Source organism: Citrobacter sp. FP75 (genome assembly GCF_018342065.1).
GTDB lineage: Bacteria > Pseudomonadota > Gammaproteobacteria > Enterobacterales > Enterobacteriaceae > Citrobacter.
Genome location: NZ_JAFDOE010000003.1, coordinates 286,071 through 343,741 on the forward strand (window position 1 = coordinate 286,071; position 57,671 = coordinate 343,741).

52 protein-coding genes (1 of these 52 only partly in view) are annotated in these 57,671 nt (G+C 54.3%); 35 read left to right on the plus strand and 17 right to left on the minus strand.

What is annotated here, in order from left to right:
* Nucleotides 1-15: 15 nt before the first annotated feature.
* A complete protein-coding gene (gene pta, locus JQ822_RS12675; protein WP_135321178.1) occupies nucleotides 16-2,160 on the minus strand; it encodes a phosphate acetyltransferase in 2,145 nt (714 codons plus the stop codon).
* 76 nt (nucleotides 2,161-2,236) lie between these two features.
* The gene (ackA, locus tag JQ822_RS12680; protein WP_213133752.1) at nucleotides 2,237-3,439 is read right to left on the minus strand and encodes an acetate kinase; all 1,203 of its coding nucleotides are present in this window, start codon (nucleotides 3,437-3,439) and stop codon (nucleotides 2,237-2,239) included.
* A 339-nt stretch (nucleotides 3,440-3,778) separates the two neighbouring features.
* Here ackA and yfbV point away from each other — a divergent pair, with 339 nt between their 5' ends.
* From yfbV to JQ822_RS12700, 4 genes are all read left to right on the plus strand, one after another.
* Nucleotides 3,779-4,234 carry a terminus macrodomain insulation protein YfbV gene (yfbV, locus tag JQ822_RS12685; protein WP_213133753.1) on the plus strand — a complete coding sequence of 152 codons (456 nt, stop codon included), beginning with the start codon at nucleotides 3,779-3,781 and terminating at the stop codon, nucleotides 4,232-4,234.
* An 83-nt stretch (nucleotides 4,235-4,317) separates the two neighbouring features.
* Nucleotides 4,318-4,812 carry a YfbU family protein gene (locus tag JQ822_RS12690; RefSeq protein ID WP_213133754.1) on the plus strand — a complete coding sequence of 165 codons (495 nt, stop codon included), beginning with the start codon at nucleotides 4,318-4,320 and terminating at the stop codon, nucleotides 4,810-4,812.
* Nucleotides 4,805-5,482 (plus strand): sugar phosphatase, encoded by a 678-nt coding sequence (locus tag JQ822_RS12695; RefSeq protein WP_213134079.1) that lies wholly within the window; start codon nucleotides 4,805-4,807, stop codon nucleotides 5,480-5,482. The genes JQ822_RS12690 and JQ822_RS12695 overlap by 8 nt, the downstream gene beginning before the upstream one ends.
* 77 nt (nucleotides 5,483-5,559) lie before the next feature.
* Nucleotides 5,560-7,392: an SLC13 family permease gene (locus tag JQ822_RS12700; protein WP_213133755.1), complete on the plus strand. Its 1,833-nt coding sequence runs from the start codon at nucleotides 5,560-5,562 to the stop codon at nucleotides 7,390-7,392.
* A 94-nt stretch (nucleotides 7,393-7,486) separates the two neighbouring features.
* Here the strand turns inward: JQ822_RS12700 and yfbR are convergent, their stop codons facing one another.
* Together yfbR and alaA are read right to left on the minus strand one after the other, a co-directional pair.
* Complete coding sequence (gene yfbR, locus JQ822_RS12705) at nucleotides 7,487-8,086, minus strand: 5'-deoxynucleotidase (RefSeq protein ID WP_213133756.1); 600 nt, start codon at nucleotides 8,084-8,086, stop codon at nucleotides 7,487-7,489.
* Between the two features lie 83 nt (nucleotides 8,087-8,169).
* Nucleotides 8,170-9,387: an alanine transaminase AlaA gene (alaA, locus tag JQ822_RS12710; RefSeq protein WP_213133757.1), complete on the minus strand. Its 1,218-nt coding sequence runs from the start codon at nucleotides 9,385-9,387 to the stop codon at nucleotides 8,170-8,172.
* A gap of 927 nt (nucleotides 9,388-10,314) precedes the next feature.
* Here alaA and lrhA point away from each other — a divergent pair.
* From lrhA to nuoN, 14 genes are all read left to right on the plus strand, one after another.
* The gene (gene lrhA, locus JQ822_RS12715) at nucleotides 10,315-11,253 is read left to right on the plus strand and encodes a transcriptional regulator LrhA (RefSeq protein WP_213133758.1); all 939 of its coding nucleotides are present in this window, start codon (nucleotides 10,315-10,317) and stop codon (nucleotides 11,251-11,253) included.
* Nucleotides 11,254-11,879: 626 nt separating this feature from the next.
* A complete protein-coding gene (gene nuoA, locus JQ822_RS12720; RefSeq protein ID WP_003028077.1) occupies nucleotides 11,880-12,323 on the plus strand; it encodes an NADH-quinone oxidoreductase subunit NuoA in 444 nt (147 codons plus the stop codon).
* Between the two features lie 15 nt (nucleotides 12,324-12,338).
* A complete protein-coding gene (gene nuoB, locus JQ822_RS12725) occupies nucleotides 12,339-13,001 on the plus strand; it encodes an NADH-quinone oxidoreductase subunit NuoB (RefSeq protein WP_003028075.1) in 663 nt (220 codons plus the stop codon).
* A gap of 85 nt (nucleotides 13,002-13,086) precedes the next feature.
* On the plus strand, nucleotides 13,087-14,889 hold the full coding sequence (nuoC, locus tag JQ822_RS12730; RefSeq protein ID WP_096756372.1) for an NADH-quinone oxidoreductase subunit C/D: 1,803 nt from the start codon (nucleotides 13,087-13,089) through the stop codon (nucleotides 14,887-14,889).
* A 2-nt stretch (nucleotides 14,890-14,891) separates the two neighbouring features.
* Nucleotides 14,892-15,392 (plus strand): NADH-quinone oxidoreductase subunit NuoE, encoded by a 501-nt coding sequence (gene nuoE / locus JQ822_RS12735; protein WP_003028069.1) that lies wholly within the window; start codon nucleotides 14,892-14,894, stop codon nucleotides 15,390-15,392.
* Entirely contained in the window at nucleotides 15,389-16,726 is a 1,338-nt protein-coding gene (nuoF, locus tag JQ822_RS12740) for an NADH-quinone oxidoreductase subunit NuoF (protein WP_213133759.1), read from the plus strand. Before nuoE ends, nuoF begins: the two co-directional genes overlap by 4 nt.
* Nucleotides 16,727-16,806: 80 nt before the next feature.
* Nucleotides 16,807-19,533, plus strand: a complete 2,727-nt coding sequence (gene nuoG / locus JQ822_RS12745) for an NADH-quinone oxidoreductase subunit NuoG (RefSeq protein ID WP_213133760.1) — start codon at nucleotides 16,807-16,809, stop codon at nucleotides 19,531-19,533.
* Nucleotides 19,530-20,507, plus strand: a complete 978-nt coding sequence (gene nuoH / locus JQ822_RS12750; protein ID WP_003028063.1) for an NADH-quinone oxidoreductase subunit NuoH — start codon at nucleotides 19,530-19,532, stop codon at nucleotides 20,505-20,507. The genes nuoG and nuoH overlap by 4 nt, the downstream gene beginning before the upstream one ends.
* Before the next feature lie 14 nt (nucleotides 20,508-20,521).
* On the plus strand, nucleotides 20,522-21,064 hold the full coding sequence (nuoI, locus tag JQ822_RS12755; RefSeq protein ID WP_135321187.1) for an NADH-quinone oxidoreductase subunit NuoI: 543 nt from the start codon (nucleotides 20,522-20,524) through the stop codon (nucleotides 21,062-21,064).
* Nucleotides 21,065-21,075: 11 nt separating this feature from the next.
* Nucleotides 21,076-21,630 carry an NADH-quinone oxidoreductase subunit J gene (gene nuoJ, locus JQ822_RS12760; RefSeq protein WP_213133761.1) on the plus strand — a complete coding sequence of 185 codons (555 nt, stop codon included), beginning with the start codon at nucleotides 21,076-21,078 and terminating at the stop codon, nucleotides 21,628-21,630.
* Nucleotides 21,627-21,929 carry an NADH-quinone oxidoreductase subunit NuoK gene (gene nuoK / locus JQ822_RS12765; RefSeq protein ID WP_000612644.1) on the plus strand — a complete coding sequence of 101 codons (303 nt, stop codon included), beginning with the start codon at nucleotides 21,627-21,629 and terminating at the stop codon, nucleotides 21,927-21,929. The genes nuoJ and nuoK overlap by 4 nt, the downstream gene beginning before the upstream one ends.
* A complete protein-coding gene (gene nuoL / locus JQ822_RS12770; RefSeq protein ID WP_213133762.1) occupies nucleotides 21,926-23,767 on the plus strand; it encodes an NADH-quinone oxidoreductase subunit L in 1,842 nt (613 codons plus the stop codon). The genes nuoK and nuoL overlap by 4 nt, the downstream gene beginning before the upstream one ends.
* A 76-nt stretch (nucleotides 23,768-23,843) precedes the next feature.
* Nucleotides 23,844-25,373: an NADH-quinone oxidoreductase subunit M gene (nuoM, locus tag JQ822_RS12775; RefSeq protein WP_135321190.1), complete on the plus strand. Its 1,530-nt coding sequence runs from the start codon at nucleotides 23,844-23,846 to the stop codon at nucleotides 25,371-25,373.
* Nucleotides 25,374-25,379: 6 nt separating this feature from the next.
* Nucleotides 25,380-26,837, plus strand: coding sequence for an NADH-quinone oxidoreductase subunit NuoN (gene nuoN / locus JQ822_RS12780; RefSeq protein WP_115257911.1), 1,458 nt, complete (start codon nucleotides 25,380-25,382; stop codon nucleotides 26,835-26,837).
* A gap of 58 nt (nucleotides 26,838-26,895) precedes the next feature.
* Here nuoN and JQ822_RS12785 read toward each other — a convergent pair whose 3' ends face one another.
* The gene (locus tag JQ822_RS12785; protein ID WP_213133763.1) at nucleotides 26,896-27,900 is read right to left on the minus strand and encodes a chemotaxis protein; all 1,005 of its coding nucleotides are present in this window, start codon (nucleotides 27,898-27,900) and stop codon (nucleotides 26,896-26,898) included.
* 64 nt (nucleotides 27,901-27,964) lie between these two features.
* Nucleotides 27,965-28,882 (minus strand): ribonuclease BN, encoded by a 918-nt coding sequence (gene rbn, locus JQ822_RS12790; RefSeq protein WP_213133764.1) that lies wholly within the window; start codon nucleotides 28,880-28,882, stop codon nucleotides 27,965-27,967.
* A 67-nt stretch (nucleotides 28,883-28,949) separates the two neighbouring features.
* Here rbn and JQ822_RS12795 point away from each other — a divergent pair, with 67 nt between their 5' ends.
* The 9 genes from JQ822_RS12795 (at nucleotide 28,950) to pmrD (ending at nucleotide 37,298) form a co-directional block, all read left to right on the plus strand.
* Nucleotides 28,950-29,411 (plus strand): GNAT family N-acetyltransferase, encoded by a 462-nt coding sequence (locus tag JQ822_RS12795; protein WP_213133765.1) that lies wholly within the window; start codon nucleotides 28,950-28,952, stop codon nucleotides 29,409-29,411.
* A 53-nt stretch (nucleotides 29,412-29,464) separates the two neighbouring features.
* The gene (gene elaB, locus JQ822_RS12800) at nucleotides 29,465-29,770 is read left to right on the plus strand and encodes a stress response protein ElaB (RefSeq protein ID WP_135321195.1); all 306 of its coding nucleotides are present in this window, start codon (nucleotides 29,465-29,467) and stop codon (nucleotides 29,768-29,770) included.
* A 104-nt stretch (nucleotides 29,771-29,874) separates the two neighbouring features.
* Nucleotides 29,875-31,173 carry an isochorismate synthase MenF gene (menF, locus tag JQ822_RS12805; protein ID WP_213133766.1) on the plus strand — a complete coding sequence of 433 codons (1,299 nt, stop codon included), beginning with the start codon at nucleotides 29,875-29,877 and terminating at the stop codon, nucleotides 31,171-31,173.
* An 84-nt stretch (nucleotides 31,174-31,257) separates the two neighbouring features.
* Nucleotides 31,258-32,928 (plus strand): 2-succinyl-5-enolpyruvyl-6-hydroxy-3-cyclohexene-1-carboxylic-acid synthase, encoded by a 1,671-nt coding sequence (gene menD, locus JQ822_RS12810; RefSeq protein WP_213133767.1) that lies wholly within the window; start codon nucleotides 31,258-31,260, stop codon nucleotides 32,926-32,928.
* Nucleotides 32,925-33,683, plus strand: a complete 759-nt coding sequence (gene menH, locus JQ822_RS12815) for a 2-succinyl-6-hydroxy-2,4-cyclohexadiene-1-carboxylate synthase (RefSeq protein ID WP_213133768.1) — start codon at nucleotides 32,925-32,927, stop codon at nucleotides 33,681-33,683. Before menD ends, menH begins: the two co-directional genes overlap by 4 nt.
* Nucleotides 33,684-33,697: 14 nt before the next feature.
* Nucleotides 33,698-34,555: a 1,4-dihydroxy-2-naphthoyl-CoA synthase gene (menB, locus tag JQ822_RS12820; RefSeq protein ID WP_096756386.1), complete on the plus strand. Its 858-nt coding sequence runs from the start codon at nucleotides 33,698-33,700 to the stop codon at nucleotides 34,553-34,555.
* Complete coding sequence (gene menC, locus JQ822_RS12825) at nucleotides 34,555-35,517, plus strand: o-succinylbenzoate synthase (protein WP_213133769.1); 963 nt, start codon at nucleotides 34,555-34,557, stop codon at nucleotides 35,515-35,517. The genes menB and menC overlap by 1 nt, the downstream gene beginning before the upstream one ends.
* A complete protein-coding gene (gene menE, locus JQ822_RS12830; RefSeq protein WP_213133770.1) occupies nucleotides 35,514-36,929 on the plus strand; it encodes an o-succinylbenzoate--CoA ligase in 1,416 nt (471 codons plus the stop codon). Before menC ends, menE begins: the two co-directional genes overlap by 4 nt.
* Before the next feature lie 105 nt (nucleotides 36,930-37,034).
* Nucleotides 37,035-37,298: a signal transduction protein PmrD gene (pmrD, locus tag JQ822_RS12835; protein ID WP_213133771.1), complete on the plus strand. Its 264-nt coding sequence runs from the start codon at nucleotides 37,035-37,037 to the stop codon at nucleotides 37,296-37,298.
* Nucleotides 37,299-37,300: 2 nt separating this feature from the next.
* On the opposite strand, the gene arnF is transcribed toward pmrD, so the two are convergent.
* The 8 genes from arnF to nudI form a co-directional block, all read right to left on the minus strand.
* On the minus strand, nucleotides 37,301-37,687 hold the full coding sequence (gene arnF / locus JQ822_RS12840) for a 4-amino-4-deoxy-L-arabinose-phosphoundecaprenol flippase subunit ArnF (RefSeq protein WP_213133772.1): 387 nt from the start codon (nucleotides 37,685-37,687) through the stop codon (nucleotides 37,301-37,303).
* Entirely contained in the window at nucleotides 37,687-38,022 is a 336-nt protein-coding gene (arnE, locus tag JQ822_RS12845) for a 4-amino-4-deoxy-L-arabinose-phosphoundecaprenol flippase subunit ArnE (protein WP_213133773.1), read from the minus strand. Before arnE ends, arnF begins: the two co-directional genes overlap by 1 nt.
* Complete coding sequence (arnT, locus tag JQ822_RS12850; RefSeq protein WP_213133774.1) at nucleotides 38,019-39,674, minus strand: lipid IV(A) 4-amino-4-deoxy-L-arabinosyltransferase; 1,656 nt, start codon at nucleotides 39,672-39,674, stop codon at nucleotides 38,019-38,021. Before arnT ends, arnE begins: the two co-directional genes overlap by 4 nt.
* The gene (gene arnD / locus JQ822_RS12855) at nucleotides 39,671-40,573 is read right to left on the minus strand and encodes a 4-deoxy-4-formamido-L-arabinose-phosphoundecaprenol deformylase (protein WP_213133775.1); all 903 of its coding nucleotides are present in this window, start codon (nucleotides 40,571-40,573) and stop codon (nucleotides 39,671-39,673) included. Before arnD ends, arnT begins: the two co-directional genes overlap by 4 nt.
* Nucleotides 40,570-42,552, minus strand: a complete 1,983-nt coding sequence (gene arnA / locus JQ822_RS12860) for a bifunctional UDP-4-amino-4-deoxy-L-arabinose formyltransferase/UDP-glucuronic acid oxidase ArnA (protein ID WP_213133776.1) — start codon at nucleotides 42,550-42,552, stop codon at nucleotides 40,570-40,572. Before arnA ends, arnD begins: the two co-directional genes overlap by 4 nt.
* Nucleotides 42,549-43,532, minus strand: coding sequence for an undecaprenyl-phosphate 4-deoxy-4-formamido-L-arabinose transferase (gene arnC / locus JQ822_RS12865; RefSeq protein ID WP_213133777.1), 984 nt, complete (start codon nucleotides 43,530-43,532; stop codon nucleotides 42,549-42,551). The genes arnA and arnC overlap by 4 nt, the downstream gene beginning before the upstream one ends.
* Before the next feature lie 2 nt (nucleotides 43,533-43,534).
* Nucleotides 43,535-44,674 (minus strand): UDP-4-amino-4-deoxy-L-arabinose aminotransferase, encoded by a 1,140-nt coding sequence (gene arnB / locus JQ822_RS12870; RefSeq protein WP_213133778.1) that lies wholly within the window; start codon nucleotides 44,672-44,674, stop codon nucleotides 43,535-43,537.
* Between the two features lie 283 nt (nucleotides 44,675-44,957).
* Nucleotides 44,958-45,383, minus strand: a complete 426-nt coding sequence (nudI, locus tag JQ822_RS12875; protein ID WP_213133779.1) for a nucleoside triphosphatase NudI — start codon at nucleotides 45,381-45,383, stop codon at nucleotides 44,958-44,960.
* A gap of 228 nt (nucleotides 45,384-45,611) precedes the next feature.
* On the opposite strand from nudI, the gene JQ822_RS12880 reads away from it, so the two are divergent.
* From JQ822_RS12880 to yfaU, 6 genes are all read left to right on the plus strand, one after another.
* Nucleotides 45,612-46,154 carry a YfaZ family outer membrane protein gene (locus JQ822_RS12880; RefSeq protein ID WP_213133780.1) on the plus strand — a complete coding sequence of 181 codons (543 nt, stop codon included), beginning with the start codon at nucleotides 45,612-45,614 and terminating at the stop codon, nucleotides 46,152-46,154.
* 114 nt (nucleotides 46,155-46,268) lie between these two features.
* A complete protein-coding gene (locus JQ822_RS12885) occupies nucleotides 46,269-47,465 on the plus strand; it encodes a nicotinamide mononucleotide deamidase-related protein YfaY (protein ID WP_213133781.1) in 1,197 nt (398 codons plus the stop codon).
* A 200-nt stretch (nucleotides 47,466-47,665) separates the two neighbouring features.
* Nucleotides 47,666-48,448 carry an IclR family transcriptional regulator gene (locus tag JQ822_RS12890; protein ID WP_135321211.1) on the plus strand — a complete coding sequence of 261 codons (783 nt, stop codon included), beginning with the start codon at nucleotides 47,666-47,668 and terminating at the stop codon, nucleotides 48,446-48,448.
* Nucleotides 48,449-48,461: 13 nt separating this feature from the next.
* Nucleotides 48,462-49,667, plus strand: coding sequence for an L-rhamnonate dehydratase (rhmD, locus tag JQ822_RS12895; RefSeq protein ID WP_213133782.1), 1,206 nt, complete (start codon nucleotides 48,462-48,464; stop codon nucleotides 49,665-49,667).
* A 57-nt stretch (nucleotides 49,668-49,724) separates the two neighbouring features.
* Nucleotides 49,725-51,014: an MFS transporter gene (locus JQ822_RS12900; RefSeq protein WP_213133783.1), complete on the plus strand. Its 1,290-nt coding sequence runs from the start codon at nucleotides 49,725-49,727 to the stop codon at nucleotides 51,012-51,014.
* A gap of 25 nt (nucleotides 51,015-51,039) precedes the next feature.
* Nucleotides 51,040-51,843 carry a 2-keto-3-deoxy-L-rhamnonate aldolase gene (gene yfaU, locus JQ822_RS12905; RefSeq protein ID WP_213133784.1) on the plus strand — a complete coding sequence of 268 codons (804 nt, stop codon included), beginning with the start codon at nucleotides 51,040-51,042 and terminating at the stop codon, nucleotides 51,841-51,843.
* 99 nt (nucleotides 51,844-51,942) lie between these two features.
* Here yfaU and glpC read toward each other — a convergent pair whose 3' ends face one another.
* The 3 genes from glpC to glpA are packed head-to-tail and all read right to left on the minus strand — an operon-like array spanning nucleotide 51,943 to nucleotide 56,007.
* Nucleotides 51,943-53,133 carry an anaerobic glycerol-3-phosphate dehydrogenase subunit GlpC gene (gene glpC / locus JQ822_RS12910; protein ID WP_213133785.1) on the minus strand — a complete coding sequence of 397 codons (1,191 nt, stop codon included), beginning with the start codon at nucleotides 53,131-53,133 and terminating at the stop codon, nucleotides 51,943-51,945.
* Nucleotides 53,130-54,389, minus strand: coding sequence for a glycerol-3-phosphate dehydrogenase subunit GlpB (glpB, locus tag JQ822_RS12915; RefSeq protein WP_213133786.1), 1,260 nt, complete (start codon nucleotides 54,387-54,389; stop codon nucleotides 53,130-53,132). The genes glpC and glpB overlap by 4 nt, the downstream gene beginning before the upstream one ends.
* Nucleotides 54,379-56,007, minus strand: a complete 1,629-nt coding sequence (gene glpA, locus JQ822_RS12920) for an anaerobic glycerol-3-phosphate dehydrogenase subunit A (protein ID WP_213133787.1) — start codon at nucleotides 56,005-56,007, stop codon at nucleotides 54,379-54,381. Before glpA ends, glpB begins: the two co-directional genes overlap by 11 nt.
* 272 nt (nucleotides 56,008-56,279) lie before the next feature.
* Here glpA and glpT point away from each other — a divergent pair, with 272 nt between their 5' ends.
* A complete protein-coding gene (gene glpT / locus JQ822_RS12925; RefSeq protein ID WP_213133788.1) occupies nucleotides 56,280-57,638 on the plus strand; it encodes a glycerol-3-phosphate transporter in 1,359 nt (452 codons plus the stop codon).
* A gap of 3 nt (nucleotides 57,639-57,641) precedes the next feature.
* Nucleotides 57,642-57,671, plus strand: the 5' portion of a protein-coding gene (gene glpQ / locus JQ822_RS12930) for a glycerophosphodiester phosphodiesterase (protein WP_213133789.1). The gene runs 1,041 nt beyond the window's last position; 30 of the gene's 1,071 nt are visible here — the first part of the coding sequence; it begins with the start codon at nucleotides 57,642-57,644; the stop codon falls past the right edge of the window.

Below are 57,671 nucleotides of genomic sequence, written 5' to 3' on the forward strand. Positions count from 1 at the left end.
GGCACACGCAGCAAGTTACTGCTGCTGTTGGGAAGACTGGATCGCGGTCAGAGCGATGGTGTAGACGATATCATCTACCAGCGCGCCACGAGACAGGTCGTTCACCGGCTTGCGCATACCCTGCAGCATCGGCCCGATGGAGATCAGGTCGGCAGAACGCTGTACCGCTTTGTAGGTGGTGTTACCGGTGTTCAGATCCGGGAAGATGAACACGGTAGCGCGACCTGCAACCGGAGAGTTCGGCGCTTTGGATTTTGCTACGTCAGCCATAACGGCGGCGTCGTACTGCAGCGGACCGTCGATCATCAGGTCTGGGCGTTTTTCCTGCGCCAGACGAGTTGCTTCGCGAACTTTCTCTACGTCGCTACCTGCACCAGAGGTGCCGGTAGAGTAGGAGAGCATTGCTACGCGCGGTTCGATACCGAAGGCAATCGCGGAGTCCGCAGACTGAATAGCGATTTCTGCCAGCTGTTCTGCAGTCGGATCCGGGTTGATCGCGCAGTCGCCGTAGACGTAAACCTGATCCGGCAGCAGCATGAAGAACACGGAAGACACCAGAGAGCTACCCGGCGCAGTTTTGATCAGCTGCAGCGGAGGACGAATGGTGTTAGCAGTAGTGTGAACAGCACCGGAAACCAGGCCGTCAACGTCGTCCTGTTCCAGCATCAGGGTACCGAGAACGACGTTGTCTTCCAGCTGTTCGCGGGCAACGGTTTCGGTCATACCTTTGTTTTTACGCAGTTCGACCAGACGAGCAACGTAGCTTTCGCGAACCACATCCGGGTCAACGATTTCTACGCCAGCGCCCAGTTCAACGCCCTGAGACGCTGCAACACGGGTGATTTCATCCGGGTTACCCAGCAGTACGCAGGTCGCGATACCACGTTCAGCACAGATGGCTGCCGCTTTAACGGTACGCGGTTCGTCGCCTTCTGGCAGAACAACGCGTTTGCCCGCTTTACGTGCCAGCTCGGTCAGCTGATAGCGGAACGCTGGTGGAGACAGACGACGGCTGCGCTCAGAGGTTGCAGTCAGGGATTCAACCCAGTCAGCGTTAATGTAGTTAGCAACGTATTCCTGAACTTTCTCGATGCGTTCGTGATCGTCAACCGGTACTTCCAGGTTGAAGCTCTGCAGGCTCAGCGAGGTCTGCCAGGTGTTAGTGTTCACCATGAATACCGGCAGGCCGGTTTCGAATGCACGTTCGCACAGTTTGGTGATGCGCGCGTCCATTTCGTAGCCGCCAGTCAGCAGCAGGGCACCGATTTCTACGCCGTTCATTGCCGCCAGGCATGCCGCAACCAGCACGTCAGGACGATCGGCAGACGTTACCAGCAGAGAACCTGCACGGAAGTGCTCGAGCATGTGTGGAATACTGCGTGCGCAGAAAGTCACAGACTTCACGCGACGAGTGTTGATATCGCCTTCGTTAACGATGGTGGCGTTCAGGTGACGCGCCATATCGATTGCACGTGTGGCGATCAGATCAAAGCTCCACGGCACTGCGCCCAGAACCGGCAACGGGCTGGATTCTTGCAGTTTAGCCGGGTCAACTTTAACCACTTTCGCTTTGGAAGAGTCGTCAAAAATCTCGGACAGATCCGGGCGAGTACGGCCCTGCTCATCAACCGGTGCGTTCAGTTTGTTAACAATAACGCCGGTGATGTTGGTATTTTTTACGCCACCGAAGCTGCTGCGAGTCAGTTCAATACGCTCGTTCAGCTGTTCCGGGGTGTCAGTACCCTGAGACATCACGAAGACGATTTCCGCGTTCAGCGTTTTCGCGATTTCGTAGTTCAGAGACTGCGCGAACTGATGCTTACGGGTCGGGACCAGGCCTTCAACCAGCACCACTTCTGCATCTTTGGTATTCGCATGATAGTTTGCGATGATCTCTTCCATCAGCACATCTTTCTGATTGCTGGAGAGCAGAGATTCAACGTGGCTCATCTTCAGCGGCTCAGCGGCTGGCAGAGATGAGTTTGCACGTACGATAGCGGTAGTCTGGTCTGGCGCATCGCCACCGGCACGCGGTTGAGCGATCGGCTTAAAGACGCTCAGACTTACGCCTTTGCGTTCCATTGCACGGATAACGCCAAGGCTGACGCTGGTCAGACCGACGCTGGTTCCGGTAGGGATCAGCATAATAATACGGGACACGGTTTATCCTCTTTCGTTACCGCCAGCGTTTGGCGGGTTACAAAACAGCACCGCCAGCATTGCTGGCGGTGTGAAATCAGGCAGTCAGACGGCTCGCGTCTTGCGCGATAACCAGTTCTTCGTTGGTTGGGATAACCACCGCAGGACGGGTACCTTCTTTGTTGATGAAACCAGATTTGCCGAAACGTGCGGCCAGGTTACGCTCGTGGTCAACTTCAAAGCCCAGAACGCCCAGTTTGCCCAGAGACAGCTCACGAACCATCGCGGCGTTTTCACCGATACCACCGGTGAAAACGACGGCATCCAGACGACCGTCCATCAGCGCAGTGTAAGAACCGATGTATTTCGCCAGACGGTGGCAGTAAACGTCCATTGCACGTTTAGCGTCTTCTTTAGTCGCGTAGTTGTCTTCAACATAGCGGCAGTCGCTGGTGACTTCGGTCAGGCCCAGCAGGCCAGACTCTTTGGTCAGCATTTTGTTGATCTGGTCAACGCTCATGCCCAGGGTGTCGTGCAGGTGGAAGATGATCGCCGGGTCGATGTCACCGGAACGCGTACCCATCACCAGACCTTCCAGCGGGGTCAGACCCATGGAGGTATCAACACATTTACCGTTACGGATAGCAGAAACAGAACCACCGTTGCCCAGGTGGCAAGTGATGATGTTCAGTTCTTCAACCGGTTTGTTCAGAACTTTTGCAGCTTCCTGAGTCACATAGAAGTGGCTGGTACCGTGCGCGCCGTAACGACGAACGCCGTGTTCTTTGTACAGGCTGTACGGCAGGGCGTAGAGGTAAGATTCTTCCGGCATAGTCTGATGGAACGCGGTGTCGAATACGGCCACGTTTTTGTCTTTCAGATTCGGGAAGGATTTCAACGCTTCTGCGATACCGATCAGGTGTGCAGGGTTGTGCAGCGGTGCAAAAGAGGCTGCGTCTTTGATACCCTGAATAACGGAATCGTCGATTACCACAGAGCCGGTGTATTTTTCGCCGCCGTGAACAACACGGTGACCAATCGCAGTCAGCTGAGCAGACAGTTCTGGTTTTTGTGCCAGAATAGTATTAACGATAAAGTTCAGCGCTTCACTGTGAGCGGCGCCTGCACCTAAAGCCGCTTCTTGTTTACCGCCGTCCATTTTCCACTTGATACGTGCTTCTGGGAGATGGAAACATTCGGCTAAACCAGAGAGGTATTCTTCACCGTTTACTGCATCGATGATGGCAAATTTCAGTGAGGAGCTACCGCAGTTCAGAACCAGTACTAACTTACTCGACATGGAAGTACCTATTTATGATACGTGGCTAAAAAAACGTCAGGAAGTCATAGAGCGTAGCGCATGATGACACTGACGTTTATGATTAACATCATGCGCCGTTGTCTTTTTGGGCATGATGGAATAAATACCTTTGAGTTTATGTCATTTTGCGTATTTTTCAGGCAATGGCATACTGTATGCCAATTTGACGACTCAATGATTTTGGACTAAAGGCCTTACAGGCCGACACAGGATACCTGATTGTGGGTATCGAAGACAAAATGTTTTGAACGATGTCCCTTGTAGTTGTTGTTTTGCACAAATTTTTTAAATTTTATATGTGAAGTTGAGGTAACCGCCATGTCGACACCGGATAATCGCTCCGTAAATTTTTTCAGTTTGTTTCGCCGGGGGCAGCACTACGCTAAGACGTGGCCGATGGAAAAGCGCCTGGCGCCAGTATTTGTTGAGAATCGCGTGATCCGTATGACGCGTTACGCAACCCGTTTTATGCCACCTGTCGCCGTCTTTACCCTCTGCTGGCAAATCGCGCTGGGTGGACAGCTGGGACCGGCCGTAGCGACCGCGCTGTTTGCGCTCAGCCTGCCGATGCAGGGCATGTGGTGGTTAGGTAAACGTTCCGTAACGCCGCTGCCGCCCTCGATTCTCAACTGGTTCTATGAAGTCCGGGGAAAATTACAGGAAGCCGGGCAGGCGCTGGCCCCGGTCGAAGGGAAGCCTGATTATCAGGCGCTGGCTGACACGCTTAAGCGTGCCTTCAAACAACTGGATAAAACTTTCCTCGATGATTTGTAATTGATCCCTGATTACGCATATAAAAGAAGGCACAAGATGCCTTCTTTTTTTTCATCGCAGCAGTAGTGATACAGGAGTACCAAATGGAAATGACCAACGCTCAACGTCTTATTTTGTCTAACCAGTACAAAATGATGACTATGCTCGATCCCACCAACGCCGAGCGTTATCGTCGTTTACAGACGATTATTGAACGCGGTTACGGCTTGCAGATGCGCGAGCTGGATCGTGATTTTGGTGAGCTGACGGAAGAAACCTGCCGCACGATTATCGATACTATGGAGATGTATCACGCATTACATGTTTCCTGGACTAACCTTAAAGACGCCCAGGCCATTGATGAGAGACGCGTCACGTTTTTGGGTTTTGATGCCGCAACGGAAGCACGCTTCCTCGGCTACGTGCGTTTTATGGTCAATGTGGAAGGACGTTACACCCATTTTGATGCCGGCACACACGGCTTTAACGCCCAAACGCCGATGTGGGAAAAATATCAGCGTATGTTGAGTGTCTGGCACTCCTGCCCGCGTCAGTATCACCTGAGCGCGAATGAAATTAATCAAATCATTAATGCCTGAGGGGGCTAGCGTGCAGTGCAAAGGCTTTCTGTTTGATCTGGATGGAACGTTGGTCGATTCCTTACCCGCAGTAGAACGAGCATGGTGCAACTGGGCCGACCGTTTTGGTCTCGATCACGCCGAGGTGCTCGGCTTTATTCACGGCAAGCAGGCCATTACCTCTCTGCGACACTTTATGGTGGGCAAGTCAGAGGCGGAGATCGCCGCGGAGTTTACGCGCCTGGAGCAAATAGAGGCCACGGAAACCGCGGGGATTGTCGCGCTGCCGGGGGCGGTTGATTTACTCAACCATCTCAACAAAGCGGGCATTCCATGGGCGATTGTAACCTCCGGTTCAATGCCGGTCGCACGGGCGCGCCATCGTGTTGCGGGTCTACCGGCCCCGGAAGTGTTTGTTACTGCCGAGCGGGTAAAAAGAGGCAAGCCAGAGCCCGACGCCTATTTGTTAGGTGCGCAGCTACTGGGCCTTGCACCGCAGGAGTGTGCGGTGGTGGAAGATGCGCCCGCCGGGGTGCTATCAGGGCTTGCTGCAGGGTGTCATGTGATTGCGGTAAATGCCCCAACGGATACGCCGCGACTGGATGAGGTCGATTTTTCGCTGACCAGTCTGGAACATATTTCCGTGACCAAGCAACCCAACGGAAATGTGGTCGTTGTAAGAAATACCTGATCATGATTTAGCCCCAGATTGTTGGGGCTTTTTTATGGCAGAATCGGTCCATCCCTCTCATTTAACAAGGATATGTTGTGAACGGTGAATTGATATGGGTTCTCTCATTGCTGGCGATTGCCGTGGTCTTGTTTGCGACGGGCAGAGTGCGTATGGATGCGGTCGCTTTGCTGGTCATTGTTGCCTTTGTTCTGAGTGGAACACTGAGCATTTCTGAGGCCTTTTCTGGTTTCAGCGATCCTAATGTTATTTTGATAGCCGCCCTGTTTATTATTGGCGACGGCCTGGTGCGTACCGGGGTGGCGACCGTGATGGGGGCCTGGCTGGTGAAGGTGGCTGGCAGCAGTGAAGTGAAAATGCTGGTGCTGCTGATGATTACCGTCGCCGGACTCGGCGCGTTCATGAGTTCTACCGGCGTTGTCGCCATCTTTATTCCGGTTGTTTTAAGCGTCTCCATGCGTATGCAAACCTCACCGTCACGCCTGATGATGCCGCTCAGTTTTGCCGGGCTGATTAGCGGCATGATGACGCTGGTGGCAACGCCGCCAAACCTCGTCGTCAACAGTGAGTTGTTGCGTGAGGGACTTAACGGTTTCAGCTTTTTTAGCGTTACCCCGCTGGGGCTGGTTGTTCTGGTGCTCGGCATAATTTATATGCTGCTGATGCGTTTTATGCTGAAGGGCGATGATGCCGGTCAGCAGGGCGATGGATGGAAGCGCCGGACCTTTCGCGATCTGATTAAAGAATATCGCCTGACAGGGCGCGCTCGTCGCCTGGCGATTCGCCCAGGTTCTCCCATGATTGGCCAGCGTCTGGACGATCTCAAGCTGCGTGAGCGTTACGGTGCAAACGTCATCGGCGTTGAACGCTGGCGGCGCTTTCGGCGCGTCATTGTCGACGTGAACGGGGTTTCTGAGTTTCGAGCCCGTGATGTTTTGCTGATTGATATGTCCACCGCTGATGTGGATCTGCGTGAATTTTGTAGCGAGCAACTGCTGGAGCCGATGGTACTGCGCGGCGAATATTTCTCCGAACAGGCGCTGGATGTGGGCATGGCAGAAATTTCGCTGATCCCGGAATCGGAATTAATTGGTAAGACGGTACGGGAAATTGGATTTCGTACCCGCTATGGGCTTAACGTGGTCGGCTTAAAGCGCGATGGTGCGGCGCTGGCTGGGGCGGTCGTCAATGAACCGCTGCTGATGGGGGATATTATTCTGGTGGTGGGCAACTGGAAGCTGATCACCGCGCTTGGGAAAAAAGGGCGCGATTTTGTGGTGCTGAATATGCCCGTTGAAGTCAGCGAAGCTTCTCCGGCACACAGTCAGGCGCCGCATGCGATTTTCTGCCTGGTCCTGATGGTTGCACTGATGCTGACCGATGAAATCCCCAACACGGTTGCCGCGATTATCGCCTGTCTGCTGATGGGAAAATTCCGCTGTATTGATGCCGAAAGCGCATATAAAGCGATTCACTGGCCGAGCATTATTTTGATCGTCGGGATGATGCCCTTTGCGCTGGCCCTGCAAAAAACCGGCGGTGTTGATCTGGTGGTAAAAGGGCTGATGGACGTCGGTGGGGGATATGGCCCGTACATGATGTTGGGCTGCCTGTTTGTTTTGTGCGCCACTATCGGGTTATTTATCTCAAATACCGCGACGGCGGTGCTGATGGCGCCGATTGCGTTAGCGGCGGCGAAGTCGATGGGGGTTTCACCGTATCCTTTTGCGATGGCGATTGCGATGGCGGCTTCGGCAGCCTTTATGACGCCGGTGTCTTCGCCGGTTAATACGCTGGTGCTGGGGCCGGGCAACTACAGCTTTAGCGACTTCGTGAAGATTGGCGTGCCGTTTACGGTGATTGTCATGGCGGTGTGCATCGTGATGATCCCGATGCTGTTTCCGTTTTGATTTTGTTGCCTGATGACGACGTTAACGTCTTATCCGGCCTAGTGCTACATTTTTGTAGGCCCGGTAAGGCGTTAGCCGCCGCCGGGCTATGCATTTATAGCGGAGAATCCTGGCTGATTTCATCCAGCGAGAGCTGGAAACTCGGTACAAATACGTCTAAAAAGTAGTCCATTTCTTCACTGCGGCGTGACTCCAGCGTTTTTTCCAACCGTGTTTTCGCCAGCCTGAATTCATTATTTCCGGCCGAAAGTTCCTCAAGGCACTTCAGATAGGCGCAAAGCGCATCGGCTTGTTTAACGATCGCTCTCTCTTCATCGCTGCTGGCCTGTTCATCAATTAACGGCGCAAAAATATCTCGCAGTTCATCAGGGACCATATCGACCAGTTTCTGCTGGGCAATTTTCTCAATGGCTTTATATTCCTGGGCAATTTGCGAGTTAAAGTACTTCACCGGGGTAGGGAGGTCACCGGTCAGCACTTCGGAAGCATCGTGATACATCGCCAGCAGAGCAATGCGTTCAGCGTTAATCTGACCGCCAAACTTTCGGTTCTTGATTGCCGCCAGCGCATGCGCAACCATCGCCACTTGCAGACTGTGTTCAGACACGTTCTCGGTACGCACGTTGCGCATCAGCGGCCAACGGTTAATGAGTTTCAGACGGGATAGGTGGGCAAAAAAATGGCTCTGCTTCATAGTGACCTTCGCGTGATGACAACATCGTGTCATTTTGCGCAGAGAAGGCTACCGGATGCAAATGCCGGTAGCCTGTTTCAGATTTATAGCTGATGATACCCTGACAGGAAACGCTCAAATTTACTCAGTGACATTTCGATATCGTCAATACGCGGCAGCGTGACGATACGGAAATGATCCGGCCACGGCCAGTTAAATGCCGTACCCTGAACCAGCAGCACTTTCTCCTGTAACAGGAAGTCGAGTACCATCTTCTGGTCGTCGTGAATGTTAAAGCGCTTAGCGTCAATTTTCGGGAACATGTACAGCGCGCCGCGGGGTTTCACGCAGGAGACGCCGGGAATGTCGTTGAGCAGCTCCCAGGCACGGTTGCGCTGTTCATACAGGCGTCCACCCGGCATGATAAACTCGCTAATGCTCTGATATCCGCCCAGCGCGGTTTGGATGGCATGCTGCGCCGGAACGTTGGCGCACAAACGCATAGAGGCCAACATCTCCAGACCTTCGATATACCCTTTGGCGTGTTTCTTCGGTCCGTTCAGTACCATCCAGCCCTGACGGAAACCCGCAACACGGTACGTTTTTGACAGGCCGTTGAAGGTGATGGTCAGCAGATCCGGGGCCAGTGGGGCAATAGAATGATGCTCGGCGTCATCATAAAGAATTTTGTCGTAAATCTCGTCAGCAAAGATAATGAGATTATGCTGGCGAGCAATCTCAACAATCTCCATCAGCAGCTCTTTGGAATAGACGGCGCCGGTAGGGTTGTTGGGGTTGATAATGACGATCCCACGCGTGCGCGGGGTAATTTTGGCGCGAATATCATCGAGGTCCGGGAACCAGTCAGAGGATTCATCACACAGATAGTGCACAGCGTTACCGCTGGAAAGCGATACCGCTGCCGTCCACAGCGGATAATCAGGCGCAGGCACCAGCATTTCGTCCCCGCTATTCAGCAACGCCTGCATCGCCTGAACAATCAATTCGGAAACACCGTTACCGATATAAATGTCTTCCACGGTAACATCGCGCATCCCGCGAGCCTGGTAATGCTGCATTATTGCTTTGCGGGCGGAATAAAGACCTTTTGAGTCGCAATATCCTTGCGCGGTGGGCAAATTACGGATCACATCAACCAGAATTTCATCGGGTGCTTCAAACCCGAATGGCGCCGGGTTGCCGATGTTCAGTTTAAGAACCTTATTGCCTTCTTCTTCCAGGCGCTTTGCTTCCTTCAGAACCGGGCCGCGAATGTCATAACAGACGTTTTCTAATTTGCTGGATTTTTCAATGGGGGACATGAACGTTGACCTTTTTAGCTGTGAATGCCACTCCCTGCCGTGGAAGTCAGCCCAGCACAATGTACTCCCACGACGGTAAGTTTTGAAGGGTCTTTAGTAGAAGATTTTGAAAAGTCGCGAAGTTATAATTAACTTTTAATGACTAAATAATATAATAAAATTAGAGCAATAATCTTAATAATTGTATTTTATTGGTTATATATTTTGTTTTGTTGGCTTTGATGTGGTGGTTTGTCTGGTAAAAAAAAGTTAAGTCGGTAAAGCAAAAGGTCGCCGACATCTAACCTGAATGACGTAATTCGAAAATACTGAGGTTTTATCCGCGCAGACTGTTATCAGCCTGATCCGGCCGTGGTCGGGTGTGAATCCATTGTTAAGTGAAATTAATGAATTGAGGAATTCTTAATTAATTATTATTTAATATTTAAACAGCGTTGGGTTGAATTGGCTAATAATACGAAAACTGCTGCTTTGACATCACACCAATTTGGCTCGAATTATTCGCGATAACACTTATAAATATAGTGGTTTTAGGTTAAGATAAGCCCCATGAAATGATGCGTAGTACGAATTTCACGATAATTCAAATGTTTGTTTGTTGTTCCTAACATACTGAAAACTTAGTTCTTAATGTGTAAATTATTGTTCGTTAACTATTTTTTAAATTTACAAAATTTACATGTTTTCCAATAGTCAGAATCATCCAGCTGCTAAAAATAGGGCTCTTTCTCATTGCTATATTCCGATGAGTGTCACGGGTATTATATAGCTCAGAAAGAGAATTGTTTCGCTTGTTAAACCAAATACATCCTTATTTTCACTTGGTTACACTGAGCGAAACTGCCAGGGAGGCACATTACAAATGGAGTTGTTTGATTCTGAATGCACAGCATTAACCCGGTATGACCCACGAGTAAGTGAAAAACTATGATAAATGCAAATCGTCCGATAATTAACCTCGATCTCGATCTGCTGAGAACCTTCGTTGCTGTTGCCGATCTGAACACCTTCGCGGCTGCGGCAGCTGCGGTATGTCGCACTCAGTCTGCAGTGAGTCAGCAAATGCAACGCCTTGAGCAACTCGTGGGGAAAGAGTTGTTCGCGCGCCATGGACGCAACAAACTGCTGACCGAACATGGTATCCAGCTGTTGGGTTACGCCAGAAAAATACTGCGTTTTAATGATGAGGCTTGCTCATCATTAATGTTCAATAATCTTCAGGGAGTGTTAACTATCGGCGCTTCTGATGAATCTGCCGATACGATACTGCCGTTTTTGCTCAACCGCATAAGCTCGGTTTATCCGAAGCTTGCGCTGGACGTAAGAGTTAAGCGTAATGCCTACATGGTGGATATGCTGAAGTCGCAAGAAGTGGATTTGGTGGTGACCACCAACCGCCCTGGTGATTTTGAGTGCCTGAATCTGCGCACCTCACCGACGCACTGGTATTGTGCGGCCGAATATATCCTGCAAAAAGGTGAACCAATACCGTTGGTTCTGCTGGACGATCCGAGTCCGTTTCGCGATATCGTGCTGTCTACGCTAAACGCGGCGCAGATCCCGTGGCGTCTGGCCTATGTCGCCTCAACATTGCCCGCGGTTCGTGCTGCGGTAAAAGCCGGTCTGGGTGTCACGGCTCGTCCCGTTGAAATGATGAGTCCTGACTTACGCGTGCTGGGTGCGGCGGACGGATTACCGCCATTGCCAGATACAGAGTATCTGCTGTGCAGCGATCCGACCACGAAAAATGAGTTAGCAGAAGTTATCTTTAAATCGATGCAGACGTATCAAAATCCTTGGCAATACAATCAGTTTACCCCTGAAGGGGGAGATGATTCGCTTATTGTTGAAGGCGACTTTGAGTAACGCGTCACAAATAATCGTTTTAAAATGTAAGTGTAAAAAAGAGCCGCTGATGATGAAAAAACATCCAGCGGCTCTTTTTTTATGCAAATATTGCTGGTTTATGTCATTTGCTATACGAAAACTTAACAAAATCAGCAGGTAAAAAAACAGCCAGGAAGTAGGGTGAAAAACAATCAACAGCGTTGCTAATAGTTTCCATGTTAAAAAACTAGAGAAATTGTTGCTGTTTTTTATGGTGAATTAACAAAAGCGTGTCACAGATCAAGAAAATACTCCCATTTAGGGGGAGGCATCTGCACGAATTCCTGTCAAAATAGAGGTGTATTATCTTTTTTACTTCACTACGGACACGATTCAACAACGTTAAAATTGACTGATGACACGATCGAAATGAGTCTAAATAGCACTTTATGTTAACGAAATTGAATTGGTGTAAAATAATGTGAGGAAACTTTTGTTAAAGTTGACAAAAGGTTATAGAAAGGAGTAAAAAACCCCATCAATTGGCTGTATAAATGGTTTTCTACAGTGATTGTAAGGTTTTTTTTATTCCTCCCCATGAATCGATGTGGCGTTCATCTGCCGTAAAGAGCAGAGAATTTGGCGCTACTTTTGATGAGTAAGCAATGAGTATGTCAACATCCACTGAAATCATCGCTCATCACTGGGCATTCGCTATCTTTCTTATTGTCGCCATTGGCCTGTGCTGCCTGATGCTCGTCGGCGGCTGGTTTTTAGGTGGTCGCGCGCGCGCGAGATCTAAAAACGTGCCGTTTGAATCAGGTATCGACTCGGTCGGCACCGCCCGCTTGCGCCTGTCTGCCAAGTTTTATCTGGTAGCCATGTTCTTCGTTATCTTCGACGTTGAAGCGCTGTATCTTTTCGCATGGTCGACGTCTATCCGTGAAAGCGGCTGGATTGGCTTTGTGGAAGCTGCAATTTTTATTTTTGTGTTACTGGCAGGTCTGGTTTATCTGGTGCGTATTGGCGCGCTGGACTGGACGCCCGCGCGTTCACGCCGCGAGCGTATGAACCCGGAAACGAACAGTATCGCTAATCGTCAACGCTAACCGCGAGGCATTAAGATGGATTATACGCTCACCCGCATAGATCCTAACGGTGAGAACGACCGTTACCCCCTGCAAAAACAGGAGATCGTAACCGACCCCCTGGAGCAAGAAGTTAACAAAAACGTGTTCATGGGCAAACTGCATGACATGGTTAACTGGGGCCGTAAAAACTCAATTTGGCCATACAACTTTGGCCTTTCCTGCTGCTACGTTGAGATGGTGACTTCGTTCACCGCCGTGCATGACGTGGCCCGTTTTGGTGCAGAAGTATTGCGTGCATCTCCGCGTCAGGCAGACCTGATGGTTGTGGCCGGCACCTGCTTTACCAAAATGGCCCCGGTTATTCAGCGCCTCTACGATCAGATGCTGGAACCTAAGTGGGTTATTTCCATGGGCGCATGTGCCAACTCCGGCGGTATGTACGATATTTACTCCGTCGTACAGGGCGTTGATAAGTTTATCCCGGTAGATGTGTACATCCCGGGATGTCCGCCGCGTCCGGAAGCTTACATGCAGGCGCTGATGCTGCTGCAAGACTCCATTGGCAAAGAACGCCGTCCGCTCTCCTGGGTGGTTGGCGATCAGGGCGTTTATCGCGCCAATATGCAGTCAGAGCGCGAGCGTAAACGCGGCGAACGTATTGCTGTAACGAATCTTCGCACACCGGACGAGATTTAATTTGCGCCCGTCGGCAGCAGCACTTCCTTCGCTTATCACTATATAAATAGCGCGAAGCACTGCCGACCACCACGGACCATTTGCAATGGTGAACAATATGACCGACTTAACCGCGCAAGACGCTGCATGGCAAACACGGGATCATCTCGATGACCCGGTCATTGGCGAACTGCGTAACCGTTTTGGGCCGGATGCCTTTACCGTTCAGGCGACTCGCACCGGGGTACCCGTTGTTTGGGTCAAGCGTGAACAATTACTGGAAGTTGGCGATTTCTTAAAGAGACTGCCGAAACCTTACGTCATGCTGTTTGACTTACACGGCATGGACGAACGTCTGCGTACGCACCGCGAAGGGTTACCCGCCGCGGATTTTTCCGTTTTCTATCACCTGATCTCCATTGAACGCAATCGCGATATCATGCTCAAGGTGGCATTGTCTGAAAACGATCTGCGCGTGCCAACGTTCACCAAACTTTTCCCTAACGCCAACTGGTATGAGCGTGAAACCTGGGAAATGTTTGGTATCGATATCGAAGGCCACCCGCACCTGACGCGTCTGCTGATGCCGCATACATGGGAAGGCCATCCGCTGCGTAAAGATTACCCGGCGCGTGCGACCGAATTCGATCCGTTTGAGCTGACCAAAGCCAAGCAGGATCTGGAAATGGAATCACTGACCTTCAAACCAGAAGACTGGGGCATGCAACGCGGTACCGAAAACGAGGACTTCATGTTCCTTAACCTCGGTCCGAACCACCCGTCTTCTCACGGTGCATTCCGTATTGTTCTCCAGCTTGACGGCGAAGAGATCGTCGACTGCGTGCCTGACATCGGCTACCACCATCGTGGCGCTGAAAAGATGGGTGAACGTCAGTCCTGGCACAGCTACATTCCGTACACCGACCGTATCGAGTACCTCGGCGGCTGTGTGAACGAAATGCCGTACGTGCTGGCGGTAGAAAAGCTGGCGGGCATTACCGTACCGGATCGCGTCAACGTGATTCGCGTCATGCTTTCCGAACTGTTCCGTATCAACAGCCACCTGCTGTATATCTCCACGTTCATTCAGGACGTCGGTGCGATGACCCCTGTGTTCTTCGCCTTTACCGATCGTCAGAAAATCTATGACGTGGTGGAAGCAATCACCGGTTTCCGTATGCACCCGGCCTGGTTCCGTATCGGCGGTGTCGCGCACGACCTGCCGCGTGGCTGGGACAAGCTGCTGCGTGATTTCCTCGACTGGATGCCGAAGCGTCTGGATTCCTACGAGAAAGCCGCGCTGCGCAACACCATCCTGAAAGGCCGTTCGCAGGGCGTTGCCGCTTACGGCAAGAAAGAAGCGCTGGACTGGGGTTGTACCGGCGCTGCGCTGCGTGCTACCGGCATTGATTTCGACGTGCGTAAGTCACGTCCGTATTCTGGCTATGAAAACTTCGACTTCGAAATCCCGGTTGGCGGTGGCGTTTCCGACTGCTATACCCGCGTGATGTTGAAAGTTGAGGAGCTGCGCCAGAGTCTGCGCATCCTTGAGCAGTGCCTCAACAACATGCCGGAAGGCCCGTTCAAAGCGGATCACCCGCTGACCACGCCGCCGCCGAAAGAGCGCACGCTGCAGCATATCGAAACCCTGATCACCCACTTCCTGCAAGTGTCGTGGGGCCCGGTTATGCCGGCGCAGGAATCCTTCCAGATGGTGGAAGCAACCAAGGGTATCAACAGTTACTACCTGACCAGCGATGGCAGCACCATGAGTTACCGTACTCGTATCCGTACTCCGAGCTATGCGCATTTGCAGCAGATCCCGGTCGCGGTACGCGGTAGCCTGGTGTCCGACCTTATCGTCCATCTGGGTAGTATCGATTTTGTTATGTCAGATGTGGACCGCTAATTATGCACGAGAATCAACAACCACAAACCGAGGCTTTTGAGCTGAGTGCGGCTGAGCGTGAAGCGATTGAGCACGAGAAGCACCACTACGAAGACCCGCGTGCGGCGTCCATTGAAGCGCTGAAAATCGTTCAGAAGCAGCGTGGCTGGGTGCCGGATGGGGCGATTTATGCGATAGCTGACGTGCTGGGTATCCCGGCAAGCGACGTTGAAGGTGTTGCCACGTTTTACAGCCAGATCTTCCGCCAGCCGGTAGGCCGCCACGTAATCCGTTACTGCGACAGCGTGGTGTGCCATATCAACGGCTATCAGGGGATCCAGGCGGCGCTGGAGAAAAAACTCAACATCAAGCCGGGGCAGACGACCTTTGACGGTCGTTTTACGCTGCTGCCAACCTGTTGCCTGGGGAACTGCGATAAAGGGCCGAACATGATGATCGATGAGGACACTCACGCTCACCTGACCCCGGAAGGCATTCCCGAACTGCTGGAGCGGTATAAATGAAAGACATTATCCGTACTCCCGAAACGCATCCGCTGACCTGGCGTCTGCGTGATGACCAACAGCCGGTCTGGCTGGACGAATACCGTAGCAAAAACGGTTACGCAGGTGCGCGTAAGGCTCTGACCGGCCTGTCACCGGATGAAATCGTTAATCAGGTAAAAGACGCTGGCCTGAAAGGGCGCGGCGGCGCGGGCTTTTCCACCGGTCTGAAGTGGAGCCTGATGCCGAAAGACGAATCCATGAACATCCGTTACCTGCTGTGTAACGCCGATGAAATGGAGCCGGGCACCTATAAAGACCGTCTGTTGATGGAACAGCTGCCGCACCTGCTGGTGGAAGGCATGCTGATCTCCGCGTTTGCGCTGAAAGCGTACCGCGGCTATATCTTCCTGCGCGGTGAATATATTGAAGCGGCGGTGAATCTGCGTCGCGCGATTGCTGAAGCGACCGAAGCCGGTCTGCTTGGCAAAAACATTATGGGCACCGGTTTCGATTTCGAGCTGTTTGTGCACACCGGGGCAGGGCGTTACATCTGTGGTGAAGAAACCGCATTGATTAACTCCCTCGAAGGTCGTCGCGCTAACCCGCGCTCCAAGCCGCCGTTCCCGGCAAGCTCTGGCGCATGGGGTAAACCGACCTGCGTTAACAACGTCGAAACTCTGTGTAACGTTCCGGCTATTCTCGATCAGGGTGTGGAGTGGTACCAGAACATCTCGAAGAGCAAAGATGCTGGCACCAAGCTGATGGGCTTCTCCGGTCGCGTGAAAAACCCTGGCCTGTGGGAACTGCCGTTCGGCACTACCGCGCGTGAAATCCTCGAAGATTATGCGGGCGGCATGCGCGATGGCCTGAAGTTTAAAGCCTGGCAGCCGGGCGGTGCGGGGACTGACTTCCTCACCGAAGCGCACCTCGACCTGCCGATGGAGTTCGAAAGCATCGGTAAAGCGGGCAGCCGTCTGGGTACCGCGCTGGCGATGGCCGTCGATCACGAGATTGGTATGGTTGGGCTGGTGCGTAACCTCGAAGAGTTCTTTGCCCGCGAGTCCTGTGGCTGGTGTACGCCGTGCCGTGATGGTCTGCCGTGGAGCGTGAAAATTCTGCGCGCGCTGGAGCGTGGCGAAGGTCAGCCAGGGGATATCGAGACACTTGAGCAACTGTGTCGTTTCCTCGGTCCGGGCAAAACCTTCTGCGCACACGCGCCGGGTGCGGTCGAACCGCTGCAGAGCGCGATTAAATATTTCCGCGAAGAATTCGAAGCTGGCATCAAGCAGACCTTCAGCAATACTCATGCGATTGGTGGTATTCAGCCGAACCTGCTGAAAGAGCGCTGGTGATAGCAGGGTTAACCCTGTATCGCGATAAGAAATTCGATTAACGCTCGGTCACGACCGAGCCAACTGGAAGCATGCTGACTATGGCTACGATTCATGTAGACGGCAAAGAATATGAGGTCAACGGAGCGGACAACCTGCTAGAAGCTTGTCTGTCCCTCGGCCTTGATATTCCGTACTTTTGCTGGCACCCGGCGCTGGGAAGCGTCGGTGCTTGCCGCCAGTGTGCGGTGAAGCAATATCAAAACGCGGAAGACACGCGTGGTCGCCTGGTGATGTCTTGTATGACACCGGCCACCGAAGGCACCTTTATTTCGATTGATGACGAAGAAGCGAAGCAGTTCCGCGAGAGCGTAGTGGAGTGGTTGATGACTAACCACCCACATGACTGCCCGGTCTGCGAAGAGGGCGGTAACTGCCACCTTCAGGATATGACCGTGATGACCGGCCATAGCTTCCGTCGCTACCGCTTTACCAAGCGCACCCACCGTAACCAGGACCTGGGGCCGTTCATCTCTCACGAAATGAACCGCTGCATCGCCTGCTATCGCTGCGTTCGTTACTACAAAGATTACGCTGACGGTACGGATCTGGGCGTGTATGGCGCACACGACAACGTCTACTTCGGTCGCCCGGAAGACGGCGTACTGGAAAGCGAATTCTCCGGTAACCTGGTAGAAATTTGCCCGACCGGCGTGTTCACTGATAAAACGCACTCCGAGCGTTATAACCGTAAATGGGACATGCAGTTTGCGCCGAGCATCTGCCAGCAGTGTTCCATTGGCTGTAACACCAGCCCAGGTGAGCGTTATGGCGAACTGCGTCGTATCGAAAACCGCTATAACGGTACCGTTAACCATTATTTCCTCTGCGACCGTGGTCGTTTTGGCTATGGTTACGTGAACCTGAAAGACCGTCCGCGTCAGCCGGTACAGCGTCGTGGCGATGACCTGATCACCCTCAACGCCGAGCAGGCGATGCAGGGCGCGGCTGACATTCTGCGTCAGTCGAAGAAAGTGATCGGCATCGGCTCCCCGCGCGCCAGCGTTGAAAGCAACTTCGCGCTGCGTGAACTGGTCGGTGCGGATAACTTCTATACCGGCATCGCTCAGGGCGAGCTGGAACGTCTGCAACTGGCGCTAAGCGTGCTGCGTGACGGCGGTATTCATACCCCGGCACTGCGCGAGATCGAATCTTATGATGCGGTACTGGTGCTGGGCGAAGATGTCACCCAGACCGGCGCGCGCATTGCGCTGGCGGTACGTCAGGCGGTGAAAGGTAAAGCACGTGAAATGGCGGCGGCACAAAAAGTGGCCGACTGGCAGATTGCGGCCATCCTCAACATCGGCCAGCGCGCCAAACATCCGCTGTTCGTGACTAACGTTGACAGCACCCGTCTGGATGATATCGCGGCATGGACCTACCGTGCGCCGGTTGAAGATCAGGCGCGTTTAGGTTTTGCTATCGCCCATGCGCTGGATAACACCGCCCCGGCGGTTGATGGTATCGACCGTGACCTGCAGAACAAAATCGATGTTATCGTTCAGGCCCTGGCCGGAGCGAAGAAACCGCTGATTATTTCCGGTACGAATGCCGGTAGCGCTGAAGTGATTCAGGCCGCTGCCAACGTGGCGAAAGCGCTGAAAGGTCGCGGAGCTGACGTCGGCATCACCATGATTGCTCGCTCTGTTAACAGCATGGGCCTCGGTATGATTGGCGGCGGTTCTCTCGACGATGCGCTGACTGAGCTGGAAACAGGTCGCGCTGACGCCGTTGTAGTGCTGGAAAACGATCTGCATCGCCATGCTTCAGCAACGCGTGTTAACGCCGCGCTGGCGAAAGCACCGCTGGTACTGGTTGTTGACCATCAGCGCACCGCAATTATGGAAAACGCCCATTTGGTGCTTTCCGCTGCAAGCTTCGCTGAAAGCGATGGTACGGTCGTTAACAACGAAGGCCGCGCACAGCGTTTCTTCCAGGTGTATGACCCAAGCTACTACGACAGCAGCATTGTGATGCTGGAAAGCTGGCGCTGGCTGCACTCACTGCACAGCACCGTGCAGAGCCGTGAGGTGGACTGGACGCAGCTTGATCACGTCATCGACGCAGCCGTGGCCGCGCTGCCGCAACTGGCTGGCATTAAAGATGCCGCGCCGGACGCGAGCTTCCGTATTCGCGGGCAGAAACTGGCACGTGAGCCGCATCGTTACAGTGGTCGTACCGCTATGCGTGCGAACATCAGCGTGCATGAACCGCGTCAACCGCAGGACAAAGACACCATGTTTGCCTTCTCTATGGAAGGGAACAACCAGCCGTCTGCGCCGCGTTCACAAATTCCGTTTGCCTGGGCACCAGGCTGGAACTCTCCACAAGCGTGGAACAAATTCCAGGATGAAGTGGGCGGAAAACTGCGTCATGGCGATCCGGGCGTGCGTCTGATCGAAGCATCTGTTAGTGGTCTGGACTACTTCACTACCGTTCCGGCGAGCTTCCAGGCGCAGGATGGTCAGTGGCGCATCGCGCCGTACTATCATCTGTTTGGTAGCGACGAAATGTCCCAGCGCGCGCCGGTCATCCAGACTCGCATGCCGCAGCCGTATATCAAACTCAACCCGGCTGATGCCGCGAAGTTGGGCGTTAATACCGGTACGCACGTTTCCTTTAGTTATGATGGCAGCACGGTCACATTACCGGTTGAAATCTCTGAAGGGTTGACGGCGGGGCAGGTTGGTTTGCCGATGGGTATGCCGGGTATCGCGCCAGTTCTGGCAGGTGCGCGTCTTGAGGATCTGCAGGAGGCACAACAATGAGTTGGATTACACCCGATCTGATTGAGATCCTGCTGAGCATTCTCAAAGCGGTGGTGATCCTGCTGGTGGTGGTCACCTGCGGGGCATTCATGAGCTTTGGTGAACGTCGTCTGCTGGGTCTGTTCCAGAACCGCTACGGACCGAACCGTGTGGGCTGGGGCGGTTCGCTCCAGCTGGTTGCGGACATGATCAAGATGTTCTTTAAAGAAGACTGGATCCCAAAATTCTCGGATCGCGTCATCTTTACCCTGGCACCGATGATCGCCTTCACCTCGCTGCTGCTGGCCTTCGCCATTGTGCCGGTCAGTCCGAACTGGGTGGTGGCCGACCTTAACATCGGGATCCTGTTCTTCCTGATGATGGCCGGTCTGGCAGTGTACGCGGTGCTGTTTGCCGGTTGGTCGAGCAACAACAAATACTCGCTGCTCGGCGCGATGCGTGCGTCTGCGCAGACCCTGAGCTACGAAGTGTTCCTCGGGCTTTCCCTGATGGGGGTGGTGGCGCAGGCCGGTTCATTTAACATGACCGACATCGTCAACAACCAGGCTGATATCTGGAACGTTATTCCGCAGTTCTTTGGTTTTGTCACCTTTGCCATCGCGGGCGTAGCGGTCTGTCACCGTCACCCGTTTGACCAGCCGGAAGCCGAGCAGGAACTGGCCGATGGTTACCACATTGAATATTCCGGTATGAAATTCGGTCTGTTCTTCGTGGGCGAGTACATTGGTATCGTCACCATTTCTGCGCTGATGGTTACCCTGTTCTTCGGTGGCTGGCATGGCCCGTTCTTACCGCCATTCGTCTGGTTCGCGCTGAAAACCGCGTTCTTTATGATGATGTTCATTTTGATTCGTGCGTCGTTACCGCGTCCTCGTTATGACCAGGTAATGTCCTTCGGCTGGAAAGTTTGTCTGCCGCTGACGCTCGTCAATTTGCTGGTAACGGCGGCTGTCATTCTGTGGCAGGCGCAATAAGGGACACAAAGACCATGACCTTAAAAGAATTACTTGTAGGCGCAGGCACCCAGCTTCGTAGTATCTGGATGATCGGCCTGCATGCGTTCGCAAAACGCGAAACGCAGATGTATCCGGAAGAGCCGGTCTATCTACCGCCCCGTTTTCGTGGTCGTATCGTTCTGACGCGCGACCCGGACGGCGAAGAGCGCTGCGTTGCCTGTAACCTGTGTGCGGTAGCGTGTCCGGTAGGCTGTATCTCTCTGCAAAAAGCAGAGACCAAAGATGGACGCTGGTATCCGGAGTTTTTCCGCATCAACTTCTCACGCTGCATTTTCTGCGGTCTGTGCGAAGAAGCCTGTCCGACAACGGCCATTCAGCTTACGCCAGATTTCGAACTGGGTGAGTACAAGCGCCAGGATCTGGTTTACGAGAAAGAGGATCTGCTGATCTCCGGTCCGGGTAAATATCCGGAATATAACTTCTACCGGATGGCAGGTATGGCAATCGACGGCAAAGATAAGGGCGAAGCAGAGAACGAAGCTAAGCCTATCGACGTCAAGAGCCTGTTACCGTAAGGAGAGGGGCAATGGAGTTCGCTTTTTATATCTGTGGCCTGATAGCCATTCTCGCAACCTTGCGGGTCATCACCCACACCAATCCGGTACACGCACTGTTGTATCTGATTATTTCGCTGCTGGCGATTTCTGGGGTGTTCTTCTCGCTGGGTGCTTACTTCGCGGGTGCACTGGAAATTATCGTCTATGCGGGCGCCATCATGGTGCTGTTCGTGTTCGTGGTCATGATGCTCAACCTGGGCGGTGCTGAAATCGAACAGGAACGCCAGTGGCTGAAACCACAGGTGTGGATTGGTCCGGCGATTCTGTCGGCCATCATGCTGGTGGTCATTGTCTACGCTATTCTCGGCGTTAACGATCAGGGCATCGACGGGACGCCAATTAGCGCGAAAGCGGTCGGTATCTCGCTGTTCGGACCGTATGTACTGGCGGTCGAACTGGCTTCGATGCTGCTGCTGGCAGGTCTGGTTGTGGCCTTCCACGTTGGTCGCGAAGAGCGTTCTGGTGAAGTGCTGAGCAACCGCACTGATGACCGCGCGAAAAGAAAAACGGAGGAGCACGCATGATCCCCTTACAACATGGACTGATCCTCGCTGCGATTTTATTCGTCCTGGGCTTAACCGGTCTGGTTATCCGCCGCAATCTGCTGTTTATGCTGATCGGGCTGGAAATCATGATTAACGCCTCTGCGCTGGCCTTTGTGGTCGCCGGAAGCTACTGGGGCCAGACCGATGGTCAGGTGATGTACATTCTCGCCATCAGCCTTGCGGCTGCGGAAGCGAGCATTGGACTTGCGCTGTTGCTGCAGCTTCATCGCCGTCGCCAGAACCTGAACATCGATTCAGTAAGTGAGATGCGTGGATGAACATGCTTGCCTTAACCATTATTCTGCCATTTATTGGCTTTGTATTACTGGCGTTCTCTCGCGGTCGTTGGTCAGAAAATCTGTCTGCCACCGTGGGCGTCGGGTCGATTGGCCTGGCCGCGCTGGTCACTGCGTTTGTTGGCGTTGATTTCTTCGCCAATGGTCAGCAGGCCTACAGTCAGCCGCTGTGGACGTGGATGTCCGTTGGCGACTTTAATATCGGCTTTAACCTGGTGCTGGACGGCCTGTCGCTGACCATGCTCTCCGTGGTTACCGGCGTTGGTTTCCTGATCCACATGTTCGCCTCCTGGTATATGCGCGGGGAAGAGGGTTACTCTCGTTTCTTCGCTTACACCAACCTGTTTATCGCCAGCATGGTCGTTCTGGTACTCGCGGATAACCTGTTGCTGATGTACCTCGGCTGGGAAGGCGTGGGCCTGTGCTCTTACTTACTGATCGGTTTTTACTACACCGATCCGAAGAATGGCGCGGCGGCAATGAAAGCCTTCGTTGTGACCCGTGTGGGCGACGTGTTCCTCGCTTTTGCGCTGTTCATCCTCTACAACGAGCTGGGCACGCTGAACTTCCGTGAGATGGTTGAACTGGCACCGGCGCATTTTGCAGACGGCAACAACATGCTGATGTGGGCGACCCTGATGCTGCTGGGCGGTGCGGTTGGTAAATCGGCACAGCTGCCGTTGCAGACGTGGCTTGCTGACGCGATGGCCGGCCCGACGCCTGTCTCTGCGCTGATCCACGCCGCAACGATGGTTACCGCCGGTGTCTACCTGATTGCGCGTACCCACGGCCTGTTCCTGCTGACGCCGGAAATCCTGCACCTGGTGGGGATTATCGGGGCTATCACGCTGGTGCTGGCAGGTTTTGCTGCACTGGTACAGACCGACATCAAACGCGTTCTCGCGTATTCCACCATGAGCCAGATTGGCTACATGTTCCTGGCGCTTGGCGTTCAGGCATGGGATGCGGCGATTTTCCACCTGATGACGCACGCCTTCTTTAAAGCGCTGCTGTTCCTGGCATCCGGCTCGGTTATCCTTGCCTGCCACCACGAACAGAACATCTTCAAGATGGGCGGCCTGCGTAAGTCAATCCCACTGGTTTATCTCAGCTTCCTGATCGGTGGCGCGGCGCTGTCGGCTCTGCCGCTGATTACTGCAGGTTTCTTCAGTAAGGATGAGATTCTGGCCGGTGCGATGGCGAACGGTCATATCAATCTGATGGTTGCAGGTCTGGTCGGGGCGTTTATGACCTCTCTGTACACCTTCCGTATGATTTTCATCGTGTTCCACGGCAAAGAACAAATTCACGCGCACGCAGGGAAGGGGATTACCCACCATCTGCCGCTGATTGTGCTGATGATCCTGTCCACCTTCGTTGGCGCGCTGATCGTGCCTCCGCTGCATGGCGTGCTCCCGGCAACGACCGAGCTGTCGCATGGTAGCGTGATGACGCTGGAAATTACCTCTGGCATCGTTGCGATCGCGGGCATCCTGATTGCAGCCTGGCTGTGGCTGGGTAAACGCACGCTTGTGACCTCGATTGCCAACAGTGCGCCAGGCCGTATGCTGGGCACCTGGTGGTACAACGCCTGGGGCTTTGACTGGTTGTACGACAAAGTGTTCGTCAAGCCGTTCCTTGGCGTTGCCTGGTTGCTGAAACGCGATCCGCTTAACTCAATGATGAATATCCCGGCTGTCCTCTCCCGCTTTGCAGGCAAAGGTCTGCTGCTCAGCGAGAACGGTTATCTGCGCTGGTATGTCGCGTCAATGAGCATCGGTGCGGTTGTCGTGCTGGCATTGCTGATGGTACTGCATTGATCGTAAAGTGAATTTTATTCAAATTCGTTGAAAATCAGGCCTCTGCTTGAGGCCTTAAAAAGGAACAAATATCGCCATGTTATTACCCTGGCTAATACTGATTCCCTTTATCGGCGGCTTCCTGTGCTGGCAGACCGAACGCTTTGGCGTGAAGATGCCACGCTGGATTGCGCTGATTACCATGGGACTGACGCTGGCGCTTGGCCTGCAACTGTGGTTGCAGGGCGGCTATTCACTGACGCAATCCACCGGTATTCCGCAGTGGCAGTCTGAGTTTGTCGTGCCGTGGATCCCGCGCTTTGGCATCTCTATTCATTTAGCAATCGACGGTCTGTCATTGCTGATGGTGGTGCTGACCGGTCTGCTCGGCGTTCTGGCGGTGCTGTGTTCCTGGAATGAAATCGAAAAATACCAGGGCTTCTTCCACCTGAACCTGATGTGGATCTTAGGCGGCGTGATCGGCGTGTTCCTTGCCATCGACATGTTCCTGTTCTTCTTCTTCTGGGAAATGATGCTGGTGCCGATGTACTTCCTGATCGCGCTGTGGGGGCATAAAGCCTCTGACGGTAAAACGCGTATCACGGCGGCAACCAAGTTCTTCATTTACACCCAGGCGAGTGGTCTGGTGATGTTGATTGCTATCCTGGCGCTGGTGTTTGTGCACTACAAAGCAACCGGCGTCTGGACCTTCAACTACGAAGAACTGCTGAACACCCCGATGTCCCACGGCGTGGAATATCTGCTGATGCTGGGCTTCTTCATCGCCTTTGCGGTGAAAATGCCGGTGGTTCCGCTGCACGGCTGGTTGCCGGATGCGCACTCCCAGGCACCGACCGCAGGTTCCGTTGACCTGGCAGGGATCTTGCTGAAAACCGCGGCCTACGGTCTGCTGCGCTTCTCTCTGCCGCTGTTCCCGAACGCGTCGGCTGAGTTCGCACCTATCGCTATGTGGCTGGGTGTTATCGGTATTTTCTACGGCGCGTGGATGGCCTTTAATCAGTATGACATCAAGCGTCTGATTGCCTACACCTCCGTATCCCATATGGGCTTCGTCCTGATTGCTATCTACACCGGTAGCCAGTTGGCGTACCAGGGCGCGGTTATCCAGATGATCGCGCACGGTCTGTCTGCAGCCGGTCTGTTCATTCTGTGTGGTCAGCTGTACGAACGTCTGCATACGCGTGATATGCGTATGATGGGCGGCCTGTGGGGCAAAATGAAATGGTTGCCTGCGCTGTCGATGTTCTTCGCAGTCTGTACGCTGGGTATGCCGGGTACCGGTAACTTCGTGGGCGAATTTATGATTCTGTTCGGCAGCTACCAGGTGGTTCCGGTCATTACTGTGATCTCAACCTTTGGTCTGGTATTTGCCTCTGTTTACTCGCTGGCGATGCTGCATCGCGCTTACTTCGGTAAAGCGAAAAGCCAGATTGCCAGTGTAGAACTGCCAGGGATGTCGCTGCGTGAGCTGTTTATCATCCTGTTGCTGGTCGTGCTTCTGGTACTGCTTGGCTTCTATCCGCAGCCGATTCTGGATACCTCGCATTCTGCGATGAGCAACATCCAGCAGTGGTTTGTTAATTCTGTTACTACTACAAGGCCGTAAATCGCCATGACAATAACTCCACAACACCTGATTGCGCTGCTACCGCTGCTGATCGTCGGCTTGACGGTGGTGGTTGTGATGCTCTCCATTGCGTGGCGACGCAATCACTTCCTCAATGCCACACTGTCGGTCATTGGGCTTAACGCCGCGCTGGTTTCGCTTTGGTTTGTTGGCCAGGCGGGCGCTATGGACGTCACCCCGCTGATGCGGGTTGACGGTTTCGCCATGCTCTACACCGGGATGGTGCTGCTGGCGAGCCTTGCCACCTGTACCTTTGCCTACCCGTGGCTGGAAGGCTACGACGACAACCGGGAAGAGTTCTACCTGCTGGTGCTGATTGCCGCGCTCGGCGGTATTCTGCTGGCTAACGCTAACCATCTGGCGGCGCTGTTCCTCGGTATTGAGCTTATCTCTCTGCCGCTGTTTGGCCTGGTGGGCTACGCGTTCCGTCAGAAGCGATCGCTGGAAGCCAGTATCAAATACACCATCCTGTCTGCTGCAGCGTCTTCCTTCCTGCTGTTCGGTATGGCGCTGGTGTACGCGCAGTCCGGCAACCTGTCGTTCGTGGCGCTCGGTAAGAGTCTCGGTGACGGTATGCTGAACGAGCCGCTGCTGCTGGCAGGCTTCGGTATGATGATTGTTGGCCTCGGCTTTAAACTCTCTCTGGTGCCGTTCCACCTGTGGACGCCAGACGTATACCAGGGCGCTCCGGCTCCGGTTTCCACCTTCCTGGCGACGGCGAGCAAAATCGCTATCTTCGGTGTGGTGATGCGTCTGTTCCTGTACGCGCCGGTTGGAGACAGCGAAGCGGTACGTATTGTGCTGGGTGTGATTGCCTTTGCGTCCATCATCTTCGGTAACCTGATGGCGCTGAGCCAGACCAACATCAAGCGTCTGCTCGGTTACTCCTCTATCTCTCACCTCGGCTACCTGCTGGTGGCGCTGATTGCGCTGCAAAGCGGCGAGATGTCGATGGAAGCGGTAGGTGTATACCTGGCCGGTTATCTGTTCAGCAGCCTCGGCGCGTTCGGCGTGGTGAGCCTGATGTCGAGTCCGTACCGCGGCCCGGATGCTGATTCACTGTTCTCCTACCGTGGTCTGTTCTGGCATCGCCCGATCCTCGCGGCGGTGATGACGGTGATGATGCTGTCTCTGGCAGGTATCCCGATGACGCTGGGCTTTATCGGTAAGTTCTACGTGCTGGCGGTCGGTGTGCAGGCTAACCTGTGGTGGCTGGTTGCCGCTGTGGTGGTCGGTTCTGCGATTGGTTTGTACTACTACCTGCGCGTTGCCGTGAGCCTGTACCTGAGCGCTCCGCAGCAGCTGAACCGCGATGCACCATCCAACTGGCAGTACAGCGCGGGCGGTATCGTGGTGCTGATCTCTGCGCTGCTGGTCCTGGTGCTGGGTATCTACCCGCAACCGCTGATCAGCATCGTGCAGTTAGCGACGCCGCTGATGTAAGCGAGATACTGAAACGAAAAAACCCGCCTCGGCGGGTTTTTTTATGCAACGAAGATTATCAGGCAGAGATCTGGCGGCTCACCAGCGGCCCATTAATGTCCTGTGCCGCACGTTCCATCACTTCCTGAATAACAGAGGATAGCTCGTTGATCTCGAACTTTGCGACGTAGCCATCGGCCTTTACTCTACGCACGTGATCTTCATTAGCGCTACCGGAAAGGGACGAGTGAATGACGACCGGGATCTTCTTCAAACGCTCATCGGTCTTAATCTTACGGGTTAGCGTAAAACCGTCCATCTCCGGCATTTCCAGATCGGTAAGTACCAATGCAATTTTGTCGCTGATGGGCTTACCTTCCGACAGCGCTTCTGCGGACAGTTGCTGAATTTTTTCCCACGCATCTTTGCCTGTGACATGCATCTGATGTGGAATATTCATGGCGTTAAGCCCTTTTTCCAACATTGCGCGAGCGACCTTAGAGTCTTCCGCCACAATTGCTACGGCACCCGGTGTGATGTTGAATGTGCTGGTCTTCAGATTGGTGGCGCGCAGATCGTGGTTTGACGGCACAATGTCATACAGGATCTGTTCGACGTCGAGTACCAGCGCCAGGTTGTTGGTCTCTTTGTTGTCATCCAGACAGGCGATGCTGGTGATATAGCGACCGTTGACGGCTTTCTCGGCGGTATGCACCTGCTGCCAGTCCAGGCGCATAATATTTTCCACGGACTCTACCGCAAACGCCTGCACGCTGCGGGCGTATTCGGTGATCAGCAGGATGTTAAGTCCGGTCTCAGGTTTGCATCCCGCGACGGCGGGCAGGTCGATCACCGGGATCACCTGATCGCGAATATTCACCATGCCCAGCAGCGGGGCTTTCATACCTGCCGGACGCGTAAATGCGGGCATCGGCACAATTTCGCGCAGCTTAAATACGTTGATGCCAAATAGCTCCGATTTCTGCTCATTCAATGATGTGCCGAGGCGAAACAGCAGCAGTTCAAAGCGGTTAGACAGGGTTAGGTTGGTCCTGTCATCAATATCTTTCTGAATATTATTCATCCTGTCCTCAGTGTGAACGCCAGCCTTTTCTCTGTTATCGGCACTGAGGCGGAAAAATAGAGCGCTAAACCGTGAAAATGGCGAAATCGTGCGCCAGTTCGGTTGCCGGAAACAGCGTCCGGCACTCTTCGAGCAAGCGTTGGCAGCCTTTTTCATCATAACGCGAGCTGACGTGGGTCATAATTAATCGACCAACCCCTGCCTCCAGCGCCAGCTGCGCGGCCTGGCGGGTGGAACTGTGCCCCCGGCTGTTGGCCTTTTCTTCCATCGAGGCGTCGAGCGTGGTTTCATGCACCATCACATCCACACCTTTTGCCAGTTCGAGGGCAGCAGCGCACGGCGCGGTATCGCCAAAAATCGCCACTGATTTGCCCGGTATTGCCGGGGCGAGAAAATCGGCACCGTTAATTGAACGCCCATCGTCCAGTACGACGCTTTTCCCGGCTTTGAGATCCTGAAACCACGGCCCCGGTTTAACGCCTGCCGCCTTCAGCGCACTGGCGTTAAGCGCGCCGGGCTTGTCATGTTCCTCAATGCGAAAACCGTAGCACTCCAGCGGATGCTCCAGCGCGAAAGCGGTCACTTTGCGCAGGCCGTCGTCGAGGATTTCTCCAGCGGTAATTTCCACAATCTCCAGCGGATAATCGGTCCAGGAGCCGCTCAGGCGTAGTGCGGTCTCGGTAAACTCGCGTAATCCTTTTGGCCCGTACAGCGTCAACGGCTGGACGTTTCCGGCCATCGAACGGCTGCACAGCAGTCCCGGCAAGCCAAACAGGTGATCGCCATGTAGATGGCTGATAAAAATACGATCGAGTTTTCCCGGATTGAACGGCGTGGTAAGCATTTGATGCTGCGTGCCTTCGCCGCAATCGAAAAGCCACAATCCCGCCTGAGTTGGGTGTTGCAGATTGAGTAATATTGCCGTTACATTGCGTGAGCGCGTAGGGACTCCCGCTGACGTGCCTAAAAAAATTAATTCCATCTTTGCGTTACACTTTTCGCCATCAATAAGGCAGGGTGTTCAGGTTATCACAACCAAGGGGCAGACAATGATTCACTGGCAAGATCTCCACCATACAGAACTGACCGCCCAGCAGCTGTATGCCATCCTTCAGTTGCGCTGTGCGGTGTTTGTTGTCGAGCAACAGTGTCCGTATCAGGATGTGGATGGCGATGACTTAGTGGGTGAAAACCGACACCTTCTGGGGTGGCAGAATGAAGAACTGGTGGCGTATGCGAGGATTCTGAAAAGCGACGACGATCTTGAGCCGGTGGTTATCGGTCGGGTGATCGTCAGCGTTGCGTTGCGCGGGGAAAAACTAGGGCAGCAGTTAATGACGCAGACGCTGGCATCCTGCATGCAGCACTGGCCGCACAAGGCGCTATACCTGGGCGCGCAGGCGCATTTGCAATCTTTCTACGCGCGCTTTGGCTTTGCTCCTGTTACGAATGTTTATGATGAAGATGGCATCCCGCACATCGGCATGGCGCGTGAGGGACATCAGGCGTAAACAGCTCTGGTCGTCTATAGTTAGCGGGTACGTAAATAGAAAGGGAGAAAATAATGTCTTTTCATTCTTATGAATCACGTATTGATGATGACCTGGAATTACTCAGTGAAACGCTGGAAGAAGTACTGCGCTCTTCGGGCGATCCTGCCGACCAGAAGTACCTTGAGTTAAAAGCGAAAGCCGAGCAGGCGTTAGAAGATGTGAGAAATCGCGTGAGCCACGCCTCGGACAGCTATTATTATCGCGCGAAGCAGGCCGTTTGCCGGGCAGATGACTATGTGCATGACAAACCGTGGCGCGGGATCGGCGTAGGCGCAACGGTCGGTTTAGTGATGGGTTTATTGTTAGCACGGCGATAAATTCACCACCTCCATCGCATTTGTCAGTACTCCCTAAACGGGGGTACTGCTTTTTCTCGCCAGTACCCCGTATAATGAGAGGTTTTTAACAGGGAGAGGTCCGCGTGCATTCAATTACTACTGCGCTGGAAAGTCTGATGCGCTTTTTGTCGCAAGAGATACCGGCAGCACCTGGCATTCGTATTTACGACATCCCTTTCCCTCTGAATGACGCTTTCGACGCTTTAGGATGGCTGGCCAGTCAACCCGTCTGGCCGCAGTTTTACTGGCAGCAGCGTAACGGCGATGAAGAAGCCGCCGTGCTGGGGGCCGTGGCAACATTTTCCTCGCTGGCAGTCGCCCAGCAGTTTTTACGCCAGCATGACCAACATCCCGACCTGCGCGTCTGGGGCCTGAATGCGTTTGAACCCCAGTGCGGCAATTTACTGCTACCGCGACTGGAATGGCGACGTTGCGCGGGCGTGGCGACGTTACGGTTATTTCTGTATAGCGACATTTCGCTGCATGAAGATGCCGCGCGCGCGCGCGCATTTCTCTCAGCACTTGCCAGCGTGAAGCCGCTTCCCGCACTGCGCCTGACATTAACTGGTGAACAACACTGGCCGGATAAAGCAGGCTGGACGCGCCTGATCGCGCTTGCCACCCAAACCATTGCCGGGGAAGAACTCGACAAAGTGGTGCTGGCGCGGGCGAGCGATTTACAGTTCGCTCAGCCGGTGAACGCCGCGGCGGTGATGGCCTCCAGCCGTCGCTTAAACCTCAACTGCTATCATTTCTTTATGGCGTTTTCCGCCGAATGCGCTTTTCTGGGATCGTCTCCTGAACGTCTGTATAGACGGCGTGACACGGCGCTGCGTACCGAAGCGCTGGCTGGAACGGTTGCTAATCATCCTGACGACCACCGGGCCTGGCAGCTCGGTGAGTGGCTGATGAAGGATGATAAAAACCAGCGCGAAAATATGCTGGTGGTGGAAGATATCTGCCAGCGGCTGCAAAACTGTACGCAAACACTCGACGTGCTGCCGCCGCAGGTACTCAGGCTGCGCAAAGTGCAGCATTTGCGCCGCTGTATCTGGACGGCGCTGAATCAGCCGGACGATACGCTTTGCCTGATGCAGCTCCAGCCGACCGCGGCAGTGGCGGGTATTCCGCGTGAACTGGCGCGCGCGTTCATCCAGCATAATGAGCCTTTTGAACGTGAATGGTATGCCGGCTCTGCAGGATATCTCTCCCTGCGGCAAAGCGAATTTTGCGTGTCGCTACGCTCTGCGAAAATTAGCGGGAACGTGGTGCGCCTGTACGCCGGGGCCGGGATCGTGCGTGGCTCCGATCCCGAACAGGAATGGCAAGAAATAGACAATAAAGCGGCGGGTTTACGTACTTTATTACAGATGGAAGCTTAATGAGTCACACATTACCGACTCATATCAAAAATCCATTTATTCGATTCTTTATACTGTGTCGCAATATTGATACCGGACAATCTTATGTCAGTAAGCGCATTTAACCGACGCTGGGCGGCGGTCATACTGGAAGCACTCACTCGCCACGGCGTCAGGCATGTTTGCATTGCGCCTGGCTCTCGTTCAACGCCATTGACCCTGGCAGCAGCGGAAAATACTGCCTTTATCCACCATACCCACTTTGACGAGCGTGGGTTGGGGCATCTGGCCTTAGGTCTGGCCAAGGTCAGCCGACAGCCGGTTGCGGTGATTGTGACCTCCGGTACGGCGGTCGCGAATTTGTACCCGGCGCTTATCGAAGCGGGTCTCACCGGTGAAAAACTGATTTTACTCACGGCGGACAGACCGCCTGAGCTGATCGACTGCGGAGCGAATCAGGCGATTCGTCAGCCGGGTATGTTTGCCTCGCATCCGTCGCAAACGCTCTCTTTACCGCGCCCGACGCAAGACATTCCCGCCAGCTGGTTGGTATCTACTCTCGATAATGCTCTGGCCTCGCTGCACAGCGGCGCGGTACACATTAACTGCCCGTTTGCAGAACCGCTGTATGGCGAGATGGACGACACGGGCGTGGAGTGGCAACAGCGCCTTGGCGACTGGTGGCAGGATGATAAACCCTGGCTGCGCGAAGCGCGTCGGCTGGAAAGTGACAAACAGCGTGACTGGTTCTTCTGGCGGCAAAAACGCGGCGTGGTGATCGCCGGGCGTATGACTGCAGAAGAAGGTAAGAAAGCGGCGCTGTGGGCGCAGACGTTAGGCTGGCCGCTGATTGGCGATGTGCTGTCGCAAACCGGACAGCCGCTGCCGTGCGCCGACCTGTGGCTGGGTAACGCGAAAGCGGTGGATGAGTTACAGCAGGCACAGATTGTGGTGCAGTTGGGCAGTAGCCTGACCGGAAAACGTCTGTTGCAATGGCAGGCCACCTGCAACCCGCAAGAATACTGGATTGTCGACAATATTGAAGGACGCCTCGATCCCGCTCATCATCGTGGGCGTAGATTAGTGGCGAAAGTAGGCGACTGGCTGGAACTGCATCCGGCAGAGAAACGCCAGCCCTGGTGCGTGGCGATCCCGCTCCTGGCTGAACAGGCATGGCAGGCGGTGGCGGCACGTCGCGAGGCGTTTGGTGAAGCGCAGCTGGCGCACCGCATTCGCGAATATCTGCCGGAACAGGGGCAGCTGTTTGTCGGGAACAGTCTGGTCGTCCGTCTGATTGACGCGTTGTCGCAGCTTCCGGCAGGGTATCCGGTGTACAGCAATCGCGGGGCCAGCGGTATCGACGGTTTACTGTCAACGGCGGCAGGTGTTCAACGTGCCAGTGCGAAATCGACGCTGGCCATCGTCGGCGATTTATCCGCGTTGTATGACCTGAATGCGCTGGCCTTATTGCGCCAGGTCTCCGCGCCGTTTGTCCTGATTGTGGTGAACAATAACGGCGGGCAAATTTTCTCCCTGCTGCCGACGCCGCAAAGCGAACGCGAACGGTTCTATCTGATGCCGCAAAACGTGAACTTTGATCATGCTGCAGCGATGTTTAACCTCAAATATCACCGCCCGGAAAACTGGGCGCAGCTCGAGAGCGCGCTGGCAGGTGCCTGGCGCACCCCGGCAGCAACGGTGATCGAGCTGGTGGTCAATGAAACTGACGGGGCGCAAACCCTGCAGCAACTGCTGGCGCAGGTCAGCCATCTATGATTCTGTACGCGCAGGCAAACAAGGGCCGGGCGGATGCGCCCTGGCTGGTTTTCCTGCACGGCTTCTCCGGCGATCGTCGAGAATGGCAAACGGTCGGTGAGCAGTTTGCGGATTATTCCCGACTGTATATCGACCTGCCCGGACACGGCGGTTCGGCGGATATTCACGTCAGTGGATTTGATGACGTCAGCGAATTGCTGCGTAATACTTTATTTAGTTACAACATACTTAAATACTGGCTGGTGGGATATTCTCTTGGCGGCAGAGTGGCAATGATGGCTGCTTGTCAGGGAATATCCGGACTTTGCGGCCTGGTGGTTGAAGGTGGGCATCCAGGGCTGCAAAGCGAAGATGAGCGCGTCCAGCGTCGCCTCTCCGACGGTCGCTGGGCTGCACGTTTTCGCAACGAACCGCTACATGATGTTTTTAACGACTGGTATCAACAGCCGGTTTTCGCCTCGCTAAGCCCTGTGCAACGCCAGTCGCTGGTGGCGCTGCGTAGCCAGAACAATGGCGCTACGCTTGCCGCCATGCTGGAGGCGACCTCGCTGGCAGGTCAACCCGATTTACGTGCGCCGCTCACCACGCGCACATTTCCGTTTTATTATTTATGTGGTGAACGTGACGATAAATTCCGCGCTCTGGCGACGGAAATGTCTGTACCGACCCATGTGATTCGTAATGCCGGACACAACGCGCATCGGGATAATCCCGCGGGCGTGGTGGACTGTCTGGCTCAGATTCTGCGTCGCTGACTAAAGGACATTTTATGATCTATCCTGATGAAACAATGCTTTACGCACCGGTAGAATGGCTTGATTGCTCTGAAGGCTACACCGACATTCGCTATGAAAAATCCACCGACGGTATCGCGAAAATCACCATCAATCGTCCGCAGGTGCGCAATGCTTTCCGTCCTGTAACCGTCAAAGAGATGATTCAGGCCATGTCTGATGCGCGCTATGACGACAACATCGGCGTGATTATTCTGACCGGTGCCGGCGACAAAGCGTTCTGTGCGGGTGGCGATCAGAAAGTACGCGGCGACTACGGCGGATACCAGGATGATTCCGGCGTACATCACCTGAACGTGCTGGACTTTCAGCGTCAGATCCGTACCTGTCCGAAACCGGTTGTGGCAATGGTGGCGGGTTATTCCATCGGCGGTGGTCACGTGCTGCACATGATGTGTGATCTGACTATCGCGGCTGAAAATGCCATTTTCGGTCAGACTGGCCCGAAAGTGGGTTCCTTTGACGGCGGCTGGGGGGCGTCTTATATGGCCCGTATCGTCGGTCAGAAAAAAGCGCGTGAAATCTGGTTCCTGTGCCGTCAGTACGATGCGAAACAGGCGTTGGATATGGGTCTGGTCAACACCGTGGTTCCGCTGGCGGATCTGGAAAAAGAAACCGTACGCTGGTGTCGTGAAATGCTGCAAAACAGCCCAATGGCGCTGCGCTGCCTGAAAGCTGCGCTGAACGCCGACTGCGATGGTCAGGCGGGTCTGCAGGAACTGGCCGGTAACGCCACTATGCTGTTCTACATGACGGAAGAAGGTCAGGAAGGCCGTAACGCGTTCAACCAGAAACGTCAGCCTGATTTCAGCAAATTCAAACGGAATCCGTAATGCGTAGCGCGCAGGTATACCGCTGGCAGATCCCCATGGACGCGGGGGTGGTTCTGCGAGACAGGCGGTTAAAAACGCGTGACGGGCTGTACGTTTGTCTTCGTGACGGCGAGCGCGAAGGGTGGGGGGAGATCTCCCCACTGCCGGGCTTCAGCCAGGAGACCTGGGAAGAGGCGCAAACTGCGCTGCTGAGCTGGGTAAACGGTTGGCTACAAGGGGGCTCTTCCTTACCGCAGATGCCTTCGGTCGCCTTTGGCGCAAGCTGCGCACTCACCGAGCTTGAAGGGACGCTGCCGGAGGCGGCGAATTATCGCGCCGCGCCGCTGTGTACCGGTGATCCTGACGATCTGGTGCTGCAACTGGCGGACATGCCGGGCGAAAAAGTGGCGAAAATCAAAGTCGGTCTGTATGAAGCCGTACGTGACGGAATGGTGGCCAACCTGCTGCTTGAGGCGATCCCCGATCTGCATTTACGTCTTGATGCCAACCGTGCCTGGACGCCGCTGAAAGCGCAGCAGTTCGCGAAATACGTCAATCCGGATTATCGCGGGCGCATTGCCTTCCTCGAAGAGCCGTGTAAAACCCGTGATGACTCTCGCGCCTTTGCGCGGGAAACCGGGATTGCCATCGCCTGGGATGAAAGCCTGCGTGAAGCAGATTTCACCTTCGAAGCCGAAGAGGGCGTCAAGGCTGTGGTCATCAAGCCAACGCTCACCGGCAGTCTGGACAAGGTTCGCGAGCAGGTTGCAGCGGCACATGCGCTTGGACTTACCGCGGTTATTAGTTCGTCGATCGAGTCGAGTCTGGGGTTAACCCAACTGGCGCGGATTTCCGCCTGGCTAACACCGCAGACCATACCGGGTCTGGATACGCTGAGCCTGATGCAGTGCCAGCAGGTTCGCACCTGGCCCGGCAGTACGCTGCCGTGTATCCACAAAGATGCGCTGGAACGACTGCTATGACCGTGCAGGACATGCCCGATGGCGCACGCTTATCGGGCCTGGCGACTGATTTTACCGACTGGCCGTGGCGTCAATGGCGGCAGATTCGGGCAGAGGCACCCGCTTTACGCCTCAATGATGAGATGCTGAACTGGCGTGACCTCTGTGCGCGAGTCGACGCGATGGCCACGGGATTTGCCACACAGGGCGTGGAAGAGGGCGATGGCGTACTACTGCGCGCCTGGAATACCCCTTCGTCTGCGCTTGCCTGGCTGGCACTGTTGCAATGCGGAGCGCGGGTATTACCGGTGAATCCGCAACTGCCACAGTCGCTGCTGGATGCACTGCTCCCTGATTTAACGCTGCGTTTTGCGCTGGACCTTCAAGGCGAACGCCTCTTTCCGGGGCTGATGCCGCTGCTGATCCAGCAACGGTCTGGCGAGCATGCCGTCACCTGGTTGCCTCAGCGTTTAAGTACCATGACCTTAACCTCCGGCTCCACCGGGCTGCCGAAGGCGGCGGTCCACACCTGTCAGGCGCATCTGGCGAGCGCACAGGGCGTGCTGTCATTAATGCCGTTTGGCGCAGAAGATGACTGGCTGCTCTCGCTGCCGCTGTTTCATGTTTCCGGTCAGGGGATTTTGTGGCGCTGGTTATTTGCCGGTGCACGCATGACCGTGCGCGACAAGCAGCCGCTGGAGAAAATGCTGGCTGGCTGTACCCATGCCTCGCTGGTGCCTACGCAGCTTTGGCGTTTGCTGGTTAACAACACCCCGGTCACGCTAAAAGCGGTGTTGTTGGGTGGTGCGGCAATTCCGGTTGAGTTGACTGAGCAGGCGCGCGAGCAGGGGATCCGCTGCTGGTGCGGTTACGGGCTGACGGAGTTTGCCTCGACGGTTTGTGCGAAAGAAGCCGATGGCCTGAGTGATGTCGGTTCTGCCTTACCGGGCAGAGAAGTCAGAGTCGTTGACGATGAAGTCTGGCTGCGTGCCGCCAGCATGGCGCAAGGTTACTGGCGTAACGGACAGCTTATTGCGTTGGTGAATAGCGAAGGCTGGTTTGCCACCCGCGACCGCGGCGTGTTAAAGGATGGCAAGCTAACGATTGTCGGTCGGATGGACAATCTGTTTTTTAGCGGCGGGGAAGGCATACAGCCGGAAGAGGTGGAGCGTGTGATTGCAACGCATCCGCAGGTTCTGCAAGCTTTTATTGTGCCGATAGAAGACAAAGAGTTTGGCCATCGTCCAGTGGCGGTCGTTGAGTATGACGCCGGTGCGGGTAACGCCAATCTCGCAGAATGGGTGAAAGATAAGCTGGCCCGCTTTCAGCAGCCGGTGCGCTGGCTGGTGTTACCGCCAGAGTTGAAAAGTGGCGGTATTAAGGTTTCTCGCCGCGCGTTGCTGGGTTGGGTACGTGCCCAATATAAAGATTAAGAAATCATTAATTACATTTCTCACTTTTGCCATTCCAGACCATTGTCATTTTGTTTACCTGCTAAAGTGTAACCTATTGTGAAAATTTTTAACAAAAGGTGCGCTATGGAATGGCATGTAAAGAAGTCTTGCTGTCACAAAAACGCCGGGAAGCTCTATATCGTACTTTGCGATAGTGGTGGCTCGCTGAAGATGCTTGCGGAAGCAAATGCCTCCGAGCGAGTTAATCCCGGCGATCTCCTTTCGCCGCTGAAAGATGCTCAGTATTGTATTAACCGTGATAAAACACGGGTAATTAAAATCATTGATGCCAGACAGTATCTCTGTGACGAGTGGGAGCGTTTGCTACAGCAGTCTACGGGTAAATGATCTCAGGGTGCAGTTTTTTGCGAAGGTATAAAAATCGTCATCAACCCCGCCATAATGCACAGCACGCCGAATAACGCTCGTAATGAAAACGTTCCCTGCCAGCCGGGCAAAATCATTGAAGCTACCCACACCAGCACATAGCTGAGGCTGAGCAGGGCATAAGCTTTGCTTAGCGCCATTTGATGCAGGGCTTTGTGCCAGCAGATGACCGACAGCAAATACCCCGCCAGCCCCGCGTACAGCGTTAACGCCCCGACGCTTGTGGATAACAGAGCGTCAATAAATCGCAGCGGATGCAGCATCGGCGGCAGATTATCCATCGCATAGCCCAGACTTAACTGGGCGACAGAGGTGATAATAACGCTACACAGTCCCCAAAAGATGCCCATTACACCGCGCTCCCGAGAATAAATATGCCGGTGATAATCAGCCCTACGCCCAGCCAGTGGCGCTTTGTTACCGGTTCACGCCAGATCTTCCAGGCAGCCAGTGTGACCCAGACAAAGTTAAGACTCAGCATCGGATAAGCGATGCCGACGGGAATGTTTTGCAATACCGCCAGCCACAGCAGCATGGCCAGACCAAGACTTGCCAGAGCCAGAGCAATCCACAGCGTAATGTGGCGTTTGCGCGCGCGGATGGGCACCGGGCGGGTTGCCTGCTTTTGGCAGAGTTGCCCGCATACGCTGAGCAAGCTGGCGAGGACTAAGGCTAGCCAGATCACTTGGGCCGGTACTGAATCAAGACCAGACGCCCCTGATTATCAACGTAATCAGCGGGGGGAATGGCAAGGTGAGTAATATCCTCATCCTTTGAAATCGACAGCACCAGCGTAATGATGCCCTCCTGGCGATGTTGAGCTAACCAGTCGGCAAAGTCAGTTTGACTCACAAAGCGGCCCCCGGCATCGGGATAATTCAGACCATATTTTAGCTCACCCATTTGTCCGTACATCATGATGTCATCGCGTTTCAGGCTCCAGGCCAGGCCCGCGGCGACGCCTACGTTGTCCGCAAGCACGTAGCGGCTCGGTTGCAGCGACTCTTTGGTCATCTCAACAAAAAACTGTGGCTGTTTAGATTCCATGACCCGGTCGGGGATCGCGTATCCAAACAACAGCGCCAGTCCCAGCGGGCAGAGAGCGGCATATTTCCAGGTTTTTTCGCTATTGGTCAGCGTATACCAGCCAAAAAAAGTCCAGACCAGAAAGATGCCCCACGAGTAAAAGACCTTATAGGTTTCGATATGCGTCCAGACGGGAGACTGCAGTGGCCCCAGCGTAGAAACAACAAAGGTGGCGACAATGCCTGTCACCCCAAACAGGATGTTGATCCAGCCATTGACGCGCAGAGCGCAAGAACCTTTCTCAGCCGCCTGCAGAGCGAAGCGCGCGATAAGGATTGCCAGCGGTGCGAAGCAGGAAAGAATATAGGTCGGCAGTTTTCCTTTGGCGATGCTGAAAAACAGGACAGGCATGATAATCCAGCTCAGCAGATACAACGCGCCACGCGGGATATCTCGCTCACGCCAGCCCGTACGCAGTGCGCCAGGCAACAGCCCAAGCCAGGGCAGACAACCTGCGACAAAGACAGGTAAGTAATACCAGACCGGCGCTTTATGCTGGGCATCAGCCAGCGCAAAACGCTGAATATGTTCGATCCAGAAAAAGTAATGCCAGAAGTCAGGTTCGCGCTGTGCGATGGCTATTCCCCACGGCAGGACAATCGCCACACTGCCAATCACCGCCAGCCAGCCGTAGATGAAAAGCTCTTTCCAGCGTTTTTGCACCAATACCCACGGCAGCACGCTGAGTACCGGGACGGCAAGCGCGAGAAAACCTTTGGTCATCACCCCCATGCCGCAGGTCAGCCCCAGCAGCAAAAAAGCGATGATTTTTCCGGTTTTAGTCGTGGCCTGCATACCTTGCCAAAAACAGCACATGCCCGCCATCAGCCAGAGTGCGATGATCGGGTCGAGCACCGCGTAGGTGCCGATGCTGTACACTGAAAAAAACGTTAAAAATATAACCGAAGAGAGTATCGCGGTACGCTTATCTCGCCATAACTGCATGGCAAGCCAGGCGACCAGCAGTGCCGTCAGCAAGGTGGCAAAAATGGCTCCTGCTCTGACACCAAAGTTGTTTGCGCCAAACAGCCATTGCCCGACGCTATTCAACCAGTATCCGGCAATCGGTTTTTCAAAATAGCGTAAACCTAAAAAGTGCGGGACTATCCAGTCGCCGGATGTCAGCATCTCCCGGCTGATCTCCGCGTAGCGCGTTTCGTCAGGCTGCCAGAGCAGGCGGCTGTTGATGGGTAAAATAAAATACAGCGCAATAAACGCGATAAAGGCCAGGGTATAGCGTACCGATTTCATTGCGTCATACCTACGGGTTGCTGGCAGCCGAGCCATCCCTCTCTGCCGGGTATTTTTCCACGCACGATCTGCCCCGCAGGCAGTGTAGTGACATCGTCTGGCAATAGTTCTCCGAGAGGGCAAAACGTAATACCAGCGTCGGCTGCCCGCACGAGCAGATCGTCAAAATTCTGATGACAGGCGATGCCTTCAACTTCCGCATGAATGGTGTATACCGGTGTTCCTTTGTTCATCAGCATGTGGGAGAGAATATACGAGTTGAAATCGACAGCCTGCACCTCCTGACCCACCACTTCGTCCCATGTGGGCAAGGTGACGGGGATCTGCGGCGTACCGGTTTTCCCCGTTTCAAGCAGCGGGCGGAATAACGACGTCCCGCGACAATCACTGTTATAGCGCAGAGAAAACGTTTCTTTTGCCTCAACGACGCGGTTGTCGGCACGCCATCCGGCAACGGCGGAGCAGGTGACGGGCTGCCCGGTGATCGCTTCGAGAGCGCTGATGCCCCGTGAAATATCATCAATCAGCTGTTTGTCATTCCAGTTTCCGCTTCGTGCCTGCCAGGCGTGATGATCCCAGGCATGCAAACCGGTTTCATGGATTTGTGCGGTTTGCGCAATGATCGCCGCATTGGCCTGGCCGATCTCTTTTCCCGGCCACGCGGTTCCCGCCAGCAAAATATCCCATCCATAGAGAGAGGCGGCGTTTGAGCGCAGCATCTTCCACAGAAATTGCGGTTTCACCAGACGCCAGAGATGGCGTCCCATGTTGTCAGGCCCCACACTAAAGAAAAAACTTGCCCGAACGTTATGTCGGTTCAATGTCTCCAGCAGGCGGGGCACGCCTTCGCGCGTCCCCCTGAAGGTATCGACATCAATGCGCAAGCCAACTTTGGTCATGATGCGTGTTCCGTGATATCCACACTGCGTAAGAAGAAATCGAGCGTCTCTTCTACCGTTTCCTGCATCTCAATGGTCGGTTCCCAGTTCAGGCAGCGTTTGGCATTACGAATGTTCGGTTTGCGGTGTTCAACGTCCTGATAACCTTTACCATAGTAGCTGCTGCTTTCAACGTCACGGAAACCGGCGAACGGCGGAAAGTGTTGACGCAGTGGATGTTTTTCAAAGCAGGTAAGCAGCATCTCCGCCAGTTCCTGAATACTCGCTTCGTTATCCGGGTTGCCGATGTTGATAATTTCGCCGTCGCAGCGTCCACCTTCATTTTCAATGATGCGGAACAGCGCTTCGATACCGTCGCGAATGTCGGTAAAGCAGCGTTTTTGCTTGCCGCCTTCAATCAGCTTAATGGGCGAACCTTCCACCAGATTGAGGATCAGTTGGGTAATGGCGCGCGAACTACCGATACGGGCAGCGTTAAGGCTGTCCAGTCGCGGGCCCATCCAGTTAAACGGGCGGAATAGCGTGAAGCGTAGTCCCTCTTTTTCGCCGTATGCCCAAATGACACGATCTAACAGCTGCTTGGACACGGAATAGATCCAGCGCGGCTTATTGACCGGGCCGACGGTAAGGTTTGAGCTGTCTTCATCAAAGACCTTATCGCTACACATGCCGTACACTTCGGAGGTTGACGGGAAAATAATGCGCTTCTGGTATTTCACGCAGTAGCGAATAATTTTCAGGTTCTCTTCAAAGTCGAGTTCAAAAACACGAAGCGGGTTGCGGGTATATTCAATCGGCGTGGCAATCGCTACCAGCGGTAGCACGACGTCGCATTTTTTTACATGGTATTCAATCCATTCAGAATGAATACTGATGTCGCCTTCGACAAAATGAAAGCGCGGGTGTTGCAGAAAACGGCCAATCGCATCGCTGCCAATATCCAGCCCATAAACCTCGTAGTTATCTTCCTGCAACAGACGCTCGGTCAGGTGGTTTCCGATGAAACCATTCACGCCGAGGATCAGGACGCGGGTGCGGCGTTTGCTGGCGGAAACCGGCTGGCCGTTCAGACGAGACCCCACCACCAGACCCAGAACCTGCGCCAGCTGTGAACCTTGCATTGCAATGCCATCGCCCGCTTGTCCGGTAAAGATTTCGAGCGCGCCATCGGCGCAGGCTATTTGCAGCGGCGATGCACTAATAACGGTACCCGGTTGCGCGCCGGTGGTATTCGCACACGGGCGTGATGACCAGACGGTAAATTTTTGCGTTCCTACATAACTAAACGCGCCCGGCCAGGGATCGGAGACCGCACGTACCTGATTATGCAGCTGCGCTGCGGGGTTGTTCCAGTCGAGGAAGCTGTCGTCCGGCGTGCGGCGACCAAAACAGGTGGCATCGGCTTCCTGTTGTGGCGTTTCTTGAATATTGCCTGCTTTGATGGTGGGCAGCGCCTGTTCCAGAACATGGCGGGCAGCCTGGCACAGTTTATGGTGCAATGTTAACGTGACATCATCGGGTGATATCGCAACACGCTGCTGGGCGACAATGGCGCCGGCATCCGCACGTTTGACCATCCGATGAAGCGTCACGCCGGTTTCTGTCTCGCCATTGACCAGCACCCAGTTCAGCGGTGCGCGACCACGATATTTCGGCAACAGTGAACCGTGCAGGTTAAATGCGCCCGCGGGGGCGAGGTTAAGAATGTCATCGCTGAGTAAATGGCGATAGTAGAACGAAAAGATGACATCGGGGGCGAGCTGGCTGATGCGTTCAATCCACAACGGATGATTGACGTTGTCCGGTGCGTATACCGGGATCCCTGCGCTGGCAGCAAGCCGGGAAACGGAGCCAAAAAACGCTTTTTCACCAGGATTATCGGTGTGCGTGAAAATAGCAGCGATTTCATAACCCGCATCCAGCAAAGCTTGAATCCCCTGACATCCCATATCGTGATAAGCAAATACGACGGCTTTCATGCGTGGTTTTCCTCGGTTGACTGCGTAATTTGTGGACGAATAACGTGTTGAACAAAATAACGGGGGCGGGCGCGGACATCGTTATAGATGCGACCGATATACTCGCCGAGTAATCCCATGCCAATGAACTGTGCGCCGATAAACGTAAACAGCACGGCAAACAGCATAAATACGCCTTCTGCAGCCCACTGCGGACCAAGCGTCAGGCGAAGCACGACCAGCAGGACGGACAGGGTGAAACCCGTGGCGGCGATCACGCTGCCCAGCAGGCTCAGCATACGCAGCGGCGTGGTGGTCAGGCAGGTCACCAGGTCGTACATCAGGTTAATCAGGCGCATAAAGCTGTACTTTGAATCGCCAAATTCACGTTCAGCGTGGTGTACCGGAATTTCCGTCGCGCGACGGGCAAAAATGTTGGCCAGAATAGGAATGAAGGTGCTGCGCTCCTGGCAATGCAGCATGGCATCAACAATGTGACGGCGATAAGCGCGAAGCATGCAGCCATAATCTCCCATCGCTTTGCCGGTGGTGCGCTGAATCAGATGGTTGATCATCCTGGAGGCTGTCTTACGAAAGATGCTGTCCTGCCTGTTTTGGCGCACTGTTCCGACGACATCGAAACCCTGGTCCGCGGTAGCGACCAGACGCGGGATCTCTTCAGGCGGGTTCTGCAAATCAGCATCCAGCGTGATAATTAAATCACCGGTGACGTGGCTGAAACCGGCCATAATCGCCGAGTGCTGCCCGTAATTTCGATTCAGTAAAATAGAGACAATATGGCTGTTTTCGGCCTGTGAGGCTTCCATCATCAACTGTGCGGAATTGTCGCTACTGCCGTCATCGATCAGCAGAATTTCATATTCTTTCTCCAGCTTTTCACAGGCGGCGCAGGTGCGTCGGATTAACTCTGGCAGGCTTTCCTGTTCGTTAAAAACGGGAATGACCACCGAGACTTTTTTGATCGGTGCAGCTTCAAACATGGTCATTGTCCTGCTATCTGGCGAAGTGCCGTAATGACGCGTTGAGTGTCATCGGCGGTCATATCGGGGAACAACGGCAAGGAACAGATGCGTGCGCTATTCCATTCGGTGTTGGGGAGCGAAAGGTCAGGGAAGCGTTCGCGATAATACTTTTGCGTATGCGCTGCGCGAAAATGCAGGCCGGTGCCAATACCGTTCGCCTTCAGCGCTTCCATTAAGGCATCCCGGCTCAGGCCGCAACGCGCTTCATCAACGCGAATAATGAACAGATGCCAGGCGTGAATGTGCGACCATTGCGGCAGACTTAACGGTTGAAAAGGTGTCTCTGCCAGCGCTTGCTGATACTGGTGAGCAATTTCTGCACGACGCGCATTTATTCGACCAAGTTTGTCCAGTTGCACCAGGGCGATGGCAGCATTGATATCGGTCAGGTTGTACTTGTATCCAGGGGCCAGAACTTCCGCCTGCGGCGCACGACCGTAGGTTTGCCGGTCATAAGCATCCACGCCCAGACCGTGGAATTTCAGACTGCGTAGCCGTTGTGCGAGTGCGCTGTCGTCGGTAACGATCAGCCCACCTTCCGCGCAGGTGACATTTTTGATGGCGTGAAAGGAGAAAATTGCCGTGCCGCGCGCGCCAACATGACGGCTCTTGTATAATGTTCCCACCGCATGGGCTGCATCTTCGATGATCGGGATGCCATAACGCTCGCCGATGGCGTATATCGCATCAAGATCGGTAGGAGCGCCGGCATAATGCACCGGAATAATCGCTTTGGTTCGTGGGGTAATGGCCGCTTCGATTTGTTCGGGGGTGACCATCAGCGTATCGCGGTCGACATCGATCATCACCGGCGTCGCACCCAGCAGGACAATCATATTGATCGTGGAAACCCACGTCATCGACGGGGTGATCACCTCATCACCTGCGCCCACGTCAAGCGCCATCAGCGTGATGTGCATACCTGCAGTCGCAGAGCAGACGGCAACGGCATTTTGGTTTCCTGTCAGCCGACAGAAAGCCTCTTCCAGTTGCTGATTTTTAGGGCCGGTGGTTATCCATCCAGAGTCCAGAACGGCTTTGATAGCGGCAAGCTCTTCAGCACCTAAGGCTGGGCGAGAGAAAGGCAAAAAGTCAGACATCATTATTCCTTCAAGCCATTAAACGCCATCGCATATTTATTGGGGTAATAAACAGGGGTGTCGTTAATTATTTCATCAGGCTGCAAAGATTAATGATTGAAGGTTAATTTATCCTTAAGAGTTTAAGGTTCGGGGTATAAAAATAAAGGCAGGGGGAGGTGATTTATTTGTTTGAATATAAAGTATTTTTAGTCGTCATGGCGGTATTGGTCTCTGTTGCTGAATGCTGAGAACAATACCGCTATTGTGAACATTGTTTATATTACGTTTAAACTCGTGGGGCTTACAGTAACCCTTTCAAGGTTAACGTTTTACGCGTGGCGATGTTTAAGTCGTACTGGGCGAGATCCTGCGGCTTAACCCAGGCGAAATCCTGGAACTCTTCGTTAATCTTCACCTCGCGATTGGCTGAAACACAATCGAAGATAAGATAAATCATGTAGATCTCTTCCTGACGACCATCAGCATAGGTTTTGGTGCGGATATCGTCGCTGAAGGTCCACGGGGTAATCTCTGTGAGCTCAAGTTGCTCGCCCAGCTCTTCGCGCACTTCCCGACGTAAGGCCTCTTCGATGCGTTCACCCTGTTCAACGCCGCCGCCAGAAAGCGCCCACTGACCGGGGAATACACCGCGATCGTCGGCCATTTTGCACAATAAATAACAACCATCGTTCTGAATTAATGGGCAAACAATAGTCCTTTGACGCACGACGACATTCCTTAAGCAGAGAGGTGATAGATAAAGAATACGGGAGCCAGGGGGAAGGTGAAAGTGATCATTATCAATTCAGCCGTGACTTCCCAAAAACTCGTTGGTTAGTATTTAGTTACAATATGTTATTGCATCGCTTTTTTAGCTCATTGATTCCTCGCCACCAGGCAGTACAATCCAGCGGTTTTGGGGCTATGTTTTGATTCTTGCTGGAAAGGATAGAAAATGAAAAAAAGTTTAATGTTGGGTTTTGCCGGAATGCTGTTTGTTTCCGCGTCGGCGAGCGCAATTAGCATTAGTGGCCAGGCGGGAGAAGATTACACCAATCTTGGATTCGGCATGGGCACGGAGACCACGGGTCTGGCGGTCAGCGGTAACTGGATGCATAACGATGACGACGGCGATGTTGCCGGGCTGGGCCTTGGCCTGAACATCCCGTTGGGTCCTCTGCTGGCCACCGTTGGCGGTAAAGGCGTTTATACCAACCCAAACGACGGTGATGAAGGTTACGCGGCGGCGGTTGGCGGTGGTTTACAGTGGCCAATTGGTGACAGCTTCCGTCTGTTTGGTGAGTACTACTACTCTCCGGATTCGCTTTCCAGCGGTATTGATAGCTACGAAGAAGCCAATGCTGGCGCGCGTCTGACCATTATTCGCCCATTGAGCATCGAAGCCGGTTATCGCTACCTGAACCTGGCGGGTAAAGATGGCAACCGTGACAACGCGGTTGCTGACGGCCCGTACGTTGGGGTTAACGCCAGTTTCTGATGTCCCTGGCGCGGCGTTCAGCCGCGCCTGTTTTTACGTCCCACTCCTTTTCCTTCCTCCATGTTCCCCCTCCGTTGCGTTATAGTGTTTTGATTGCATAAGCAGGAGAACACAATGTTAAACGTGGAGATGCTATCCACCGGGGATGAAGTGTTGCACGGCCAGATCGTCGACACCAACGCCGCCTGGCTGGCTGATTTTTTCTTTAATCAGGGATTACCGTTAACCCGCCGCAATACGGTGGGCGACAATCTTGACGATCTGGTCGCTATTTTGCGCGAACGCAGCGAACATGCCGATATATTGATTGTTAATGGTGGCTTAGGGCCAACCAGCGATGATTTAAGCGCGCTGGCGGCGGCAACGGCAAAAGGTGAAGGGCTGGTGCTGCATGACGCCTGGCTGGCTCAAATGGAGCATTATTTTCGCGAGCGTGGGCGCGTGATGGCACCGAGCAACCGCAAGCAGGCTGAATTACCTGCCAGCGCGGAGTTTATTAATAATCCCGTCGGGACCGCCTGCGGATTCGCCATTACGCTCAACCGCTGCCTGATGTTCTTTACGCCGGGCGTGCCGTCAGAATTTAAAGTGATGGTTGAACATGAGATCCTGCCGCGCCTGCGGGAGCGTTTCTCCCTCTCTCAGCCCCCGCTATGCCTGCGATTAACCACTTTTGGTCGTTCTGAAAGTGAGCTTGCGCAAAGCCTGGATCCGCTGCCCTTACCGCCAGGGGTGACGATGGGGTATCGCTCGTCTATGCCGATTATCGAGCTGAAGCTAACCGGGCCGGATTCCCAACGTGAAGCGATGCTGGCGCTCTGGCCGGAGGTTAAACGGGTTGCCGGGCAGAATATGATATTTGAAGGTACGGAAGGGCTTCCTGCACAAATTGCACGTACTTTGCAGTCGCGGCAGTTCAGCCTGACGCTGAGCGAGCAGTTTACTGCGGGCCTGGTAGCGCTCCAGCTTTCCCGCGCTAACGCCCCGCTGTTGGCCAGTGAAGTGGTGCCTTCTCAGGAAGAAACGCTGGCGCAAACGGCGCACTGGATAACTGAGCGACGCGGCAACCATTACGCGGAGCTGGCGCTGGCGGTATCGGGTTTCGAAAACGAACATATTAACTTTGCGCTGGCAACACCCGGAGGTACGCACGCGTTGCGTGTGCGACTTAGCGCTAATCGTTACAGCTTGCCGGTGCGTCAGGAAGTCTGCGCGATGATGGCGCTGAACATGTTGCGTCGTTGGCTTCATGGCCAGGATATTGCCAGCGAGCATGGCTGGATCGACGTGGTTGAATCGTTGACGGTGTAGCATTTAACGGGAAGGCGTCCCCGCCTTCCCGTCATCAGTCCATCCTGTTGTACTCCTTGCGAAAATATCAGTGACTTATTTCACAATTCTCTCCGTTATTTCTCCAGTACGCTGGAAGAACAGAGGGATTTGACGCACTTCACAATTTTGCCCACGTTGACCGACCACACTGATTCCAGTATCTCAGACTGGAGTCCAGTATGTTGGAATCAAGTAAAGTTCCTGCGCTCACCAGAGCGATCGACATTCTCAATCTTATTGCGCGTATCGGACCCTGCAGCGCCGCGACGATCATCGACACGTTGAGGATCCCCAAAAGCACCGCCTATCTGCTGCTTAATGAGCTGAAGCGCCAACGCTTTATCAGCCTTGATCACCAGGAAAACTACTGCCTGTGGACCAAGCTGGTGGAACTGTCCGGGCATGCGCTGAGCAAGATGGATTTGCGCGAGCTGGCGCGCCCGCGTCTGACGCAACTAATGGATGAGACTGGATTGCTCTGCCATCTGGGGATCATCGACCATGAAAGCGCTTATTACATTCTGAAAGTGGAATCGTCTTCCACCATCAGCGTGCGTTCGCACGAAGGTAAAAGTCTCTCACTCTATCGTTCAGGTATTGGCAAATGCCTGCTGGCCTGGCAACCCGCCGTTGTACGTAACACCATTATTGGGCAGTTGGTGTGGGAGCAGGCAACGCCGACCACCATCACCAACCCGCAACGATTAAATGACGAGCTGGAACGTATTCGTCAACGCGGATGGAGTTTTGACAATGGCGAAGATTATCCGGATGTCCGCTGCGTCGCGGCCCCCGTGTTTAACGCCAGTAATGCGCTGACCGCAGCGATCTCGGTGGTCGGCACCCGTCTACAGATTAACGAAGAGAACCGTGACTACCTGGCCGGGAAAGCCATTGCCTGCGCCAAAGATATTTCACGCCTGTTGGGATGGAAAAGTCCCTTCGACTCACTCGCATCATAAAAAGGAGAACATCATGACCCTACCAAAAATTAAACATATTCGAGCCTGGTTTACCGGTGGTGCTACGGCAGAGAAGGGCGCAGGCGGCGGCGATTATCACGATCAGGGGGCTAACCACTGGATTGACGACCATATCGCCACGCCGATGAGCAAATACCGCGAGTACGAACAGTCGCGCCAGTCTTTCGGCATCAACGTGCTAGGGACGCTGATTGTCGAAGTGGAAGCCGAAAACGGCCAGACCGGTTTTGCCGTTTCCACGGCAGGAGAGATGGGATGCTTCATTGTTGAAAAACATCTCAATCGCTTTATTGAAGGCAAATGCGTGAGCGACATTAAACTCATTCACGATCAAATGCTCAATGCGACAATGTACTACTCCGGCTCTGGTGGTCTGGTGATGAACACTATCTCCTGCGTGGATCTCGCGCTGTGGGATCTGTTCGGTAAGGTGGTGGGGTTGCCGGTTTACAAGCTACTGGGCGGCGCGGTACGTGATGAGATCCAGTTTTACGCAACCGGCGCGCGTCCGGATCTGGCGAAAAATATGGGTTTTATCGGTGGTAAAATGCCGACCCACTGGGGACCACATGATGGTGACGAGGGGATCCGCAAAGATGCGGCAATGGTGGCCGAGATGCGCGAGAAATGTGGGCCGGATTTCTGGCTGATGCTCGACTGCTGGATGAGCCAGGATGTGAACTATGCCACCAAACTGGCCCACGCCTGCGCGCCGCATAATCTGAAGTGGATCGAGGAGTGTCTGCCGCCGCAGCAGTATGAAGGCTATCGCGAACTGAAACGTAACGCCCCGGCGGGCATGATGGTCACCAGCGGTGAACATCACGGAACGTTGCAGTCTTTCCGCACGCTCGCAGAAACCGGCATCGATATCATGCAGCCGGATGTGGGCTGGTGCGGCGGGTTAACCACGCTGGTGGAAATTGCCGCCATTGCTAAATCACGCGGGCAGCTGGTGGTGCCGCATGGTTCCTCCGTTTATTCCCACCATGCGGTGATCACCTTCACCAATACCCCGTTCAGCGAATTCCTGATGACCAGCCCGGACTGTTCAACAATGCGCCCGCAGTTTGACCCTATCCTGGTGGATGAACCGGTTCCGGTAAATGGACGTATTCATAAGTCGGTGCTGGATAAACCCGGATTTGGCGTTGAGCTTAACCGCGATTGCAATCTGAAGCGCCCTTATAGCCACTAAATCACCTGTGCGTTGTTGCTGACACGACAACGCCCTCATTTTATTGAGGATCTTTCTATGAGTATCACTTTACTTGACGGTGTAGTGAAGAAAAACCGTGCCCGCTTAATTCCGTTTATGCTGGCGCTGTACGTGCTGGCGTTTCTGGATCGTTCAAACATTGGGTTTGCCAAAGAGACCTATCAAATTGACACCGGGCTGAGCAATGAAGCTTATGCGCTGGGCGCGGGGATTTTCTTCGTGGTTTACGCCTTTCTGGGCGTGCCCGCGAATCTGCTGATGCGTAAATTTGGCGCCAGAACCTGGATTGGCACCACCACGTTGCTGTGGGGATTTTTGTCTGCGGCAATGGCGTGGGCAGATACGGAGGCGAAATTCCTGATTATCCGTACCCTCCTTGGCGCGGCAGAGGCGGGGTTCTTCCCCGGGATGATTTACCTGACCTCGCAATGGTTCCCGCAGCGCAACCGCGCCAGCATCATGGGGCTGTTCTATATGGGAGCGCCATTGGCATTAACTCTGGGATCGCCGCTGTCAGGTGCGCTGCTGGAAATGCACGGTTTTATGGGGCATCCGGGGTGGTTCTGGATGTTCGTTATTGAAGGTTTACTGGCGGTAGGTGCGGGCGTTTTCACTTTCTTCTGGCTTGATGATACCCCACAGCAGGCGCGTTTCCTGAACGCTGAGGAAAAGTCCGTGCTCATTAGCCAACTGGCGAGCGAAGAAGAAAAAAAGGCCACATCACGTCTCTCGGATGCGCTGCGTAATGGGCGCGTTTGGCAGCTGGCGCTTATCTATCTGACGATTCAGGTTGCGGTGTATGGCCTGATTTTCTTTCTGCCCACGCAAGTTGCCGCGCTGTTGGGAACGAAAGTCGGCTTCACGGCTTCGGTGGTCACCGCCATTCCGTGGGTTGTCGCATTGTTTGGCACCTGGCTGATTCCCCGCTACTCCGACCGGACCGGCGAGCGGCGTAATGTCGCCGCACTGACATTGTTGGCGGCAGGGATCGGTGTTGGTGTCTCGGGTTTGGTTTCTCCGGTACTGGCTATTCTGGCTTTATGCGTTGCTGCGGCGGGCTTTATCGCAGTACAGCCCGTGTTCTGGACGATGCCAACACAACTGCTTTCTGGCACTGCGCTGGCAGCCGGTATTGGTTTTGTGAACTTGTTTGGCGCGGTGGGTGGGTTCCTTGCACCAATATTGCGGGTTAAAGCAGAAACGTTTTTTGCCAGTGACGCTGCTGGGCTGCTGACCCTGGCGGGAGTGGCGATTATAGGTTCACTGATTATCTTCACTTTGCGCGTGAACCGTCCTTCCTCGCAAGTGGGCGCTGCGCATCATTAATCTTATCTACGTTGTAAGGATCGTTATGAACGCATTGTTAGCAAACCCCTTCAAAGAAGGATTACGTAAAGGGGAAGTACAGATTGGCCTGTGGCTCAGTTCAACCACTTCCTATATGGCTGAGATTGCCGCGACGTCGGGTTATGACTGGTTGCTGATTGACGGTGAGCATGCGCCGAATACGGTGCAGGATCTCTATCACCAGCTACAGGCAATCGCCCCTTACGCTAGCCAACCGGTGATCCGTCCGATTGAAGGCAGTAAAGCGTTGATCAAACAGGTGCTGGATATTGGCGCACAAACGCTGCTGATCCCAATGGTCGACAGCGCTGAGCAGGCGCGTCAGGTGGTCTCTGCTACCCGTTATCCTCCGCTCGGCGAGCGCGGTGTCGGGGCGAGCGTGGCGCGAGCGGCGCGCTGGGGGCGAATAGAGAATTATATGGCGCAGGCCAATGAGTCGCTCTGTTTGTTAGTGCAGGTTGAAAGTCGGACAGCGCTGGACAATCTGGACGAAATTTTAGATGTGGAGGGCATTGACGGCGTGTTTATTGGCCCTGCGGATCTCTCAGCATCACTGGGATATCCTGATAATGCCGGGCATCCTGATGTTCAGCGGAGCATTGAGGACAGCATTCGCCGCATCCGCGCGGCGGGCAAAGCCGCAGGTTTTCTCGCCGTCGATCCGGCAATGGCGCAAAAGTGTCTGCAGTGGGGCGCGAATTTTGTGGCCGTGGGGGTCGATACAATGCTCTACAGTGATGCGCTGGATCGTCGGTTAGCAATGTTTAAATCTGATAAGGCAGCACAAAAGCTGAAAAGCAGTTATTGATATTGAATTGCCCGATGGTGGTAGGCTATCGGGCCAGGCTTCCCGATGTAAACTCCAGGAGATTATGCCCGGTAAGCATGGCGCTACCGGGCAAAAGAGTTAACCCAATGCTTTGGCAAGCAGGGTGATAGGATGTTCACAGCGCTTGCTCGTTGACATCTCAATCTGCCATTTACAGGTCTCGCAGTCGGTGACGACGATATCAGCACCACTTTCTTCAATCTGGCGGAACAGCGGGGCGCCAATAGACTGCGATGTGGGATAGTTTTCCTTTTTGAAGCCGTAAGTTCCGGCGATGCCGCAGCACTGAGAGTCCAGCACCGTCAGCTCCAGCCCAGGAATTTGACGCAGCAGCTCCAGGGTGTAGAGCGTCCAACCCATTTTTTCCATATGGCACGGCGTGTGATAAACCACTTTTAACGGCAGTGTTTTCAGCGGCAGCGTTTTCCCTTCATCCAGTTTGCGCCACAGCCAGCGGGTCGCCAGCTCAATATGTTCACGCAGGCCTGCGTTATCGACATCCAGCACTTCCGGATATTCATCGCGTAGCGCAAAAGTACAGGTTGAAGAGGTGGCGATCACCGGAATACCTTTACCGTCTATCGCTTCTCTGAGTGAAGCCACGTTGCTGACCGCCTGCTTACGCGCTTTATCGGTAAAACCGTTGGCGATCAGCGGCACGCCGCAGCACTTCTCTTTACTCAGCAACTGTACGCCGGTCCCCATCGCGTTCAGCACTTTAATCAGGTCTTTGCCCAGCTGCGGATGGTTGTAGTTCACAAAGCAGCCGTGAAAAAAAGCGACCTGATCCTGATACTGTGCCTGCTGCGCGGCAACGCTGCGATACCAGCGACGGAAGGTGCCAAAGGAGTATTTTGGCAGCGTCCGGCGATGATCGATTTTTAATGCGTAATCCAGCAACTGACGTACCGGTTTTAGCGAGGTGGCGGTATTGACTATCGGCGCGAACGGTGTGGAAACGCTGCCCATCAAATCAGTATGGCTTAAGACAAAGTTACGTATCGATGGACGCGTGGTGTCATATTTGGCGCGCGCGCGCTGGATGATATCGCCAATTTTCACATCTGACGGACAGGCCACTTCGCAGCGCTTGCAGTTGATGCAGTATTTGAGTGCGTCGTCATAAAGCGCACCATCTTTCAGGCGCAGGCGTTCACCGTCTGGGCCGGCCTGTTTAGGGCCAGGGTAGCTCGGATTTACGCGGCTTACCGGACATGCCGTGGTGCACACCGTGCATTTGATACAACTTTCAAAACGTGTGTCGCTCATTGCTGGCCTCCTGCACGTTTCGCAATATGATGTGCGGCGTGTAAGGCGCTCACTGCGCACACGCCGCCTCCGCAACCCTGGGCGATAGGATCAAAACCGCCAAGTACCGATCCGACGGCATACAGGTTCTCTACCGTTTTTCCCGCAAGCGATGGGCGCAGAGCGTCATCGGTGGTCACGCCAAACTGTTGCCACGGCTGTGGATCGAAGACGTCGCGCTGATACCACTGTGCGCGGGTTTCTGTTTGCATGACATCCAGGCCAAGGATCGGCTCGTAAACGGCTTCGCGCGTGGCCACCAGGCCGCTACTGAAGAAACTGCCGCTGGCGAGCACAGCAAAGCGTGGACGCAGTGGAATATCAGCATGATTGCGGGTCCAGACTTCGCTCACCACGCCGTCCTGACAGGTGATTTTTTTCACTTCATCCCCCGGCATCCAGATGCCGCCCTGGCGCACAAACTGGCGTTGCAATTGATTGTGCAAGCGCATGCCCAGAACGGAAGGCGGTAAGGTCGGTAACAGCATCAGCGAGCAGGGCAGACGTTCGTTGAGCCACTGCCAGAGCCGGGAATCGGCGAGGCCGAAGCAGGCTGGCATCACTATCATGTCGCAGGTTTTGGCTATCGGCAGCAGTGCGTCATAGAGCAGTGGCCATTTATCTTCGTTATCCAGCAGACGTGCGATGTTAACGGCGCGAAACTCGGTGGGATTATCACGCAGGACATCCAGTTCTGGCAGGTCGATTTCTGCCGTCTCGACGCTGAGATTGCGTTGACGCAGTGAGGCTGCGGCGAGGTGCGCCTGAAAATCCAGTAGCCCGCTGATGCCCACCACGCAGATACGCTTGGCAGACAGCGGCCAGACAGGGACTTCCGGCGAACTGAGCCAGGTTGAACGCAAGGTGCCCAGCGGCGTCACGCGTTGATGCCCTTGATGAACCTCGCCCTGCAATTGGGCACCAGATTCTTTCAGCAGGTTTTGCGCCTGCTGCGCCAGCGATAATACGTTTTGCGTGCCGATGAGGCTATAAGGATGCAAAGGAGCCTGAGTGCGCAGCGCGTTCAAACCTGCCTCAATATCGCTCACTGTCTGCCCGTCCGGCAGCGTGCTGAGTAAATCCAGCGAGCCGGAGGAAAAATGCAGTGCGCTTTGGCCGCGGGTAACAATCGTGCAGCGCAATCCACTTTTTTGCAGTTGCAAACCGCACAGCAGTCCGGCGAGGCCGCCGCCGATAATGACGGTATCAAATTTCATCCTGGTGCTCCTTTTCCAGACCGCATAACCCCTGATATACCCAACGTGTGAACTCGCTTTCGCGCAGCGCATCTCCCCAGGCAATCGGCTGAACGCCTTTCCAGCGTTCGTTGAGAAACTCGGAGAGCTGAGTAATGGACTGCGCAGCGGTGGTGACATTAAAACGTTGCAGCAAACCCGCAGCACGGCAGGCGCACAGCTCGCCCTGGCATGTTCCCATCCCGACGCGCGTACGGCGACGTAAGTCCAGCAGGCTGTTGACGGTTAAATTTTCTACGGCATATTGTACTTCACCGGCGGTAACCGCCTCGCACTCACAGACCAGGCTGCGGTGCTGACGACCTTCGCTCAGCCACCCTGGGGTGCGATCCCCGTGACGATAGACCGCCGAGCCACGCAGCGGGGCGGGTAAGGAGATCACCTTACGTAAGGTGTTTTCTGTCGGCTCCTGTGAGCCAGGCAGCGCGGTATCCGCCGTTGTGCACGGTTGGGTGTTGCCCAGCTTGCGGCAGACGGCATCGGTCGCCCATTCTGCCATCAGGCGGTAGGTCATCAGTTTGCCGCCGGTGATGGTGATAAACCCATCCAGTCCATCGCGCTCAGCGTGATCGAACAGTACGATGCCACGACTGACGTTGCGACCGCTTGGGTCATCGTCGCTGGCTACCAGCGGACGCACGCCGGAGTAGGCGCGTAAAATGCGCGTTTTCGCCATAATCGGGGCCAGTTTTTCCCCTTCACGCAGCAGAATATCAACCTCTTCGGCGGTGACGCGGTTGCTGTCGATATCGTCGTAATCAATGTGCTGTGAGGTGGTACCGATCAGCGAGATGGTGTCGCCAGGCACCAGAATGTCGGCATCAGACGGCTTACGACAGCGGTTGATGACATGCTGGTTAATGCGATGATCCATGATCAGCAGCGAGCCTTTAGCCGGGAACATGCGGATGCTCAGATCGGCATATTCCGCAATCCGTTGACCCCAGATCCCGGCGGCGTTCACCACCACCGGTGCATGCAGGGACTGCATCTCGCCGGTGAGGTGATTGCGTACGTTCACGCCGATGACCGTTGCCCCTTCACGAATCAGCCCGGTTACTTCATGGGCCGTCAGGATGACGGCGCCATGCTCGCGTGCATCCAGCATGTTGGCGGCGGTTAAACGGAAGGGATCCACGGTACCGTCCGGTACTTTTACCGCGCCAATCAACTGCGGATTCACCGCGGGTTCGATAATGCGCGCTTGCTGTGGGTCAATCGCCTGTGCGCGGATCCCTGCGTCTTCGCAGGCGCGAATAAAGGTGGCCTGGAAGGAGAGTTCATCTTCCGGCAGCGTAATAAACAGACCGTCCGTTGGTTCAACGCAGTGGCGGGCGATGCGTTTCAGAATTTGGTTTTCGCTAATACATTCACGAGCAGATTCAGCGTCAGTGACGGCATAGCGTGCACCACTGTGCAGCAGGCCGTGGTTACGTCCCGTCGCACCGGTGGCGATATCGTGGCGTTCGACCAGAATGACGCGTATCCCGCGCAGGGCACAGTCGCGTGCGATCCCGGCACCTGTTGCTCCTCCGCCAATGATAATCACGTCACTTGTTTGCGAGTCGCGAGTTTTCATTGTTTTTCCTCACAGTTCGTTTTTTATCATTTAGCCACATAAAAAACATGGATTGTTTGATTTCGCGCATAATCGCTCATAATTCGAAAATGAAACGTGATTCCGTGCGCCTTTATGAACATTTGTCATAAAAGTGTAACAATATGTGCTGCGTTTCACATTATTGTGCTGAATCTTTCCTTAACATCGCGGCCACACTGGGGGCGGTAGCGTCGTGATGACGTACTACAGTGTTTCCTTCGAATGAAAGACGGCCACGGAGGCTACATAATATGATGAGCATTTTTAAACCTGCGCCACATACGGCGCGCTTACCTGCAGCGGAAATCGATCCCACTTATCGTCGATTGCGCTGGCAGATTTTCTTGGGGATATTTTTTGGTTATGCCGCGTACTATCTGGTACGTAAGAACTTTGCCCTGGCGATGCCCTATCTGGTTGAGCAGGGTTTCTCCCGTGGCGATCTGGGTTTTGCGTTATCCGGTATTTCCATTGCCTATGGTTTTTCGAAATTCATCATGGGGTCCGTTTCGGATCGCTCGAATCCGCGCGTTTTCCTGCCAGCGGGCCTGATTTTGGCTGCAGCGGTGATGTTGTTTATGGGCTTTGTGCCGTGGGCGACGTCCAGCATCGCTGTCATGTTCGTGCTGCTGTTCCTCTGTGGTTGGTTCCAGGGGATGGGGTGGCCGCCGTGTGGCCGTACTATGGTGCACTGGTGGTCGCAGAAAGAGCGTGGCGGTATTGTTTCCGTGTGGAACTGCGCACATAACGTGGGTGGCGGTCTGCCTCCGCTGCTGTTCCTGTTGGGTATGGCCTGGTTTAACGACTGGAAAGCTGCGCTGTACATGCCGGCATTTGGTGCGATTGTTGTCGCCCTGATTGCTTTTGCTCTGATGCGCGATACGCCGCAGTCCTGTGGTTTGCCGTCTATCGAAGAGTATAAGAACGACTATCCGGACGATTACAACGAAAAAGCAGAAGAAGAACTGACTGCGAAGCAGATCTTCATGCAGTACGTTCTGCCTAACAAACTGTTGTGGTACATCGCAATTGCCAACGTATTTGTCTATTTGCTGCGTTACGGCATCCTCGACTGGTCGCCGACCTACCTGAAAGAAGTGAAGCATTTCGCACTGGATAAATCCTCCTGGGCCTACTTCCTGTATGAGTATGCAGGTATCCCGGGCACGCTACTGTGCGGCTGGATGTCGGATAAAGTCTTCCGCGGCAACCGTGGCGCGACTGGCGTGTTCTTTATGACGCTGGTGACCATTGCAACGATCGTTTACTGGATGAACCCGGCGGGAAATCCGAACGTTGATATGGCATGTATGATTATCATCGGCTTCCTGATTTACGGTCCGGTAATGCTGATCGGTCTGCATGCGCTGGAACTGGCACCGAAAAAAGCGGCGGGTACGGCGGCCGGCTTCACCGGGCTGTTTGGCTACCTGGGTGGCTCTGTGGCGGCGAGCGCCATTGTCGGTTACACCGTTGACTTCTTCGGCTGGGATGGCGGCTTTATGGTGATGATTGGCGGCAGCGTGCTGGCGGTTATCCTGCTGGTGGTCGTCATGATTGGTGAAAAGCGCCATCACGAAGAGATTGAGCTGAAACGTAACGGGGGCTAACGGATGAAAACCACATTGAAAAGTCTCAGCGTA

Coding starts and splice junctions, on each gene's coding strand:
- nuoH (WP_003028063.1), top strand. CDS start 19,530: ATGAGTTGGATTACACCCGATCTGATTGAGATCCTGCTGAGCATTCTC.
- menE (WP_213133770.1), top strand. CDS start 35,514: ATGACCGTGCAGGACATGCCCGATGGCGCACGCTTATCGGGCCTGGCG.
- menB (WP_096756386.1), top strand. CDS start 33,698: ATGATCTATCCTGATGAAACAATGCTTTACGCACCGGTAGAATGGCTT.
- elaB (WP_135321195.1), top strand. CDS start 29,465: ATGTCTTTTCATTCTTATGAATCACGTATTGATGATGACCTGGAATTA.
- nuoE (WP_003028069.1), top strand. CDS start 14,892: ATGCACGAGAATCAACAACCACAAACCGAGGCTTTTGAGCTGAGTGCG.
- yfaU (WP_213133784.1), top strand. CDS start 51,040: ATGAACGCATTGTTAGCAAACCCCTTCAAAGAAGGATTACGTAAAGGG.
- arnT (WP_213133774.1), bottom strand. CDS start 39,674: ATGAAATCGGTACGCTATACCCTGGCCTTTATCGCGTTTATTGCGCTG.
- menD (WP_213133767.1), top strand. CDS start 31,258: ATGTCAGTAAGCGCATTTAACCGACGCTGGGCGGCGGTCATACTGGAA.
- JQ822_RS12690 (WP_213133754.1), top strand. CDS start 4,318: ATGGAAATGACCAACGCTCAACGTCTTATTTTGTCTAACCAGTACAAA.
- ackA (WP_213133752.1), bottom strand. CDS start 3,439: ATGTCGAGTAAGTTAGTACTGGTTCTGAACTGCGGTAGCTCCTCACTG.
- nuoA (WP_003028077.1), top strand. CDS start 11,880: ATGAGTATGTCAACATCCACTGAAATCATCGCTCATCACTGGGCATTC.
- glpT (WP_213133788.1), top strand. CDS start 56,280: ATGATGAGCATTTTTAAACCTGCGCCACATACGGCGCGCTTACCTGCA.
- rhmD (WP_213133782.1), top strand. CDS start 48,462: ATGACCCTACCAAAAATTAAACATATTCGAGCCTGGTTTACCGGTGGT.
- arnA (WP_213133776.1), bottom strand. CDS start 42,552: ATGAAAGCCGTCGTATTTGCTTATCACGATATGGGATGTCAGGGGATT.
- nuoK (WP_000612644.1), top strand. CDS start 21,627: ATGATCCCCTTACAACATGGACTGATCCTCGCTGCGATTTTATTCGTC.
- glpC (WP_213133785.1), bottom strand. CDS start 53,133: ATGAGCGACACACGTTTTGAAAGTTGTATCAAATGCACGGTGTGCACC.
- glpA (WP_213133787.1), bottom strand. CDS start 56,007: ATGAAAACTCGCGACTCGCAAACAAGTGACGTGATTATCATTGGCGGA.
- JQ822_RS12890 (WP_135321211.1), top strand. CDS start 47,666: ATGTTGGAATCAAGTAAAGTTCCTGCGCTCACCAGAGCGATCGACATT.
- nuoF (WP_213133759.1), top strand. CDS start 15,389: ATGAAAGACATTATCCGTACTCCCGAAACGCATCCGCTGACCTGGCGT.
- JQ822_RS12795 (WP_213133765.1), top strand. CDS start 28,950: ATGATTCACTGGCAAGATCTCCACCATACAGAACTGACCGCCCAGCAG.
- yfbV (WP_213133753.1), top strand. CDS start 3,779: ATGTCGACACCGGATAATCGCTCCGTAAATTTTTTCAGTTTGTTTCGC.
- pmrD (WP_213133771.1), top strand. CDS start 37,035: ATGGAATGGCATGTAAAGAAGTCTTGCTGTCACAAAAACGCCGGGAAG.
- nuoJ (WP_213133761.1), top strand. CDS start 21,076: ATGGAGTTCGCTTTTTATATCTGTGGCCTGATAGCCATTCTCGCAACC.
- JQ822_RS12900 (WP_213133783.1), top strand. CDS start 49,725: ATGAGTATCACTTTACTTGACGGTGTAGTGAAGAAAAACCGTGCCCGC.
- arnD (WP_213133775.1), bottom strand. CDS start 40,573: ATGACCAAAGTTGGCTTGCGCATTGATGTCGATACCTTCAGGGGGACG.
- nuoG (WP_213133760.1), top strand. CDS start 16,807: ATGGCTACGATTCATGTAGACGGCAAAGAATATGAGGTCAACGGAGCG.
- JQ822_RS12785 (WP_213133763.1), bottom strand. CDS start 27,900: ATGAATAATATTCAGAAAGATATTGATGACAGGACCAACCTAACCCTG.
- nuoC (WP_096756372.1), top strand. CDS start 13,087: ATGGTGAACAATATGACCGACTTAACCGCGCAAGACGCTGCATGGCAA.
- lrhA (WP_213133758.1), top strand. CDS start 10,315: ATGATAAATGCAAATCGTCCGATAATTAACCTCGATCTCGATCTGCTG.
- JQ822_RS12885 (WP_213133781.1), top strand. CDS start 46,269: ATGTTAAACGTGGAGATGCTATCCACCGGGGATGAAGTGTTGCACGGC.
- arnF (WP_213133772.1), bottom strand. CDS start 37,687: ATGGGCATCTTTTGGGGACTGTGTAGCGTTATTATCACCTCTGTCGCC.
- rbn (WP_213133764.1), bottom strand. CDS start 28,882: ATGGAATTAATTTTTTTAGGCACGTCAGCGGGAGTCCCTACGCGCTCA.
- menH (WP_213133768.1), top strand. CDS start 32,925: ATGATTCTGTACGCGCAGGCAAACAAGGGCCGGGCGGATGCGCCCTGG.
- yfbR (WP_213133756.1), bottom strand. CDS start 8,086: ATGAAGCAGAGCCATTTTTTTGCCCACCTATCCCGTCTGAAACTCATT.
- menC (WP_213133769.1), top strand. CDS start 34,555: ATGCGTAGCGCGCAGGTATACCGCTGGCAGATCCCCATGGACGCGGGG.
- JQ822_RS12695 (WP_213134079.1), top strand. CDS start 4,805: ATGCCTGAGGGGGCTAGCGTGCAGTGCAAAGGCTTTCTGTTTGATCTG.
- alaA (WP_213133757.1), bottom strand. CDS start 9,387: ATGTCCCCCATTGAAAAATCCAGCAAATTAGAAAACGTCTGTTATGAC.
- glpB (WP_213133786.1), bottom strand. CDS start 54,389: ATGAAATTTGATACCGTCATTATCGGCGGCGGCCTCGCCGGACTGCTG.
- nuoI (WP_135321187.1), top strand. CDS start 20,522: ATGACCTTAAAAGAATTACTTGTAGGCGCAGGCACCCAGCTTCGTAGT.
- arnC (WP_213133777.1), bottom strand. CDS start 43,532: ATGTTTGAAGCTGCACCGATCAAAAAAGTCTCGGTGGTCATTCCCGTT.
- nuoL (WP_213133762.1), top strand. CDS start 21,926: ATGAACATGCTTGCCTTAACCATTATTCTGCCATTTATTGGCTTTGTA.
- JQ822_RS12880 (WP_213133780.1), top strand. CDS start 45,612: ATGAAAAAAAGTTTAATGTTGGGTTTTGCCGGAATGCTGTTTGTTTCC.
- nuoM (WP_135321190.1), top strand. CDS start 23,844: ATGTTATTACCCTGGCTAATACTGATTCCCTTTATCGGCGGCTTCCTG.
- nuoB (WP_003028075.1), top strand. CDS start 12,339: ATGGATTATACGCTCACCCGCATAGATCCTAACGGTGAGAACGACCGT.
- nuoN (WP_115257911.1), top strand. CDS start 25,380: ATGACAATAACTCCACAACACCTGATTGCGCTGCTACCGCTGCTGATC.
- arnB (WP_213133778.1), bottom strand. CDS start 44,674: ATGTCTGACTTTTTGCCTTTCTCTCGCCCAGCCTTAGGTGCTGAAGAG.